The organism is Aeromonas sp. HMWF014 (genome assembly GCF_963878295.1).
GTDB classification, from domain to species: Bacteria; Pseudomonadota; Gammaproteobacteria; order Enterobacterales; family Aeromonadaceae; genus Aeromonas; species Aeromonas popoffii.
Genome location: NZ_CAWNYS010000322.1, coordinates 1 through 56674, shown reverse-complemented (window position 1 = coordinate 56674; position 56674 = coordinate 1). Strand labels below are relative to the sequence as shown.

Genomic DNA, 56674 nt, shown 5'->3' with positions numbered 1-56674 from the left:
CCTATGGTGCGGTAGTACCACTCCCAGGCTTCCGGGTTAATGGGTTCACCCACGGAGCCCATGATGCGCAGGCTCTGGCGAGAGGTGCCCTCGACCGCATCCCGGCCCTTGGCCATGAGCGCGCGGATCGCCGTCGGTGCCGTGTAGAGGATGGAGACCTGGTGCTTGTCCACCACCTGGCTCATGCGGTTGGTGGCCGGGTAGTTGGGCACCCCTTCGAACATGATGGTGGTGGCGCCGTTGGCGAGCGGCCCGTAGACCAGATAGGAGTGGCCCGTGACCCAGCCCACGTCGGCGGTACACCAGTAGATGTCCTCCTCGTGGTAGTCAAAGATGTACTTGAAGGTGAGGGTGGCATAGACCAGATAGCCGCCTGTGGTGTGCAGCACGCCCTTGGGCTTGCCGGTCGAGCCTGAGGTGTAGAGGACGAACAGGGGATCTTCGGCACCCATGGCTTCGGGCGGGCAGTCGGCGCTGACGGTCGCGATGGCTTCGTGCCACCAGATGTCCCTGTGGCCATGCCAGGCGACCTTGCCGCCGGTGCGCTTGAGCACTATCACCTTGCTGACCTGGGTATCCGGGTTGGTGAGCGCTTCATCCACATTCTTCTTGAGCGGGACCGGGCGGCCGCCACGCAGCCCCTCGTCGGCCGTGATAACGATGGAGGAGCCGGAGTCTATGATGCGACCGGCCAGGGCCTCCGGCGAGAAGCCGCCGAAGACGATGCTGTGCACGGCGCCGATACGGGTACAGGCCAGCATGGCGATGGCGGCTTCCGGCACCATGGGCATATAGAGGCAGACCACGTCACCCCGATGTACACCCTGTGCTTTCAAGACGTTGGCAAACTTGCACACTTCGCTGTGCAGTTCGCGGTAGGTCAGCTTGCGATCTTCGGCGGGGTTATCCCCTTCCCAGATGATGGCGACCTTGTCACCGCGCTGTGCCAAATGGCGATCCAGGCAGTTGGCCGAGACGTTGAGCAGGCCATCTTCATACCACTTGATGGAGACGTGGCCCGGGTCGTAGGAGGTGTTCTTGACCTTGGTATAGGGCTTGATCCAGTCGAGGATCTTTCCCTGCTCACCCCAGAAGGCATCCGGATCCTGCACCGAGGCCTGGTACATGGCCTCGTAGCCTGCCTTGTCCAACAGGGCGTCCTTGCTGATGTGGGCCTTGATCGGGTAGACCTTGCTCTCGCTCATGTGTCACTCCTTTTAATACATTCTTGTAATGATTAAGTAACAACTTATACCTTTGGCGAGGGAGGGCAATTAGACTTTTGGATAGATGGAAACAGTTACTTACAGTGCCATTCGTGACAACTCATCGGTGATAGCGTAAAAACATCGGTTTTATCGATGGAGATAGCTATGTTGTCCCTGCTCCTTTGCACCGCCCTCTGGCAGTCCGATGCCTCTACGCTGGTTGATGAAGCCGCGCTTGCTGCTCCCCAGCCCAAAGAGTTCCCCGTGACTCGCGAGCAGGGCGGCTCGCCAGCAGTGCGGGAGCGTATTGCCGATCAGATGGGCAATGCATTTCTGGCGCGCAAGCCCCCGGTGACAGTGACGCTTCGACAGCCCGACTTACGTTACCCTCAGGATGCCTTGCTGGCTGATTCGCATCAGGCCCGGAGTGAGGTTTGGGATACAGAGTTAGGGTTGACGTTCAACGAATAAGTGATGTGCCCGGTTCTATCCCAGCTCAACACCAGACCCCCTTGCTGGGGGCCAGTTGAGCGGCCAGATGGGGCTCGGTCAAGGGATGGCTGAACAGATAGCCCTGTCCCTCCTGGCAGTGCAGGGATTGCAGAAACTGGCGCTGAGCCTGGGTTTCGATCCCCTCGGCGGTGACCGCCATGTTCAGGCTGTCTGCCAGGTTGATGATGGTACGGCACAACTCCCGGCTGTGTTTGTCATCCGGTAGGGCCTGCACGAAGGTGCGGTCTATCTTGATGCGATCGATGGGCAGACTTTTCAGCAGGCTCAGGGATGAGAAGCCGGTCCCGAAGTCGTCGATGGCGATCTGCACCCCCAGCGCCTTCAGGCGGGTGAACAGCTGCATGCTCTGATCGACCCGCTGTATGATGCTCTCTGTGACCTCTATCTCCAGCCGATCCGGCGGGAAACCTGTTTCCGCCAGAATGGCGGCGACCCGCTCCACATAGCCAGGAGTTCGCATCTCCCGCACCGAGACATTGACCGAGAGCCGTGGCACCGCCAGGCCAGCCGTCAGCCAAGTCTGTCCCTGCTGACAGGCGGTGCGCATCACCCACTCCCCAATCTGCTCTATCAGACCGCACTCCTCGGCCACCGGGATGAAGCGAGCGGGGGCTATCATGCCCTCGTTGGGATGTTGCCAGCGCAGTAGAGCCTCCAGCCCGCTCAGGCGGTTGCTGTTCAGGTCCGTCAGTGGCTGGTACATGATGCAGAGCTGATGCTGTTCTATGGCCTTGATCAGTCCCTGCTCCATGCTCATTCGCTCACGGAGCTGCTCGGCCATGTCGGGGGTGTAGAACAGATAGCCGTTGCGGCCCCGGCTCTTGGCCTCATACATGGCGTTGTCGGCGGCGCTGACCAGGGCATCCGGGTTCTGGGCGTGTTCAGGGTAGAGGGCTATGCCGATGCTGGCGGAGACGGCGACCTGCTCGTGTGCCAGCTCGACCGGCTCGCGCAGGCGGGCCAGCAGCTGATCGGCGAGCCGTTCCAGCTCTTCCTGCTGCTCGAAATAGGGGATCAGCACCAGAAATTCATCTCCACCGAGCCGGGTGGCAACGTCGTTGTGGTGCAGGCAGAGGCGGATGCGTTCGGCCAGCAGCTTGAGCAGCTGATCCCCTGCCCTGTGGCCCAGGTTGTCATTGATTAGCTTAAAGCCGTCCAGGTCGATGAACAGCAGGGCGAGTCGCTGCCGGTTGAGCTGGGCTGTCTTGATCTCCAGTTCGAGCCGCTCCTGCAACAGGTTGCGGTTGCCGAGCTCGGTCAGGGGATCGTGATAGGCGAGGTGATTGAGCTGTGCCTCGGCCTTGCGGATGGCGCTGATGTCGGAGAAAGCGATCACGTAGTGGGTGATGTTGTGGCGATTGTCGTAGATGGCGCTGACGTGCTGCCAGGAGGTGAAGTAGCCGCCATCCTTGCGCAGGCATATCATCTCCCCGTGCCAGGCATGGCTGCCGGGCTGCAGGGTATGCCAGGGGTAGTCGATACCGGTATGGCTGCGCGGATGCATGATGGATTCCGGCGACTTGCCCACGACCTCGTTCGCTTCATATTGGGTCATGTTGCAGAAGGCCGGGTTGACCGAGATGATCTGGCGCTGGCCATCCATGATGATGATGCCCTCGGCCGTGGTTTCGAATACCACATTGGCCTGGCGCAGCTGGTCTTCCTGAATGCAACGATCGGTCGCGTCGTGGATCACCCCCATGATGCGGTGCCCCAGACTGTCGGGGGTCGCCACGTGAAGGGTGTGAAGATCGATCCAGCCCCGCACCTGATCGGGCCCCAGATAGCTCAAGGTCAGATGAAGGGGGGCCGTGCCTTTGAGCGCCGATCTGAGTTGCTCCCCCGAGACCGGGTCGAAGCGCTTGATGAACTGATCCATTCCCCCTTCAAACTGATGGGCCTGCGTCCCGAGCAGACGCTCAACCTGGCCATCAAATTGCAGCCGATCCTCTGTCACATACCACTCCCAGACCCCGACTTGGCCGGCGCTCATGGCCAGTTGCAGCCGTTGCTGCGCCTCGACCAGCTCGGTCACATCCCGCACTATGGTCAGGATGCCGTCAGGTGTGCCCTGCTCATCCCGCATGGGGCTGTAAATGGCCTGCCAGTGCCGTTGCTGGCCCTGATGCGTCTTTGTCTGACCACTCAGGCTCAGCGTCACCCGGGGGACGCTGCTGCTGATGATCTGCTGGAACAGGGGTTCCAGCACTGGCGCCAGAGTCGGCAATATCTCACGCAAGTATTTGCCGTAGTGATCCTCACGGGAGAGGCCGTTGATATCGGCGAGTGTCTGATTGACGCTGCGGCAGCGAAAATGGCGGTCGAACACACCTATGCCAAACGGTGCCAGCTCGAACAGTTGCTGCAGTTCATTTGGATTCATATGACCTGTTTTTGGTGAGGCAGGCATGAATTCGGATGTCTCTTCGCACATGATGGTTCCTGAATTGACTTTATTGTCATTTAAGGTGTTATCAGTATGGCATGAAGCGCTTTGGAGGGAAGAGAGAGGGGCTGTATGTGCCCCCTCTCTGGTGCCTGACGTGTTCAGGGGTTGGTTTATCAAAGGTGGAGTGGTGGGGGCGCTACCAGTGGAAGCGATAGCTCAGGGTCAGGCTCACCACCGGCTGCCAGTCATGCTCCTTGATCAGCCACTGCTTGGCCCCTAGCTCAGTGCCCAGTCGCCACTGCTGCCAGGCCCAGCTGCGCTCGAGCGTGAGCCCCCAGTCCCGCCAACCCGCGTTGGCATCATAAGCTGCCATGTGAGCCTGACTGCCCCGCGTTAGCCAGAGGTTGAGGGAGAGGGCGGCCGGCAGCGGCAGGCTGTGCTCCATATACCAGATCTGGCCATAGCGACCGGTGACATCATGGAGCTGGCCCAGGGTCAGCTGATGATCCTCATCCAACTGCCAGCCGAGGCGCCAGAGCGCGCTGAAACGAGTGCGATCGACCACCTGCATGGGGCTGACCCCCACGGCGAGGAAGCTCTTTTGGTAGAGCGGCAAGGCCAGTCCCGCACTCTGTCCATCGGCAAAGATCAGGCCAACCAGGGTCTCCCGTTCATGGGTGAGCCAGAGCTGCATGCTGGCGTCGGCACTGCCCCCGGCCTGATTGCTGCCGAGCTGCCACTGGCTGCCCACTTGCCACAGGTTGTCCGGCTCCTTGGCAGACAGGGGCAATGCGAGTGCCGGGGCCAGTAGTAGCCAGCGACGGCTACTTGCCATAGAGCCGCAGCCAGTCTCTGTCTTGATGCATGCCCATCAGGTGGCAGATGATACCGGAGCGCTGGAAGGCGTAGATAAGAAACACGCTGGTGGCACTGAGTGCCATGATGAGGCCGAAGCTGTTGGGCAATATGGTGCCCTGGCGAGCGGTCCACCACAGCAGCAAGGGGCCCCACAGGTGCACGAAGATGCTCTTGTGGAAGATGAAAACGGTCAGCGAATACATGCCTATCCAGTTGAGCGGGCGCCAGCACAGGCGGATGTTGCGCTGATGCAACCAGAGCACGACACCGATCACCAGAAACTCCATGCCCCAGATCCCGGCGCGGCCCGTCATGTCCATCGCCAGCTCATGCTCGTTGGCATAGATGTCGTTGAGTTCGACGGAGCTGCGCTCGCCAAACACAAGGTAAACAGCGAGGGCGATGAGAGAGAGGGTGAGCACCAGGCCGTTGAGGCGATCCCGCCACTGGGGACGCTGATGCCAGCACCAGCCATACAGGAAGCCGAAGCAGCCGCTGGCCATGAAGAGATCGAGGCGGGCATCGAGCTCATAGTCAGGGTGCACATGCAGCTTCATCCAGCTGTCGATGTGGCCGAGCAGGGTCTGCACGCCGAGTTGATCCAGCAGCAGGCTGAGCAGGGTCAGCAGCAGCATGCCGCGCATACCGAACCAGGCGTAGACCAGCGAGAAGAGCGCCAGCAGGCACATCCACAGCATGACCGGATAGAAAGAGATGGCCTCGCCGAAGTTGGGGGCTATGACCAGTCCCTCGACATAGAGCACCAGAATGATGCTGGCAAACAGCACCAGCTTGCCGGCCAGCTGCGGTTTGAAGCTGGCTTGATCGCGACGGCTCAGGTTGAAGGCCGCGAGGGCCAGATAGATCTGGCTCACCCAGGGAATGAGCCAGGCCGAGACCTGTGCCGTGGTGTGATCCATGGGCAGCAGATGGCCAGCCATGGCCTTGTGCGACAGATAGAAGCTGTCCCACAGGGCCTGTTCCCGGTTGAAGAAGTCGATATACCAGTAGTTGAGGTAGCCGGTGTAGTGTTCGAAGACGGCCATGAAGATGACGAGCCCTCGCAACAGGTCGAGACCCGTGATGCGTGCGTCCTGTGGAGGCATGGGGTTGCTCCTGTATCGGTGGAAAAGGAGCGGCACTATAACGGTTGCAACAAAACTGAATGGGAGCTGAATGTAAGCGGATGTTACCGTCGTTCGTCACACCCGCCTTGCGATAGCGGGGGATCTTCGGATCCGGCTGTCATGATTTGTAATACTTTTGGCGGTTTTTCAGCCCTTCTGGCGACCGAATGCCTGAATGCCGCGCACCAGCACCAGCAGGCCTAGCACTTGGAAGGGCAGGGAGAGGGCGATCAACAGCAGCCAGTGGGCCTCGCTGCCGCTGGCGTTGATGAAGTCTATCCAGGCGACCAGCAGGGTGAGCATGCCCGCTATCTGAAAACGACGGCGCAGCACCACTTCCACCCCCAGATTGGCGAGATAGAGGGTCAGCAGTATGCCGCCAAAGCCAGTGAGCTGGGCCGTGCCGTAGATCTCTCTATCCGGATTGAACAGCAGGCTGATCAAGGGGGTCAGACCCTGCTCCTGTGGGATCAGGGCCAGCAGCCAGCAGGCGATCAGTAACAGGGCTGTTTTCATCGGCTCAGTCGGCGGACCGGGCCGGTTTGACCAGGCTGAGGTAGTTGGCGTCCATGGTGAGGAATACCCCCAGCAGGCGGGCGCTGGCGCCATAGAAGCCGAATGGATCGGCGGCGCGGCAGGCGGCCTCAAAAAGGGGGAACCAGGCCAGCAGATGAGTGTGCAACAACGCTTCTTGCTCGCCGAGCCACAATTCACGCTGATCGGCACTGGCGGCTTCGGCGGCGCGTATAATGAGATTGCCCATCAGATCCAGTTCGACGCCCAGATGATCGACCGGCTGTGGGTACTTGGCGCCGACGTCGATGGCGAGCCGTGCCAGTCGTTCTTGCATGCGCACCAGGGATGCCACCGTCAGATGGGCGGACTCATAAGGCTGAACGGCGGGGGCGGCCAGAAACAGCGCCTTGAAATCGGCGGTCAGGGCTCGGGCCCGATCCGGGCGCACCAGCAGGCGGGCGATGGCCTCGTTGAGTTCGGTGACGGCCGGGCGCATGGGATCCAGCGTGGAGAGGCTCTTCAGGAAGCTTCGCACATCGTAGCTGTCGTATTCGGCGATCTGTTCATCACTGAGCTCGGCGCTAAACAGGGTGGCAAACCACCAGTACAGTTCGGCCCGACGTTCGCTAGTGGCCAGAAATTCCTGCATTTTTCCTCCGTGGATGGCAAGCGGGAAACAGAGTGAAACCGATTCTAACGGCTTTGGCAGAAAAGTTAACCCATAGGTGACAATTCGCCGAACAGGCCAGCAAAAACGCCGCCGGAGACGACGTTTTCAGGGCATGTTGGTAACGACGTCAGACGGTGGGGCGGGCCTCGAACTGCGGCAGCGCATCACAGATTTCGTGCCAGGGCGCCCTGGATCCGACGAAGATGTGGAAACCGGGTCGTTGGGTCGGCGCCTCGTTGAGAATGCCGAGGCGCAGGTTCAGCTTGCCGCTGCTTTGCTTCTGGCTGAACAGACTGGAGCCGCAGTGGCGGCAGAAAGCGAGGGTGGTCTCGGGGGATTTCTGAAAGCGGCTGATGGCCTCTTCGCCACGGGTAACCGTGACCTTGTCACCGTCCAGCCCGCCGACCGGGGCGTAATCGGCACCGGAGAACTTGCGGCACTCGGAGCAGTGGCAGTTGCCCAGGTAGTCGAACTGGTCGGGCAGGCTCAGGGCCACGGCGCCACACAGGCAGCTGGCGGTCAATAGTGTCATCTTGCGGTTCCTTGATTGATGGATCAGCGCTCTTCGCGGTAGAGCGCCTGCTTGCAACGGACGCAGATATGCTGGCGCCGAAAATCGGTCTGATGCAGCAGGCCGACGTCCAGTTGCTCATGATGGCCGCAATGAATGCAGAAGATGATATCGCCATCGACGGCCTCCGGATGGGCGGCCAGATACTGCTCCCAGGTGGGCAAGGCCTCCCACTGATAGGTAAAGGGGCTCTTGCGACTGCCTGTATAGTAGATCCAATAGAAAACAGCGAATACCGATATGATCAGAAAAAGCATCAGGTTATCCATCATGGCGTACTCCCGTGTTGAGCCGGTGTAGAGAAGAAAGAGCGAGGCGGAAGCGGGTCGGGAACATGGTGTTGCAATGGGGTGGCCAGCGATGGCTGGGCGGTTCAGCCAAACGGTCGTCCCTACCCACCCTTGGTCGGCAGGTGTGCTGGCGAAGGGTGAACGCCTTGCGCGGCATTTTTTGCCTCCATCTTGGCTGGGCAACCACTGCGTCACGCAAAGATGTTATCTATTAATAATCGCTATATCTATGATCCGGTTCTGGTTTTTTCTATTTTTTGTCTGCGTTTGTGGCTGTTGTCTGGGGTGTGGGGTAGTGAACAGCAAGGAAGAAGGCATGGGAACGAGCGCCTTGGCAGGCACGCTGGCGGAGGATTGGGGGCCGACGCGGGCCTCGATATTTACGACACATTTTACATTGTTTAAACAAATTTTTGGGTGGTTGGACTGTCTCTTTGATCTCGCTCACGTTACAATGCCGCTGCCCACTTCACCTAACGCGCAAACGATTTTCAGGAGATAAACGGATGTTGAAACGTGACATGACCATCGCAGGCTATGATCCCCAGCTGTGGCAGGCCATCACAGACGAGACCCGTCGTCAGGAAGAGCATATCGAGCTGATCGCGTCTGAGAACTACACCAGCCCCCGCGTCATGGAAGCCCAGGGCTCCCAGCTGACCAACAAGTATGCCGAAGGCTATCCGGCCAAGCGCTACTACGGTGGTTGCGAGTATGTCGATGTGGTCGAAACCCTGGCCATCGAGCGCGCCAAGGAACTGTTTGGTGCCACTTACGCCAACGTGCAGCCGCACTCCGGCTCCCAGGCCAACAGCGCCGTTTACATGGCGCTGCTGCAGCCGGGCGATACCGTGCTGGGTATGAACCTGGCCCACGGTGGTCACCTGACTCACGGCTCCCCGGTGAACTTCTCCGGCAAGCTCTACAACATCATCCCTTACGGTATCGATGAGTCCGGCAAAATTGACTACGACGAGATGGAGCGTCTGGCCGTTGAGCACAAGCCGAAGATGATGATCGGTGGCTTCTCCGCCTACTCCGGTATCGTTGACTGGGCCCGTATGCGTGAAATCGCTGATAAAATCGGTGCTTATCTGTTCGTCGACATGGCTCACGTAGCCGGTCTGATTGCCGCTGGCGTCTACCCGAACCCGGTGCCCCACGCTCACGTGGTCACCTCCACCACCCACAAGACCCTTGCCGGTCCCCGTGGTGGTCTGATCCTCTCCGCCGCTGACGATGAAGATCTCTACAAGAAGCTGAACTCCGCTGTCTTCCCGGGCGGCCAGGGCGGCCCGCTGATGCACGTCATTGCCGGTAAAGCCGTGGCCTTCAAAGAGGCGCTGGAGCCCGAGTTCAAGACCTATCAGGCTCAGGTGGTCAAAAACGCCAAGGCCATGGCGGCCACCTTCATCGAGCGTGGTTACAAGATTGTCTCCGGCGGTACTGACAACCACCTGATGCTGGTGGACTTGATTGGTCGCGAGCTGACCGGTAAAGAGGCCGATGCCGCCCTTGGTAAGGCCAACATCACGGTCAACAAGAACTCCGTTCCTAACGACCCGCGCTCCCCGTTCGTCACCTCGGGTGTGCGTATCGGTACTCCGGCCATCACCCGCCGTGGTTTCAAGGAAGCCGAGTCCATCCAGTTGACCAACTGGATCTGCGACGTGCTGGACAACCACGACAACGATGCCGTGCTGGCCACCGTACGTGAGCAGGTGCTGGACATCTGCCGTCGTTTCCCGGTTTATGCCTGATAACGGCGTTAATCCGGTTTGAGACCAATGCCACCTTCGGGTGGCATTGTTTTTTCTGTTTCGGCCCCGCTACGGGCGCCGAGTTCGTTCAGCAGACAGAGGAGGCAGCATGTCAGGCGAGCACGCGAGTACAGATGAGGATCTGATCTTGTCCATCCGTGCCTAGTACCATTTTCGCGATAGTCCGGAGGGGTTACTGGCATGGGATGTGCGCCGTCTGGTACGGCGGAGCCGCGGGCTGCCGGTGCAAGCTGTGCCGCTGGCACAGATTACCGAACTGGATTTTGAGCACTGGTATGGATACGGCGAGGCCAGACCCACGGTGCGCAGCATCGTAGAGCACTGTCAGCTGATGCTGGCCGCCGATCTCGCCTATCCCATCATTCTGGACAGTGCGGGACGGGTCATGGATGGCATGCACAGGGTGAGCAAGGCCTTGATGCAGGGCCACACCCATATCGATGCCGTGCAGTTTGTGCAGGATCCGGCGCCCGATCACACTGGGTGTGATCCCGACACCTTGCCCTATGACGATTGAGCCTCTGGCCGATCGAATGGTGCTGTGTGTGCCTTTTTACACCATTTTTAGCAGGAGAAAGCGTGATGAAGCGAGTGCTGGAGATCCGGAGCTATCGGCTCAAGGCCGGGAGCCGTGCGGCTTTTCATCGGCTGGTCACCGAGCAGAGTCTGCCCTTGCACCTTGCCTGGGGGATGGATGTGGTGAGCCATGGCCCCTCCTTGCATGATCCGGACGCCTATTTTCTGATGCGTGCCTACGATGACCTTGAGCATCTGAACCGCTCTCAGGCTGCATTCTATGGGACTGAGGCCTGGCAAGCAGGCCCGAGAGAGGCCATTGTTGCGCTGATCGAGGGTGATGCAAATACAGTGCTCTGGTTGCCAGTGGCGGCCATAGAAGCGCTGCGCACGTGCTGATACGGTTAAAGTGCATCTGCGGTGACATATTGTTTTTCTGGGCTTTTACCGGCTTTCGATGGCCGTGCTACACTGGCCGACCAAGATCCTGACCCTGCGGGGCAGGTGCCTTTTCAGTTAACGCCGGAGGTCAGATGCATTGCCCTTTCTGTAGTGCCGTTGATACTAAGGTGATCGATTCCCGTCTGGTGGCAGAAGGCCATCAGGTGCGCCGCCGTCGTGAGTGTCTGCTCTGCCACGAGCGTTTCACCACCTTCGAGATGGCCGAGCTGGTGATGCCCCGTGTCATCAAGTCCAATGGCTCCCGTGAACCCTTCAATGAAGACAAGCTGCGTGCCGGTATACTGCGTGCACTGGAGAAGCGGCCGGTGAGCATGGAGGCCATCGAGAAGGGGGTCAATCACATCAAGTCCTGCCTGCGGGCCACCGGTGAGCGCGAAGTCGCCTCCCAGCTGGTGGGTAATCTGGTGATGGACGAGCTCAAGGGCCTGGACAAGGTCGCCTACATCCGCTTCGCTTCCGTCTATCGCAGCTTCGAAGACATTCGTGAATTTGGTGAAGAGATCGCCAAGCTGGAGAAGTAGAACAGATCGCCAAGTTGGAGAAACAAGCTTCCCCAACGTCCGATTACGATGCGCTAATCGAACCTGCAACGCCCATTTTATCGCTTTGAACGGGAGCCCAGATGTTTAGTCAAGATGATTACCAATGGATGAGTCGGGCCCTCGAACTGGCCCGCCGTGGCCGCTATACCACGGCGCCCAACCCTTGTGTCGGTGCAGTGTTGGTGAAAGCCGGTGTGGTGGTCGGTGAGGGGTGGCACAAGCGTGCCGGCGAGCCCCATGCCGAGGTCTATGCCCTGCATGCCGCCGGTGAACAGGCCCGTGGCGCCACCGCCTATGTGACTCTGGAGCCTTGTTCCCACCATGGCCGTACCCCGCCCTGCGCTGAGGCGCTGATCAAGGCCGGGGTGACCCGGGTGGTCGCCGCCATGGTCGATCCCAATCCCGAGGTGGGCGGACGCGGGCTGCGCATGTTGTCTGAGGCCGGTATCAAGACCGACTTCGGCCTGCTCAGTGCCGAGGCTGAGGCACTCAATCCGGGCTTTTTCAAACGGATGCGCACCGCCTTCCCGCAGGTGACGGTCAAGCTCGGCGCCAGCCTGGATGGTCGCACCGCCATGGCAAGCGGCGAGAGTCAGTGGATAACGGGTCCCCTGGCCCGTGCCGATGTTCAGCGGCTGCGGGCCCGTCACGATGCGGTGCTCTCCAGCGCCGAGACGGTGCTGGCCGATGGCGCCTCGCTGACCGTGCGTTGGGACGAGCTGCCCCCCTCGGTCAAGGCCAGCTATCCCAAAGAGACCCTGCGCCAGCCGCTGCGGGTCATCGTTGATTCGCAAAACCGGCTCACCCCGGACTTGCCCCTGTTCCAGAGTACAGGCCCGGTCTTGCTGGCCCGCCACAAGGCTACCGGCGACTGGCCGGCCTGGGTGCAGCAACTGGAGCTGCCGCTGCTGGACGGCAAGCTGGATCTGGTCAGCCTCTTTATGCTGCTGGCCAAGCAGCACATCAACTCTGTGCTGGTGGAGGCAGGGCCGCGGCTGTGTGGCGCCCTGCTGAACAAAGGGCTGGTGGATGAGCTGGTGCTCTACCAGGCGCCAAGACTGATGGGGGATGAGGGGCGTGGCCTGTTCCATCTGCCCGAACTCACCCGGCTGTTCCAGGCGCCCAAGCTCAACATCAAGGATGTGCGGCTGGTGGGGCAGGACATTCGCATCACGGCGAAAATAGCCTGATTTCTCAATGTTTATCGGGGGCCAGTGTGGCCCCGTTATCAGCAAGGTGATCTGCATGTTTACCGGAATTATCGAAGCGGTGGGCACCCTGACCGAGCTGCGTCGCCAAGGCGAGGATATGGCCCTCACTGTGCACGCACCTGGCCTCGATTTCAGCGATGTCAAACTGGGTGACTCCATCGCCACCAACGGCGTCTGCCTCACCGTGGTTGCGCTGGGTGACCAGCGCTATACCGCCGACGTGTCGCTGGAGACCCTGTCCCGCACCGGCTTTGCCAAGGCCAAGGTGGGCGATCCCGTCAATCTGGAGAAGGCGCTGATGCCCACCTCCCGCTTGGGCGGTCATCTGGTCTCCGGTCATGTGGACGGGGTGGGGGAGGTGAAGAGCAAGTCCAGCAGTGGCCGCGCCATCGAATACTGGATCAAGGCGCCGGGCGAGCTCTCCCGCTACATCGCCGAGAAAGGCTCGATTGCGGTGGATGGCATCAGCCTGACGGTCAATGCCGTGCAGGGGGACGTGTTCCGCCTGACGATAGTGCCCCACACGGCGCAAGAGACCACCATCGCCCGCTGGAAACCGGGTCATCGCGTGAATCTCGAGGTGGATCAGATAGCTCGCTATCTGGAGCGCCTGATGCAAGGCAAGGCCCATGACAGTGCATCATCGTCCCTGACGTTGGAGAAACTGGCCCAGTCCGGCTTCCTGTAACGGCCTATGCCGCGGGAAAACCGCTTTCTGTGATCCCGCTCCGATTGAAATGGGGCCTTGTGCCCCCATCTAGAGCAACATAATCCCGTATCAAGCCGAGCCGGCAGGCTCAATCCCAGAAGCATGTTGATGGAGTAGCCTATGGCGCTGAGCACAACCCAGGAAATCATTGCCGATATCAAGGCTGGCAAGATGGTGATCCTGATGGATGACGAAGACAGGGAGAACGAAGGGGACCTCATCATGGCCGCCTCCTGTGTCCGCCCGGAGGATATCAACTTCATGGCCCGTTACGGCCGTGGTCTCATTTGCCTGACCCTGACCCGGGATCGCTGCAAGCAGCTGGCGCTGCCGCTGATGGTAGATCGCAACAATGCCCAGTTCTCGACCGCCTTCACCGTCACCATAGAAGCGGCCGAAGGGGTGACTACCGGTATCTCCGCTGCTGATCGCGCGGTGACAGTGCAAGCTGCGGTGGCGCCCAATGCCAAGGCGGCCGATCTGGTGCAGCCGGGCCACATCTTCCCGCTGATGGCGCAGGATGGCGGCGTGCTGACCCGTGCCGGTCACACCGAGGCGGGCTGCGATCTGGCCCGGCTGGCCGGTTACGAGGCGGCTTCCGTCATCGTCGAGATCCTCAACGAGGATGGCTCCATGGCGCGCCGTCCTGACTTGGAGATCTTCGCCGAGCAGCACGGCATCAAGCTTGGTACCATTGCCGACCTTATCGAATACCGCAACCAGCACGAGACCACGGTGGAGAAAGTGGCCGAGTGCAAGTTGCCCACCGAGTTTGGCGAGTTCGATCTCATCACCTTCCGCGACACCATCGACAATCAGGTGCACTTTGCCCTGAAAAAGGGTGAGGTTCAGGCCGACCAGCCGACGCTGGTGCGGGTGCATCTGCACGATGTGCTGAGCGATCTGCTGCTGACCGACCGTCACGCAGCCCGTAGCTGGCCGCTGCCCAAATCCATGGCCCGCATCGCCAGCGAGGGCGGGGTGCTGGTGATTCTGGGGGCGGAATCCCATGGCGAGGAGCTGCTGGCCCGGGTCAAGGGCTTTGAAGCCGCTGACAAGGGGCTGGCACCGGAAGGGGCCAAGTGGCAAGGCACATCGCGTCGGGTCGGCGTGGGTTCCCAGATCCTCAAGACGCTGGGGGTTGGCAAGATGCGGCTGTTGAGCTCGCCGAAGAAATACCATGCCCTCGGCGGTTTCGGCCTGGAAGTGGTGGAGTATGTCGGGGAATAAGCGGGTTCGGTAGCTGGCTCAGCGCCTGCGGCTGAACCTGTCCAAGAAATACCCTCGTCTCTTCAGGCGGTTTCCGCCTGGAGGTCGTTGAATGCGTCGCTGAATAAGCGCGTCGTCCGAATGACATTGCGATCATGGCCGCCCATCGCGGCTGTGGTTTTTGTCGTGGGTCTGTTGTGCTAGAATGTGCGCACTTTTGACTCCGGCCCCTTTTGATTGCACAGATACAGGATTTCCAATGAAGGTTATCGAAGGAAATATCGCCGCTCCTGAGGCGCGCGTTGCTATTGTCGTTGCCCGTTTCAACAGCTTCATCAACGAAAGCTTGGTGGACGGTGCTGTGGACGTACTGAAGCGTCAAGGTCAAGTCCAGGACAGCAATCTTACCCTGGTACGAGTGCCGGGCGCCGTCGAAATTCCCTTGGCTATCAAGAAGCTGGCCAAGAGTGGTCAATACGACGCCATAGTCGCGCTGGGCACTGTCATCCGTGGCGGCACCTATCACTTCGAGCTGGTGGCAAGCGAGAGCAGCAAGGGCATGGCCCAGGTAATGATGGAATATGAAATTCCGGTTGCCTTCGGCGTGTTGACCACAGAAAACATTGAACAAGCCATCGAGCGCGCCGGTACCAAGGCGGGTAACAAGGGTGCAGAGGCTGCACTGAGCGCGCTCGAAATGATCAACGTCCTGAAACAGTTGGACGTGTAACGAGGAGAAGTACATTGAAACCGTCCGAGCGCCGTAAAGCCCGCCATTGCGCCACCCAGGCCATCTACCAGTGGCAGATGACCAGGGCCAACGTGGGCGACATCGAAGAGCAGTTCAAAATAGATCAGGACACCAAGGGTGTGGACCTGAACTATTTTCGCGATCTGCTGTTCGGGGTAGCCCTCCACTGCAACGAGCTGGACAAGGTGTTTTCTCCTTTCCTCTCTCGTCCGCTGGAAGAAGTGGACATGGTGGACAAGGCGATCCTGCGTCTGGCGACCTATGAGCTGACCCGTCGTGATGATGTGCCGCCGCGCGTGGTGATCAACGAAGCGATCGAGTTGGCCAAGGCCTTTGCTGCCGATGACAGCCACAAGTTTGTCAACGGTGTACTGGACAAGGTGATCAAGACGCTGGCCAAGCGTTGATCCTGCTGTCCGTCAGCATTAAGAGAGGAGCCAGCCTAACCGCTGGCTTTTTACTGTATGGGTGAATTTGAGCTGATTGATAAGTACTTCAAGGTCCCCCACGCCCGCAAGGACGTGGTGATGGGCCCCGGAGATGACTGCGCCCTGCTGACCCTGCCGGCCGATACTCAGCTGGCGGTGAGCACGGATACGCTAGTGAGCGGCGTTCACTTCTTCCCCGACATGGATCCGGTGGATCTTGGCTACAAGGCGTTGGCGGTCAATTTGTCCGACCTCGCCGCCATGGGCGCCGAGCCGCGCTGGGTGTCGCTGGCACTGACGCTGCCCGCCATCAACGAACCCTGGGTCGCCGGGTTTGCCGAGGGTTTTCTCGAGCTGGCCGAATACTACAACGTGGCGCTGGTGGGTGGGGACATGACCCGTGGCCCGCTCTCCATCACCGTCTCGGTGAAGGGATCCGTCCCCGCCGGTCGCGCCCTGATGCGCCGCGGTGCCAAGGTCGGTGACGGCATCTATGTCACCGGCACCCTGGGAGATGCCGCCCTTGCGCTTTCCCATCTGCTGGGTAAGCGCAGTCTCAACGAGAACCAGCTGGCTGCCGTGCTGCCACGGCTCGACCACCCCCATCCCCGCATTCTGGCAGGGCAAGCCCTGCGCGGGCTGGCGAGCAGTGCGCTGGATCTTTCAGATGGACTTTCATCGGATCTCGGCCATATCCTCAAGGCATCCGGGGTGCGGGCCCAGATCGATCTCGATCTGCTGCCCCTGTCGCCCGTGTTGCAGGATGCGGTGCCCGAGCAGGATGCCTGGCAACTGGCGCTGGCCGGTGGCGATGACTACGAGCTCTGCTTTACCGTGCCGCAGGAGTATCGCGGGGCGCTGGATACGGCGCTGGCCAACTGTGGCGTCAAGTTCACCCGCATCGGTCGCATCGTGGCAGGCGAGCCGGGTATCGACTACCTGAGAGGCGAGCAAGGGCTCGAACTGCAACTGAAAGGGTGGGATCACTTCGCATGACCTTTTTTATGATAAGACCCGAGCTGAAAAGGCTGAACCTGAAGAATCCGCTGCACTTGCTGGCGGTGGGGTTTGGCTCGGGCCTCTCTCCCAAGGCGCCGGGCACCATGGGGACGCTGGCGGCTATCCCGCTCTATCTGCTGGTGAGTGGTCTGGCAACGCCCTGGTTCATCGCCCTGCTGGCAGTGGGATTCGTGGTGGGCATTCGCATCTGCCAGAGCGCTACCGATGCCATCGGCATGCCGGATCACGGTGCCATCGTCTGGGACGAGGTGATAGGTTTTGGCGTCACCATGATTGCCGCTCCGGCTGGCTGGGAGTGGGTGTTGGCCGGCTTCGTGCTGTTCCGCCTGTTCGATGTGTGCAAACCCTGGCCCATCTCCTGGTTTGATCGCCGCATTCACGGTGGACTCGGCATCATGCTGGACGATCTCATCGCCGGTTTGTTCGCCCTGTTTTGTATGCAATTACTGGCATACTGGCTGGGGTAAATCTCCTCGTAAGGGGGATCGCCAGTCTGGCATTCCCCCTATATAGCTCTGTTTATTTTTCATTCATCGGCATATGCTGCCGTTAAAAAATCATTTCACATAAATATTCACTACTCATTCGAAGCTTAATGCTATTGTTCTAATAGTGATTATTTCCGTCTGTTGCGTCTTTGTTGAAATTAAAAGCAGTAAAAAGTACTGATAATAGTCACATAGTCTTGCTATGAGACAAAAATCGTTATTTTGGACTGCTATGATGGCCGTTGGCTGGGCAACGTATTGCGAAATTGTATAACCCGATCATTTACAGTCGCGGTCAAACCGTCTAACTTACTCGCGGGTTATTCCAAAAAAATGCAAAAAACCCGCCCGGATCGCTGGTTTCGCTGCCTCATGGATTGAGCGTTTATTACTCATAAAAGCACTCAATATCAGTACTCCAGGCACAGCCAGCATCTGCGGCCGATTTACGGACGAATTCTTTGGGACGGATGTCCCCCGCAGAGGTAAACATGTCCTTGCTCGAAGTGAAAAACTTGCGGATCGAGTACCCCTCCCGCTATGGCGTGCTGGCCGCAGTCAAAGATCTCTCCTTGTGTGTCGAAAAAGGGGAGATCGTCGGCGTGGTGGGCGAATCTGGCGCCGGTAAATCCACCATAGGCAATGCCGTCATCGATCTGCTGAGCCCGCCGGGGCGTATCGCCCGTGGTGACATCTATCTCAACGGCGAACTCATCTCTGGCAAGAGCCAGAACGAGATGCGGGCCATCCGTGGTTCCCGTATCGGCTTCATCTTCCAGGATCCCATGACCTCCCTCAATCCGCTGTTCACGGTTGAACAACAGCTGGTGGAGACCATTCTTGCCAATACCAAGCTCTCTCGCGACGCGGCCTTTGCCAAGGCGCTCGAGCTGATGGGGGCGGTCGGGATCCCGCAGCCCGAGCTGCGAATCAAGCAGTATCCACACCAGTTCTCCGGCGGCATGCGTCAGCGGGTGGTCATTGCCATCGCGCTGTCGTGCGATCCTGAGCTTATCATCGCCGACGAACCGACCACGGCCCTCGACGTCTCCATTCAGGATCAGATCCTCCAGCTCATCCGCAACCTCTGCAAAGAGCGTCAGGTGGGCTGCATGCTGGTGACCCACGACATGGGGGTGGTCTCCAACGTCACTGACAAGGTGGCTGTGATGTACCGTGGCGATCTGGTGGAGTTCGGTACCACCGAACAGGTGCTGGGTCACCCCAATCACCCTTATACCCGCAGCCTCATCTCGGCAGTGCCCCGCTCCGACGTCAAGCTGGTGCGTTTCCCGCTGGTCTCCTATATCGAGGATGCCAGCGCGCCGGATACCAATATCGATCTCAAGACCCATTGGCTTGGCCAGAGTCAGGACGAGCGTACCTATGAGGGGGCCCTGCTGCGGGTGGAGAACGTGGACCTGAAGTTCGTCACCAAGGACTCCATCTTCCCGAGTCGTCGCCAGTACGTGCGTGCCTGCAACAACATCAGTTTCGAGATCTTCGAAGGGGAGACCTTCGGCCTGGTAGGGGAGTCGGGCTCCGGCAAATCCACCATAGCCCGCGCCATTACAGGCCTCTATCCGCCCGATACCGGCAAGATCTTCTTCGAGGGGATCGATCTCACCGCTCTCAAGAGTGAGCGTGAGCGCCGCCCCCTGCGTCGCCAGATGCAGATGGTATTCCAGAACCCTTACTCCTCGATGAATCCGCGCATGAAGGTGCGTGACATCATCGCCGAGCCCATCCGCTTCCATAAGCTGGCGGGCAGTGAGAGCCAGATCGAGGGCATAGTCAACGACCTGCTCGATCATGTGGGGCTCGGTCGTGGTGCCGGGGTCAAATATCCCCACGAGTTCTCAGGTGGTCAGCGTCAGCGCATCTCCATCGCCCGTGCCCTGGCGACCCGGCCGCGCTTCCTCATCTGCGACGAGCCGACCTCGGCGCTGGATGTGTCGGTACAGGCACAGATCCTTAACCTGCTCAAGGATCTGCAGCAGGAGCTTGGGCTCACCATGCTGTTCATCAGCCACGATCTGCCGGTGATCCGCCAGATGTGCGATCGCATCGGCGTGATGCAGCATGGCCATCTGGTGGAAGTGGCCGAGACCGAAAAACTGTTTACCAATGCCGAGCATGAGTACAGCCGCAAGCTGATCTCCCTCATGCCGGAGTTCAAGGGAATGTCCCGCGAGGGGCTGGAAATCGCAAGCTAGGAAATCACCAGCTCGCCGGTTTGTCTGTCAATAAAAAAGCCAAAAGCATGGAGAACAAGATGAAGAAAGGATTGTCCAAAATTGCCCTGGCGCTGGTTGCCGCCGGTTTCGCCTTCGGTGTCTCAGCTGCTGATATCAAAGTCGGCGTAGCGTCAGATGCAACGTCCATGGATCCGCAGGAGCAGCTCTCGGGTCAGACCCTGGAGATGTCGCATCTGGTGTTCGATCCCTTGGTGCGCTACACCCAGGACATGCAGTTCGAGCCGCGTCTTGCCGAGAAATATGAGCGCATCGATGACAAGACGATACGTTTCTTTTTGCGTAAAGGGGTCAAGTTTCACTCCGGTAATGAGTTCACCGCCGATGATGTGGTGTGGACCATGGACCGCTTGAAGTCTTCTGTCGACTACAAAGCGATCTTTGAGCCCATCACTGAGGTGAAGAAGATCGATGATCACACTGTTGACTTCATTACTGCCAAGCCATTCCCACTGGTGCTACAGACAGCAACCTATTTTTTCCCGATGGACGCCAAGTTCTACACCGGGAAAACCAACGATGGTAAGGACAAGGCTGAGATTGTTAAAAACGGCAGTTCCTTCGCCTCGACCAATGTGTCTGGCACCGGTCCCTTTGCCGTCAAGTTTCGCGAGCAAGGTGTGAAACTTGATTACGTCCGTAATGCTAACTACTGGGACAAGAGTTCCAAAGGTAACGTCCAAAATCTGACCGTTGTGCCGATCAAGGAAGATGCAACCCGTGTTGCAGCCCTGCTGGGCGGCGATGTGGATATTATCTATCCAGTTGCCCCCAACGATCTGGAGCGAGTCAAAAATGGTAAGGATACCCAGCTGGTAAGCCTGCCTGGTACCCGCATCATCATCATCGAACTCAACCAGAACACCAACCCGGCACTGAAAGACAAGCGTGTGCGTCAGGCAATCAACTACGCCATCAACCAGGAAGGTATCGTTGAGAAGATCAACAAGGGTTTTGGCACAGCGGCTGGTCAACTGAGCCCGAAAGGCTATGTTGGTCACAATGAAGCCCTGACCCCTCAATATGACTTGGCTAAAGCGAAAGCACTGATGAAGGAAGCCGGTTACGAGAATGGCTTCAAGGTGAGCTTTATCTCCCCGGCTGCTCGCTACGTCAACGACGTCAAGATTGCCCAGGCGGTCTCTGCCATGCTGGCCAAGATCAATATCAAGGTGGATCTGAAGACCATGCCGGTGGCTCAGTACTGGCCCGAGTTTGACAAGTGCGCCGCTGACATGCAGCTGATCGGCTGGCATTCGGATACCGAAGATAGCGCCAACCTGTTTGAGTTCCTGACCTTTACCAAAGATGCCAAGACCGGTATGGGCCAGTACAACTGCGCAGGCAACGCGAACACCGATGTTGACAAACTGGTGATGGATGCCAACACCGAGACCGATCCGGCCAAGCGTGCCGAGATGCTGAAAAAGGCTGAAGCATTGCTGGTTGAAGATGCCACTTATGTGCCGCTTCACTGGGAAAACGTAGCTTATGGCGCCAAGAAGAATGTGGATATCGCACCGGTAGCCAACGTCATGGTATTCCCCTACTTGGGCGACCTGGTGGTCGGCAAGTAAGAGAACGTCGCAAGGAAGGACGGGGCGGGGGGGCCAGCTGGCCACTCCGCCCACTAACAGAAGCCTGTGCCACGACACAGGCCACGTAGAAGGACAAGCATGTTTACATTCCTGCTGAAACGGTTCTATCAGGCGGTGATAGTGATGTTCGTCATCAGCCTGGTCGCCTTCTCCATCCAGGACAACCTGGGTGACCCGTTGCGCGAGATGGTGGGACAATCGGTCTCCGAAGCCCAGCGTCACGAGTTGCGTGAGAAGATGGGCCTCAATGATCCCTTCCTCATCAAATACAGCCGCTTTTTGAAAAATGCGGTGCATGGGGATTTGGGCACTTCCTATTTCTTCAAGCGACCGGCCCTCGAGGTGATACTCGACAAGCTGGTGGCTACCCTTGAGCTGGTGTTTGCCGCTGCGCTGATCATTGTGGTGGTCTCCATTCCACTCGGTGTTTATTCGGCGATCCGCCCGCGCAGCATCCCCACCAAGCTCATCATGGCGGGAAGCAGTATCGGCATCTCGATCCCGGTCTTTCTGACCGCCATCATGCTGATGTATCTCTTCTCTATTCAGCTGGGCTGGCTGCCGGCTTACGGCCGTGGCGAAACCTACAACCTGCTGGGCTGGGAGTCGGGCTTCTTCACTTGGGATGGTATCAAGCACCTGATCCTGCCAGCGGTGTCGCTCTCCTCCATCATGCTGCCACTGTTTATCCGGCTGGTGCGCTCCGAGATGCTGGAGCAGCTATCTTCCGAGTACGTCAAGTTCGCCCGCGCCAAGGGGCTGGATAACAACAAGGTCTACTACCAGCACGCCCTGAAGAATACCATGCTGCCGGTCATTACCGTCGGTGGTGTGCAGATCGGCACTATGGTGGCTTACACCATCCTGACCGAGAGCGTGTTTCAGTGGCCGGGTACCGGTTTCCTGTTCCTCGAGGCGATCCACCGGGTCGATACCCCGTTGATCACCGCCTACGTTATCTTCGTGGGACTGATCTTCGTGGTGACCAATACCCTGGTCGACCTGCTCTACGGGTTTATCAACCCGACCGTCAACCTGACCGCCAAGGGGTGATACATGACTAACACTGTGACTGCGAGCCCAAGCCGTTGGACTCGATTCAAGAACGCTGACATCGTCTACTATTTCCTGCGGGACAAGGTAGCCATGTTCAGCTTCGCCGTGTTTGTGGTGTTCGTACTGGCGGCGCTGCTGGCGCCCTGGCTGGCGCCGCACAACGTCTATGACCAGACCAGTTTCGATCTGATGGATGCCGAACTGCCGCCCTCCTGGCTGGAAGGGGGTGAGGAGCGCTTCTGGCTCGGCACCGACAACCAGGGCCGCGATATCTGGAGCACCATCCTCTATGGTGCCCGCATCTCGCTGACCATAGGGTTGTTTGCTGTGGGGCTGCAACTGGTGCTCGGCATCGTCGTCGGTTTGATCGCCGGTTACTTCGGTGGCCGCATCGACAGCCTGCTGATGCGCTTTGCCGACGTGCAGCTGTCGTTCTCCACCATGATGGTGGCGATCATCATCTCCGCCATCTTTCAGGCAACCTTTGGCTCCGAGTTCTACTCGAAATTCGCCATCATGATGCTGGTGGTGATCATCGGTATCGCCGAGTGGCCGCAGTACGCCAGGACGGTACGTGCCTCTGTGCTTGCCGAAAAGAAAAAGGAGTATGTGGAAGCGGCCAAGGTGATGGGGTTCCGCGCCCCGCGCATCATGTTTCGCCACATTCTGCCCAACTGCCTGTCGCCCATTCTGGTGATCTCCACCGTGCAGGTGGCCAACGCCATCATGAGCGAGGCGGCACTCTCCTTCCTCGGCCTGGGGATGCCGGTGGATCAGCCGTCGCTGGGGTCTCTCATCAGCGTCGGCTTCAACTACATCTTCTCAGGCTCCTGGTGGATCACCGCCTTCCCGGGCATCTGTCTGGTGGTGCTGGTACTGGTCATCAACCTGTTGGGTGACTGGCTAAGGGATGTGTTCAACCCGAAGATTTACAAGGGTTAACTCGGGTCAGAAGTGAAGATACAAGAAGGGCGCCATCAGGCGCCCTTCTCTTATTTTCTCTTTAACTCGCAGCAGGTCAGGCTTGCAGCCAGGTTTCGATGCTGCGCTGGATGCCTGTCTCGTCCAGACCGAGCAGGGCATAGATCTCCTGCTGGGTGCCCTGTTCCACGAAGCGATCCGGCAGGCCCAGATTGAGCACCGGCTTGCATTGCTTATTGCGCATCAGCAGCTCGTTCACCGCAGAGCCGGCACCGCCCATGATGGCGTTGTCCTCTATGGTCACGAACTGGTCATGGCTGGTGGCAAGCGACAGTACCAGCGCCTCATCCATCGGCTTGACGAAGCGCATGTCCACCAGGGTGGCATCGAGCGCCTCGGCGGCGGCCCTGGCCTGCTGCAGCAGGGTGCCGAACGCCAGTATGGCGGTGCCCTTGCCCTCGCGAATGACACGGCCCTTGCCGAGCGCCAGCGCCTGCATCTCGGTCTGCACCTCGATACCTGTGCCGCTGCCACGGGGGTAACGCACCGCCGCAGGCTGGTTGCACTGATAGCCGGTGTAGAGCATCTGGCGACACTCATTCTCGTCGGACGGCGTCATCACCACCATGTTGGGCACGGTGCGCAGGAAGCTGATGTCGAATGCCCCCTGATGGGTCGGGCCATCGGCGCCCACCAGACCGGCCCGGTCGATGGCAAACAGTACCGGCAGCTCTTGCAGCGCCACGTCGTGGATCAGCTGGTCATAGGCGCGCTGCAGGAAGCTCGAATAGATGGCGACCACCGGCTTCTTGTCGGCGATGGCGAGGCCAGCGGCGAAGGTGACAGCATGCTGCTCGGCGATGGCGACGTCGAAGTAGCGATCCGGATACTGCTGGCTGAACTTGACCAGCCCTGAGCCCTCGCGCATGGCGGGGGTGATGCCGACCAGCTTCTCGTCTTTTGCCGCCATGTCGCACAGCCACTGGCCGAAGATGGCGGAGAAGCTCGGCTTGCCGCCGCTCGCCTTGGGCAGGGTGCACTCGTCCGGATTGAACTTGGGCACGCCGTGATAACCGATGGGATCTTTCTCGGCGGGCTCGTAACCCTTGCCCTTCTTGGTCTTGACGTGCAGGAGCTGCGGTCCCTTGAGGTTGCGCATGTTGCGCAGTGTCTCGACCAGGGCATTGATGTCATGGCCGTCGATGGGGCCTATGTAGTTGAAGCCAAACTCTTCGAACAGGGTGCCAGGCACCACCATGCCCTTGAGATGCTCCTCGGCCCGCTTGGCGAGCTCCTTGACCGGAGGCAGGCCCGCCAGCACCTTCTTGCCACCCTCGCGTATGTTGGTGTAGAGCTTGCCTGACATGATGCGGGCCAGGTGGTTGTTCAGCGCCCCGACATTCTCGGAAATGGACATCTCGTTATCGTTGAGCACCACCAGCATGTCCTTGTGGACATCGCCGGCGTGATTGAGGGCCTCGAATGCCATCCCGGCTGTGATGGCACCATCACCTATCACGGCCACTACTTTACGACCCAGGCCCTCGCTCTCGGCAGCGACTGCCATGCCGAGCGCCGCACCAATGGAGGTGCTGGAGTGACCGACCGAGAGCACGTCATACTCGCTTTCGCCGCGCCAGGGGAAGGGATGCAGGCCGTCTTTCTGACGGATGCTCTGCATCCGGTCCCGACGACCGGTCAGGATTTTGTGGGGATAGGCTTGATGACCCACATCCCACACCAGTCGATCGAACGGTGTGTTGTAGACGTAGTGCAGCGCTACCGTCAGTTCGACTGTGCCGAGCCCGGAGGCGAGATGACCACTGGAGCGGCTCACCGAACGCAGCAGATATTCACGCAGTTCGTTGCACAGCACGGGCAGCCGATCGAACGGCAGGGATCGCAACTCGACCGGCGTATCCGCGAGGGCCAGGTTGGGGAAATTGCTTATATCAACGCTCATATTGTTACTGTTATCCAGCGTTTAGTGGGTTCGCTCGATGATGTAATCGGCAAACGATTCCAGAATGTCGGTATTGTAGGGCAAAGATTGCAAGGCTGTTAAGGCTTTACCGTGCAGTTCGCGAGCCAGCTCACGGGCATTGTCGAGTCCGAGCAGGGCCGGATAGGTACTCTTTTCCTGCGCCAGATCCGAGCCTTGCGGCTTGCCCAGGGTGGCGGTATCGCCCGTGATGTCGAGGATGTCGTCCTGCACCTGGAAGGCCAGTCCGATGGCGGCTGCGTACGTTTGCAGCGCGGCCAGAGTGGCGTCGTCCACGTCGGGCTTGCACAGGGCTCCCAGTGCCACGGCGCATTCGATCAGGGCGCCCGTCTTGTGGCGATGCACCTGCTCCAGCTCGGACAGGCTGATCTGGCGGCCTTCGGCCTGCAGATCCAGTGCTTGACCACCACACATGCCGAGGTAGCCGGAGGCGCGGGCGAGGCGACTCAGCATCCGCACCCGGTTGGCCAGAAGCCGGTCGGGCAGGGGATGGTCGGCCAGAATGGCGAAGGCCAGGGTCTGCAGGGCATCGCCGGCCAGGATGGCGGTGCCTTCGTCAAATGCCTTGTGCACGGTCGGCTGACCACGGCGCAAGTCGTCGTTGTCCATGGCGGGCAGGTCGTCGTGCAGCAGGGAGTAGGCGTGGATGCACTCCACTGCGGCGGCGGGGCCATCCAGCAGCTCGCTCTTGACACCCAGCATCTCGCCCACGGCATAGACCAGGAAGGGCCGCACTCGCTTTCCGCCCAGCAGCAGGCCGTAGTGCATGGCATCGCGCAAACGCGGGGCCATGGCGGGCAAAGATTCAAGTTGTGCAGACAGGCAGTCGTCAATACGTTGACGATGCAGACGGGAAAAATCGTCCAGCGTCACTCATTCCTCTCCTTGCTCTGGCTGGAAGGGGACTGCTTGCTCTGTGCCATCGGCCTGAGTCAGCAGGATCTGGATCTTCTGTTCGGCCTGTTCCAGCTTCTGCTGGCCAGCCCGCACCAGATGAACGCCCTGTTCGAACTGTTTGAGCGCCTCTTCCAGTGGTAAGGAACCTTGTTCCAGTTGATGAACTATGGTTTCCAGCTCTTCCAGAGTGGCATCAAAACTCAGGCGGTCGATTTTTTTACTGGCCATGTTCATCCTCGGGGATTGAAAAAAACGGCTTATCTTAACATCGACGACGGGCAGGGGGGAGGCTGAAAAGTGCGGTCGGCTTAAACTCTCGGAAAAGTGGCCGATAATAAACCATCTCGTGAACAAGGAAAAACGTGGTGGCCCTTGCCGCTGATGAGCCAATAGCAGAAAATTCAAAAAACTACAGATAAAAAAATTTCAGCTGACAGGAGTAGGGATGTGGATCTAGGTAGTCTGATTGGCATAGTACTGGGATTTGGGGTCGTGGTGTACGGCATGCTACTGGGGGGGCCCATGAGCATGTACATCGATATCCCTTCTGTCTGCATCACCATTCTGGGCTCCCTCTTCATCTGCATGATGAAGTTCAACATCGGTCAGTTCCTGATGGCGTTCAAGGTGGCCGGTAAGGCGTTCATCTACAAGGGTGACAAGCTCGACGACCTCATCATCAAGGCGGTTGAACTGGCAGATGCGGCCCGTAAAGGAGGGTTCTTGGCGCTGGAAGCCGCCGAAGTGCCAAACGATTTCATGAAAAAAGGTATCGACATGCTGGTGGACGGGCACGACGCCGATGTTATCCGTGGTGTGATGGAAAAGGACATCGAGCTCACCGCTGATCGGCACATCCTGGCCATCAAGGTCTTTCGTGCGCTAGGTGATCTGGGGCCCGCCATGGGGATGATAGGCACGCTGGTGGGACTTGTGGCCATGTTGGCCAACATGAGCGATCCCAAATCCATAGGCCCAGCCATGGCCGTGGCCTTGCTCACCACACTGTATGGCGCCATTCAGGCCAACATGATTGCTATCCCCATCGCCGACAAGCTGGAGCTGCGCAGCGGTGAAGAGCAGTTGAGCCGCTGCCTGGTGCTGGACGCCATCATGGGCATTCAGGATGGTCAGAACCCGCGGGTGATCCAGTCCATGCTGCAAAATTACCTGAACCAGTCCAAACGCAACAATGGCAGCGAGTAATCCCCATGGCTAAGTGCAAGTGTCCGCCACCTGGTCTGCCCGGTTACATGGGGACCTTCGCCGATCTGATGTCGCTGTTGATGTGTTTCTTCGTGCTGCTGCTCTCTTTTGCCGAGATGGATGTGCAGAAGTTCAAGCAGATCGCCGGTTCCATGGAGAAGGCGTTCGGCGTGCAGAACATTCTGGAGGTCAAAGACATTCCAAAGGGAACTTCTGTCATCGCCCTCGAGTTCAGGCCGGGTCGCCCCGAGCCGACCCCCATCGATACCATCATGCAGCAGACTATAGACATGACCCAGACTGAGCTGGACTTTCAGCCCGGTGACGCCGATCAGGCCGGAGGTCATGACAAGAGCGAAGAAAAACTGGTGGGGGGCGACACCCAACAGGAGGCGCAGAAACAGCAGGAGCAGTCCAATGCCCTGGCCAAGGAGTTGGCGGAGCAGATGAAGGCCCAGATCCAGGATGGTGCTATCGAGGTGGAGGCGCTGGGTCAGCAGATTATCATACGGATCCGCGAAAGGGCGGCTTTCCCGGCCGGTTCAGCCTTCCTGCAGCCCCAGTTCTGGCCGGTTATTCGCAAAGTCGCCAGCTTGTTGAAAGATGTGCCAGGTGAGATAACCGTGTCGGGTCATACCGACAACATAGCGACCGAAAATGAGCTGTTTCGATCGAATTGGGATCTCTCATCCCAGCGTGCGGTGGCGGTTGCCCATCAGATGATCAAGGTGCCCGGCTTCGATGGCGGACGACTGGTGGTGCAGGGCATGGCCGATTCCCAGCCACTGGCACTGAATACCACCCCGGAAAACCGGCGCATGAACCGGCGAGTGGAGATCGCCATCATGCAGGGCAAGCCGACAGTATCAGCCCCGATTGGGGTCTCTGAGCAGAAGTAGTGTCGATGGCAAAGCGCGATCCTGCTCGCAGGGACTGACGTGGATTTTGTGTTGGCTTCATATTAAGATGGCTCATCCGAACCGATAGCTGCGGCTCTTTTTGATAGCCGCAGCTTCTCTTTTCAAGCAACCCAGGTTTCGACTATGAATCATACTCCGATGACTGTTCGCGGCGCTGAAAAGCTGCGTCAAGAGCTCGACTATCTGAAGAGCGAGCTTCGTCCGCAGATTATCGAAGCGATTGCAGATGCCCGTGAACATGGTGATCTGAAAGAAAACGCCGAGTACCATGCTGCCCGTGAGCAGCAAGGCTTCTGTGAAGGCCGCATTCAGGAGATTGAGAGTAAGCTCTCCAATGCCCAGGTGATCGATGTCACCAAGATTACCAACAATGGTCGCATTATCTTCGGGGCGACCGTTACCCTGCTGAAAAGCGAGACGGAAGAGGAAGTTGTCTACCGTATCGTGGGTGACGACGAATCTGACATCAAACAGAACATGATTTCGGTGAACTCGCCCATCGCCCGTGCCCTGATCGGCAAGGAAGTGGATGATGTTGCCATCGTCAAGACGCCGGCCGGCGACGTGGAATACGAGGTTCTGGCCGTCGCTTACCTCTGATGTGAGGTGATGTCTGAAACAGGGGAGCCCGGCTCCCCTGTTGCTATTTAGCGGGGTTGGTAGGCCTGGGTGAAGGCATCCTGATGGCGCTGGAACATCCAGCTACTCAGTTGCTCAAGATCCGGCTTGGCCATCTGGAAGTGCAGTGCCCAGCCTTGCACACCATTGCGTTGATGGATGTGCCTGACCAGCTCAGCGCAGAGGGGCAGCGGGGCCAGTTCATGAATGAGCAGGGTGCCACTGAGGGTGGCGCCGATCGTCAGGTCGGAGGGCAAGCCTTCCACCACTAATCCGTCCAGCGACAAGCTGTGCACCAGACACTCGGTATCGGCCACCTTCAGGCGCGCCTCCTGGTCGAGGCGCCAGGTGCGCAAATGGGGATAACCCAGCTCCTTGATGACGGGCGCGGCGATGCGCGGCTCGACAAAGCCATCGTCCCCCTCGGTGAAGCGCAGGGGAAAGCGAAGTTGATGCCCGGCGAAACGGGCTTCGAGCACCAGTTGATCGGCACGTTGCAGTAGTCCGAGCAAGGGGGTGGCGAGATAACCGCTCAGGGATTGTCCGGCGGCCGTCTCCTGACTGCTCCCCAAGTCCCGTAACATGGCCAGTTCATCTTCGGTGAGAATCGGATGGTGATCCATAGTGGAGTGTCCACGAGTATTCATCGCAGGTTAAGGGCCTGGAGAGTACTTTGGCAAGCGACTTGGGAAGAAGAGAAATGAAGGAAAGAGCGAGGCTCTTTCCTGTTACTTGCGGGGCAGTTGGATTTTCGGCTCGTTGGCCTGACGGTAGATGGTCAGCACGTGGCCGATACTCTGTACCTTGACCGCGCCGGTTTCACGGACGATTGCATCCATAACCAGTTGTTTCATCTCACGATCTTCAGACGCAACCTTAACCTTGATCAGCTCGTGGTAGTTCAGGGCCAGATCGATCTCGGCCAGTACGCCTTCGGTCAGACCATGTTGACCCAGCAGGACCACGGGCTTCAGACTGTGGGCAAGGCCCTTGAGGTACTGTTTCTGTTTATTGTTGAGAATCATGGCAATTTCTTCATAAGTCAGGGTTGAAAGGGGCGTATTCTACCCCCACTTAGCTCTTAATACTAATAACCCTTGTGGTTTTTTAAAGTCGACAATCATGACCCAGAAAAAACGTTCCCCCAGCTCAACCCGCTGGTTAAAAGAACATTTCGACGATCAATACGTCAAAAAAGCCCAGAAGTTGGGGCTGCGTTCCCGCGCTGTTTTCAAGATTGATGAGATCCAGGGCAAGGACAAATTGCTCCGTACCGGCATGACAGTGGTGGATCTGGGGGCGGCCCCGGGTGGCTGGTCCCAGTTTGCCGTTGAGCAGGTGGGTGACGATGGACGGGTCATCGCGTGTGACATTTTGCCGATGGATCCCATTGCCGGTGTCGATTTCCTGCAAGGGGACTTTCGGGAGGAAACTGTACTTGGCGCTTTGCTGGCCCGTGTCGGTCCGGACAAGGTAGACTTGGTCATGTCTGATATGGCGCCCAACATGAGTGGCACCCAGCAGGTAGATCAGGCTCGCGCCATGTACCTGGTCGAGCTGGCGCTCGACATGTGTAACCAAGTATTGCGCAGTAATGGCAGCTTCGTGGTTAAGGTATTCCAGGGAGAGGGGTTTGATGCCTATCTCAATGAAATTCGTAAGCTTTTCTCTGCTGTCAAGATTCGTAAACCAGACTCGTCTCGTGCCCGTTCACGAGAAGTCTACATTGTGGCTACCGGTTTTAAACTGTAGTACCCTAACCTTCATCGTTAACTGTCAGTCTGCGAGGTCATTGATTTGAGTGACATGGCGAAAAACCTAATCCTGTGGCTGGTCATCGCCGTCGTGTTGATGTCGGTGTTCAATAGCTTCAGCCCCAGCGATACCACCAGTCGCCAGCTGGACTATTCCAGCTTCGTTAGAGAAGTGACCCAAGAGCAGATCCGTGAAGTGCGGATGGATGGCAAGGTCATTAATGGCGTCAAGCGCACCGGTGAACGCTTCACCACCATCATACCGGCGCCGGATCCCCAGCTGCTCAACGACATGCTCAATCACAATGTCAAAGTGATTGGTGAGAAGCCGGAAGAGCCGTCTTTGCTTACCTCTATCTTTATCTCCTGGTTCCCGATGCTACTGCTGATCGGTGTTTGGGTCTTCTTCATGCGTCAGATGCAGGGCGGCGGCGGCAAGGGTGCCATGTCGTTCGGCAAGAGCAAGGCTCGTCTGATGAGCGAAGAGCAGATAAAGACCACCTTTGCCGACGTCGCAGGCTGCGATGAGGCCAAGGAAGAGGTGAAAGAGCTGGTCGATTATCTGCGCGATCCGAGCAAGTTCCAGAAACTGGGTGGCAAGATCCCCACCGGTGTACTGCTGGTTGGCCCTCCGGGTACCGGTAAGACCCTACTGGCCAAGGCCATTGCGGGTGAGGCCAAGGTGCCTTTCTTCACCATCTCGGGTTCCGACTTCGTCGAAATGTTCGTGGGTGTCGGTGCCTCCCGGGTGCGTGACATGTTCGAGCAGGCCAAGAAGTCTTCCCCTTGCATCATCTTCATCGATGAAATCGATGCGGTCGGTCGCCAGCGTGGCGCCGGTCTCGGCGGTGGCCACGATGAGCGTGAGCAGACCCTTAACCAGATGCTGGTCGAGATGGATGGTTTTGAAGGCCATGAAGGCATCATCGTCATCGCCGCCACCAACCGTCCCGATGTACTGGACCCTGCCTTGCTGCGTCCGGGCCGTTTCGACCGTCAGGTTGTGGTCGGTCTGCCTGATGTGCGTGGTCGCGAGCAGATCCTGAAGGTGCACATGCGCAAGGTGCCGTTGGCAGATGATGTCAATGCTGCCCTGATTGCACGTGGTACCCCGGGTTTCTCCGGTGCCGATCTCGCCAATCTGGTCAACGAAGCCGCCCTCTTCTCCGCCCGTGAGAGTCGTCGTGTGGTTTCCATGGCTGAATTCGAGAAGGCCAAGGACAAGATCATGATGGGTGCGGAACGTCGCTCTATGGTGATGAGAGACTCTGAGAAGGAGATGACGGCTTACCATGAGGCGGGTCACGCTATTATTGGTCGTCTGGTACCGGATCATGACCCTGTCTACAAGGTGTCCATCATACCGCGCGGTCGTGCGTTGGGTGTGACCATGTACCTGCCCGAGCAGGATCGCTGGAGCCACTCCAAGCAGCACCTGGAGTCCATGATCTCCAGCCTGTACGGTGGTCGTCTGGCAGAAGAGCTGATCTACGGCGCCGAGAAGGTATCGACTGGTGCGTCCAACGATATCGAGCGTGCGACTGACATCGCCCGCAAGATGGTCACCCAGTGGGGCATGTCCGAGCGTCTCGGTCCCATGCTCTATGCGGAAGAAGATGGTGAAGTGTTCCTCGGTCGCAGCATGGCCAAGGTCAAGCACATGTCCGACGACACGGCGCGCGTCATTGACGCTGAGGTCAAACAGGTCATTGATCGCAACTACGCCCGCTCCAAGCAGATCCTGCTGGACAACATGGATGTGTTGCACACCATGAAAGATGCGCTGATGAAGTACGAAACCATCGACGCCAAACAGATAGACGATCTGATGGCCCGTCGTGAGGTGCGTGCTCCCAGCAACTGGCATGACGAGCACAGTGGCGATACTCCGCAAGGCGGTGCCACTGTCGCGGCGGATGCCAAACCGGCAGTGACCGAGGTGGAGCCGGTGGCGGATGTCGACATCGACAAGGCCAACGATCTGCCGACCAAATAAATCGTGATGATGCAAACCCCGGGCTGGTCCCGGGGTTTTTCTTTATGTAAATGGAAGCGAAGATGCAGCTAACCAGCAAGGGGCTCAGCCTCTCCCTCGATCGTCCCCATGTGATGGGGATCCTCAATGTGACACCTGACTCCTTCTCCGATGGTGGCAATTTCAATCAGATTGACCGGGCCATGGACCATGCTCGCCAGATGATCTCCGACGGCGCAACGCTTATCGACATAGGGGGGGAGTCGACGCGTCCTGGGGCCCCCGACGTGAGCGAGCAAGATGAGCTGGACAGGGTGATCCCCGTGGTCGAGCGGATGGTCGCCGAGCTGGATGTGATGATCTCTCTCGATACCTCCAAGGCTGCCGTCATGCGGGAAGGCTGCAAGGCTGGGGCCCATCTCATCAACGACGTGCGGGCCTTGCTCGAACCCGGTGCCCTGGCCGCCGCCGCAGAAGCTGACGTACCCGTGTGCCTGATGCACATGCAAGGCCAGCCGAGAACCATGCAGGCCGAACCCCACTATGACGATCTGCTGGGGGAGGTGAGGGCCTTCTTCGATGAACGTATCGCCGCCTGTCTGGCCGCTGGTATAGGGCGTCAGCAGCTGTTGCTGGATCCGGGCTACGGCTTTGGCAAGACGCTGGCACACAACTATCAACTGCTGGCCTGGCAGGAGAAGTTGCTCGATTACCAGCTTCCGCTCTTGGTCGGTATGTCACGAAAGTCTATGATAGGCAACCTGCTTGGCCGCTCGGTTGATGAACGGCTGGCCGGCAGTCTGGCCTGCGCGCTCATCGGGATGCAGCATGGCGCCCGGATTATCCGGGTGCACGATGTGCGAGAGACCATGGATGCCCTGCGCGCCGGCTGGATGGTAATGACGGGACAAGATTTCATATCCAAATAAAAAAGAGAACAGACAATGGCAAGAAAGTATTTTGGCACCGATGGTGTCCGCGGCAAGGTTGGCGAATTCCCGATCACCCCTGATTTCGTGATGAAGCTGGGTTGGGCCGCAGGCAAGGTGCTCTCCAAGAAGGGCACCCGTAAGGTGCTGATCGGCAAGGATACCCGGATCTCCGGTTACATGCTGGAGTCGGCATTGGAAGCGGGTCTCTCCGCTGCAGGTCTCAAGGCCATACTGATGGGCCCCATGCCTACCCCGGCCGTTGCCTATCTGACCCGCACCTTCCGTGCAGAGGCGGGTATCGTGATCAGTGCCTCACACAATCCCTTCTATGATAACGGCATCAAGTTCTTCTCCGCCGATGGCACCAAGTTGCCGGATGATGTGGAAATGGCCATTGAGGCCGAGCTGGATCACGAGATCCAGTGTGTTGAGTCTGCCGAGCTGGGCAAAGCAGTGCGTATCGAGGATGCTGCTGGCCGTTATATCGAGTTCTGCAAGAGCACCTTCCCCTCCAATCTGAGTCTGGAAGGGTTGAAAATGGTGGTTGACTGCGGCCATGGTGCTACCTATCACATAGCTCCTTCCGTTTTCCGCGAGTTGGGAGCCGAGGTGATCGCTATCGGCTGCAGCCCTGATGGTTTGAACATCAACGACGGTGTAGGTTCTACCGCTCCCGAGGCACTGGCAGCCAAGGTGCTCGAGTGCAAAGCCGATCTAGGCGTGGCCTTCGACGGTGACGGCGATCGCCTGGTGATGGTGGACCACACGGGTTACATCATCGACGGTGACGAGATCCTCTACATCATCGCCCGCGATGCGCTGCGCAACGGTCGCCTCAAGGGGGGGGTCGTCGGTACCCTGATGGCCAACATGGGCCTGGAGCTGGCGCTGCAGACCCTGGGGATCCCGTTCGCCCGTGCCAAAGTGGGTGACCGCTACGTACTGGAGATGATGAACGAGAAGGGCTGGCGTATCGGGGGTGAAAACTCCGGTCATATCATCTGCCTGGACCAGACCACCACCGGGGACGGTATTGTCGCCGCCCTGCAGGTGTTGATGGCCATCTGCACCGCCGAGATGCCGCTGGCCAAGCTGCGTTCCGGCATGAGCAAGTTCCCTCAGGTGCTGGTGAACGTCCGTTTTGCCGAGGGCAAGGATCCGCTGGCGGCTGATGCCGTCAACCAGGAAGTGGCCAAGGTGGAACAAGAGCTGGCTGGCCGTGGCCGCGTCCTGCTGCGTAAATCCGGCACCGAACCCCTGATCCGGGTCATGGTGGAAGGTGAGCATGAGCAGCAGGTGCGTGACATGGCACAACGCATCGCTCAACAGGTCGAATCGGCGTTTTAATGAACAAAGTGGGCGGCTTTTTAGCCGCCCTGGTTGTATCTTGTTCAAACGATTCGAAAATTCAAAAATAGCGCTTGTCAGCTGACAATCCTCTGGATATTATCAGCCCCGCTTTCGCAAGGGAGTTGCCGATGGGACATCGCAAGCCGTTTGTAGCAGCCAACTGGAAGTTACACGGCAGTAAGTCGCAGTTAGAGCAGTTTACTCGCCAGTGCCTTAAAGGCATGGATGAGCAAGTAGATGTGGTCTTGTGTCCATCCCATGTGCATCTCGACTTCACGGCCGTACTGCTCAACGAGCAAAAGGTAATGAAGTTGGGGGCTCAGAATGTGAGTCAGCACCGACAAGGCGCTTATACGGGTGAAGTCTCGTGTGAGATGCTGGTTGAGGCAGGGTGTCGTTACGTACTGGTAGGGCACTCCGAGCGCAGGCGTCTCTTTGGTGAGACCAGCTTTATCGTCGCAGAGAAGTTTGCGGCAGCCAGAGCGGCAGGCTTGATCCCCATCCTCTGTTTGGGTGAGTCGGGTGCAGCGAGGCAGGCGAGAAGAACCTTTGAGGTGATCGCAGAAGAGCTGGACATTGTCATAGAGAAAAATGGCGCGATGGCTTTCGATAATGCTATCATCGCCTACGAGCCGATTTGGGCTGTAGGTACAGGTAAATGCGCCACACCCGAGCAGGCACAAGAGGTTCATTCCTTTATACGTGGTCGCTTGGCGGAGGATACTCCGGTTATAGGTGAGAAAGTTAGAATCATCTATGGTGGGAGCGTGACACCGACCAATGCGAGAGATTTGTTTGCCCAGCCCGACATTGATGGCGGCCTGATAGGTGGAGCGAGTCTCGATGACAAGACGTTTTTAGGAATTGTTGAAGCGGCAAAGGGTGCAAGTTAAATGTACGAAATTCTTTTAGTCGTTTATCTGCTGGTTTCACTGGCTCTGATTGGTCTAGTGATGATTCAGCAAGGTAAAGGGGCTGACATGGGCGCCTCCTTCGGCGCAGGGGCATCGAATACCGTATTCGGCTCCGGTGGTTCAGGCAGTTTCCTGACCCGTACAACAGCTGTTTTGGCTACTCTGTTCTTTTTGATTAGCCTGGTGCTCGGATCTATGTCCAGCAACAAGGTCAAACAGGGTAGCGAATGGGAAAATCTGCAACAAACCCAGCAGGTTGAGCAGACCAAAGCGCCAGTAAAGAAAGACACTGACGTTCCCGAATAAGTGAGTTTTTGCCGTGGTGGTGGAATTGGTAGACACGCTATCTTGAGGGGGTAGTGCTCTAGGGTGTGCGGGTTCGAGTCCCGCCCACGGCACCAATTAAGTAGTGAGCTCGGGTAACCGGGTATATTATAGCCAGTCAGTCTTGTGTGAAGAGAATGAACTGGCTATAATCTCGCACGATTTCGGACGCGGGGTGGAGCAGCATGGTAGCTCGTCGGGCTCATAACCCGAAGGTCGTCGGTTCAAATCCGGCCCCCGCAACCAAATTTCACGCATTTCCTACGCTCAGGAAGGCGGTCGCTGCGAGGCGACAATCAGGGTAAAGCGCCAAGCCCCGATTTGACATCGGGGCTTTTTGTTATGTGCGATTTACTCTGAATCGATCTCTATCTGGGCTTTATGCCCTTTTTTTGTTTTTCGGAGGGTGACTTTGGCTACGTTGGAACAACGTTTGACCGATCTGCTCGAGGCTCCGGTCGTTGCCTTGGGTTTTGAACTTTGGGGTATTGAGTTTATCCGCGCGGGTAACCACTCCACTTTGCGTGTCTTTATCGACAGCGAGAATGGTGTGACTGTCGAGAACTGTGCTGAAGTCAGCCATCAGGTTGGCGCCATCATGGATGTCGAGGATCCCATCACAGAAGAATACTTCCTGGAAGTATCCTCCCCTGGTCTGGATCGTCCGCTGTTCAAGGTTGCCCAGTTCGAAAAATACGTTGGCCAAGAGGCGGCGGTGCAGCTGCGGATGGCAACAAATAACCGCCGCAAGTTCAAAGGCGTAATCAAAGCTGTGCAAGGCGACATGATCACCCTGACAGTAGATGGTAAGGACGACGTGTTGGCTTTCACCAATATCCAAAAAGCGAACATAGTGCCGAACTTTGGTTAACGAGGCTATCGGATATGAATAAAGAGATTTTGCTGGTCGTTGACGCAGTATCCAACGAGAAAGCTGTGCCCCGCGAGAAAATTTTCCAGGCTCTGGAGACCGCGCTGGCGACTGCGACCAAGAAGAAATATGAAGGCGAGATTGAAGTTCGGGTCGAAATCGATCGCAAGACCGGTGACTACGATACCTATCGTCGCTGGGTTGTTGTGGCCGATCAGGCTGCAATGGAAAACCCGTACGGTGAAATCACCCTCGAAGCCGCTCAGATCGAGCAGCCCGAGATCCAGCTCGGTGACTATGTAGAAGACCAGATCGACTCTGTGACCTTCGACCGTATCACCACCCAGACCGCTAAACAGGTTATCGTGCAGAAAGTGCGCGAAGCCGAGCGTTCCCAAGTCGTTGACCAGTTCAAGGACAAGGAAGGCACCATCATCAGCGGTGTGGTCAAGAAGAGTAACCGTGACAACGTGATCCTGGATCTGGGCAGCAATGCCGAGGCCGTGATCTTCCGTGACGACATGCTGCCGCGCGAGACGTTCCGTCCGGGCGATCGCATCCGTGGCCTGCTCTACGCCGTGCGTCCCGAAGCCCGTGGTTCCCAGCTGTTCGTCAGCCGTTCCAGCCCGGACTTCCTGAAAGAGCTGTTCCGCATCGAAGTACCGGAGATCGGTGAAGAGATGATCGAAATCATGGGCGCCGCCCGTGACCCGGGCTCCCGCGCCAAGATCGCGGTGAAGACCAACGATCGTCGTATCGACCCGATCGGTGCCTGTATCGGCATGCGCGGTGCCCGTGTGCAAGCTGTCTCCGCCGAGCTGAGTGGTGAGCGTGCCGACATCGTTTTGTACGATGACAACCCCGCCCAGTACGTGATCAATGCCATGGCGCCCGCCGATGTGGCCTCCATCATAGTGGATGAAGACAACCACACCATGGATATCGCCGTGGAAGCCGCCAACCTGGCCCAGGCCATCGGCCGCAACGGTCAGAACGTGCGTCTTGCTTCCCAGCTGACCGGTTGGGAGCTGAACGTCATGACCGTCGAGGACATGCGTTCCAAGCACCAGGCCGAGAACGATCGTATCCTGACCCTGTTCACCAGCGCCCTGGACATCGACGACGATTTCGCCGGTCTGCTGATGGAAGAAGGCTTCTCGACTCTGGAAGAGATCGCCTTCGTACCCGTCAATGAGCTGCTGGCCATCGACGGTCTGGACGAGGACATGGTGGAAGAGCTGCGCAAGCGTGCCAAGGATGTCCTGACCACCAAGGCCCTGGCCAAAGAAGAATCCTTCGACGGCGTAGAACCTTCCGAAGACCTGCTCAATCTGGCTGGCCTCGGTCGCGACATGGCATATGCCCTGGCCGCGCGTGGTGTCGGCACCCTGGAAGATTTGGCAGAGCAAGGTATCGACGACCTTGCCGACATTGAAGAGCTGACCGCTGAGAAAGCCGGTGAGCTGATTATGGCTGCTCGCAATATCTGTTGGTTCGGAGAAGAGCAGTCTGAATAAGATCAAACGGAGGAAAATGAATGGCAGAAGTATCAGTCAAACAACTTGCCACTGACATCGACACACCGGTTGATCGTCTTCTCCAGCAGTTTGTCGATGCCGGTATCAGCAAGAGTAAGGCCGACGACCTCGTCAGCGAGTCTGAAAAACAGACTCTGCTGGCTCACTTGAAAAAACAGCATGGAGGTGACGAGATCACCGCACCAGCCCGCATGACTTTGCAGCGCAAGACCAAGAGCACCATCAGTGTTCAGGGGACTGGCGGCAAGAACAAGGAAGTGCAGGTTGAAGTGCGCAAGACTCGCACCTATGTAAAACGCTCGGCGCTGGAAGATGAACAGCGCCAGGCGGAAGCCGAGGAAACAGCGCGTTTGGAAGCAGAAGAAAAAGCTCGTAGCGAGGCCGAGAACAAGGTTCGTCTCGATGCTGAAGAGAAGGCTCGCCGTGAGGCTGAGCAGGCTCGTCGTGAAGCTGAGGAAAAGGCGCGGATCGAGGCACAATCAAAGGCTCGACAGGCTCCACAGCCCGCCAAAGCAGCCAGTAGCACAGCTCAGCAAGAGGCAGAAAAGATGGCCAAGCGCGAAGCAGAAGAACTGAAGCGCCAACAGGAACAAACAGCTTTGCAAAAAGCAGAAGAACTCGCCGCCAAGAAAGCCGAAGAGGCTCGTGTAATGGCGGAACAGAACGGCCCTCGCTGGGCTGAAGAAGAAGCTGCTCGCGCCAAAGAGAGCAGTGACTATCATCTGACCACCAACAAGCATGCGCAAGCCGCAGAAGACGAGTTGGACCGGAAGGAAGAGACCAGCCGTCGCACCGCCGCCGCCGCCGTTAAGGCGCCGAAAAAGGCCGGTCGTCGTGAAGATGATCGCGATTCCCGCAACCCGCGTGCCCGTAAAGGCAAGCGCGGCAAGGTGGCCATGCCCAATGCCATGAAGCACGGCTTCAACAAGCCGGCTGCCGTGGTTAACCGTGACGTCGTCATCGGCGAAACCATCACTGTGGCCGAACTGGCCAACAAGATGGCCGTCAAAGGCGTGGAAGTCATCAAGGCGATGATGAAGATGGGCGCCATGGCGACCATCAACCAGGTGATCGATCAGGAGACCGCTCAGCTGGTCGCCGAAGAGATGGGTCACAAGGTTGTGCTGCGTCGTGAGAACGAGCTGGAAGAGGCGGTACTGTCCGATCGTGACGAGACCTCCGAAGCCAAGCCGCGTGCCCCTGTCGTGACCATCATGGGTCACGTCGACCACGGCAAGACCTCGCTGCTCGACTACATCCGTAAAGCCAAGGTAGCTGCTGGCGAAGCCGGTGGTATTACCCAGCACATCGGTGCTTACCACGTCGAAACCGACAGTGGCATGATCACCTTCCTGGATACTCCGGGTCACGCTGCGTTTACCTCCATGCGTGCTCGTGGTGCCAAGTCGACCGATATCGTCGTTCTGGTTGTTGCTGCCGATGACGGCGTCATGCCGCAGACCATCGAAGCTATCCAGCACGCCAAGGCGGCTGAAGTGCCCATCGTGGTTGCAGTCAACAAGATCGACAAGCCTGAAGCGGATCCGGATCGCGTCAAGACCGAGCTGGCCCGTTACAACGTCATGTCCGAAGACTGGGGTGGCGAGAGCCAGTTCGTTCACGTCTCCGCCAAGTCTGGCGAAGGCATCGACGACCTGCTGGAAGCCATCCTGATCCAGTCCGAAGTGCTCGAATTGAAAGCGGTTGTCGATGGCATGGCCAGTGGCGTCGTGATCGAATCCTTCCTGGACAAGGGTCGTGGTCCGGTTGCCACCGTGCTGGTACAAGAAGGTACTCTGCGTCAGGGCGACATCGTACTGTGTGGTCTGGAATACGGTCGTATCCGTGCCATGCGCGACGAACTGGGTCGTGAAATCAAGGAAGCGGGTCCATCCCTGCCGGTGGAAATCCTGGGTCTGTCCGGGGTGCCGTCTGCCGGTGATGAGGCCACCGTTGTACGTGACGAGAAGAAGGCCCGTGAAGTGGCGCTCTATCGTCAGGGCAAATTCCGCGACGTCAAGCTGGCTCGCCAGCAGAAGTCCAAGCTGGAAAACATGTTCGCCAACATGACAGAGGGCGAAGTGTCCGAAGTGAACGTGGTGATCAAGGCCGACGTACAGGGTTCGGTGCAAGCGATTTGCGATGCGCTGGTTCAGCTCTCTACCGACGAAGTCAAGGTCAAGATCGTGGGCTCGGGTGTTGGTGGTATCACTGAAACCGACGCTACTCTGGCCGCGGCTTCCAGCGCCATCCTGGTAGGCTTCAACGTCCGTGCCGACGCATCTGCGCGCAAGGTCATTGAGTCCGAAAGCCTGGATCTGCGTTACTACTCCGTCATCTATGATTTGATCGACGAAGTGAAGCAGGCCATGAGCGGCAAGCTTGCTCCTGAGTATCGTCAGGAGATCATCGGTCTGGCTGAAGTGCGTAGCGTCTTCAAGTCTCCGAAGTTCGGCGCGGTTGCCGGCTGTATGGTTACCGAAGGTGTGGTCAAGCGTTCCAACCGTATCCGTGTTCTGCGCGACAACGTGGTTATCTATGAAGGCGAGCTGGAATCCCTGCGTCGCTTCAAGGATGACGTCAACGAGGTCCGTAACGGTTACGAGTGTGGTATCGCAGTCAAGAACTACAATGACGTACGCGAAGGCGACCAGATCGAAGTTTACGAGACCATTGAAATTCAACGGACTCTGTAAGCCAAGAGTTAGACAAAATAGGGGGCCGCGGCCCCCTTTTATCGCAGGATAGAATATGGCCAGAGAATTCAGCCGGACCAACAGGGTCGGCCAGCAGATCCAGCGCGAAATCGCGTTGATCTTGCAGCGTGAGGTCAAGGACCCGCGTATCGGCATGGTAACCGTCTCGGACGTGGAAGTGTCCAAGGACCTCAACTATGCCAAGGTTTATGTCACCTTTTTGCAACTGGAGAACGACGCCGACCGCATCAAGGAAGGGCTCAAGGGCCTGACCGAAGCGGCTGGCTACATCCGCAGCCTGCTTGGCAGTGCCATGCGCTTGCGCGTGGTGCCCGAGTTGCGTTTCTACTACGACCAGACCCTGGTCGAGGGGATGCGTCTCTCTAACCTGGTGACCAACACTGTGCGTGAAGACAAACGTCGCATGGCCGAAGCTGGCCGTGAAGAGGACGAAGCCGCACCTGATGATACTACTGAGGATAAAGCCTGAGATGTCTCGAAGACGTCGTTTCAAGGGCCGTGACGTACACGGTATCTTGCTGCTGGACAAGCCGACCGGTCTGACCTCCAACGATGTGTTGCAGAAGGTCAAGCGGATCTACAATGCCGCCAAGGCCGGCCACACCGGCGCCCTGGATCCACTGGCGACCGGCATGCTGCCGATTTGCCTCGGTGAAGCCACCAAGTTCTCCCAGTATCTGCTGGAAGCGGATAAGCGCTATGAGGTGACCGCCAAGCTGGGTGAGCGCACCAACACCAGCGACTCCGACGGCGAGGTGGTTTCCACCCGTCCGGTGAACGTGGCCGTGGGTACCCTGATCGAGTCGCTGGACCAGTTCCGTGGCCCCATCATGCAAGTGCCGTCCATGTACTCAGCCCTCAAGCACAACGGTCGCCCGCTCTACGAATATGCCCGTGAAGGCATAGAGATAGAGCGGGAAGCCCGCCCCATCACGGTATTTGAGCTCAAGCTCATCAGCTTTGAAGGGGATGAGGTCAAGCTGGAGGTGCACTGCAGCAAGGGCACCTATATTCGCTCCCTGGTGGACGATCTGGGGGAAGTGCTGGGCTGTGGCGCTCACGTCACCCAGCTGCGCCGCACCCAGGTGGCCAGCTATCCCTATGAGCGGATGCTGACCCTGGAACAGCTCGAGTGCATCTTCGAACAGGCCAAGGCTGAGAGTATCCCGCCACGGGAGCAGCTCGATCCCTTGTTGCTGCCGATGGATACCGCCGTGGCCGCGCTGCCCGAAGTGAACATGCTGGCGGCGGTGGCCGCTTATGTGAACCAGGGGCAGGCCGTGCAGGTTGCCGGGGCGCCGCAAGGTGGCCAGGTACGCATGACGGTCGGTCCTGAGCGTGAGTTCATCGGTGTGGGCGAGATAGACGACGAAGGGCGGGTAGCCCCCAAGCGTCTGGTGCGCTACCACGACGACCGCGACGAGGAGTGATCCTCGGGCGGTATCAGGGCGTCTTTCCCGCTGCGCCTCTTTCCCGTTGCGAAATGTGGCGGGGACGATTATGATACCGCCCTCATTTCACGGCTGAATTAGAGATTGGCTGTGAACCTTTAAACACTCTACTGGAGTAAACTCATGTCTCTAAATGCTGAGATCAAAGCTTCCATCGTTGCTGACAACGCTCGTTGCGCCAACGACACTGGCTCCCCCGAAGTGCAGGTTGCCCTGCTGACTGCCCAGATCAACCATCTGCAAGGTCACTTCAAAGAGCACGCTAAAGATCACCACGGTCGTCGTGGTCTGCTGCGCATGGTTTCCCAGCGTCGCAAGCTGCTGGACTACCTGAAGCGTAAAGATGTTCAGCGTTATGCTGCTCTGATCGCCAAGCTGGGTCTGCGTCGTTAATCGACCATCAGATTTCGCGAAAAAGGGGAACCTCCGGGTTCCCCTTTTTTATTGCGCGTCGGGCTGTCGCCGGCGTCACAGAATTTGTGTGATTGCTTACCTTTTGATTCGAATCAAGTATACTTGCACGCGAATTTAAAGAGCCAAATTGTAAAAAAGGAAATTCACGTGAATCCTATTGTAAAGTCATTCCAGTACGGTCAACACACCGTCACTCTGGAAACCGGTGTGATGGCCCGTCAAGCCACTGCGGCCGTTATGGTCAGCATGGACGATACCTGTGTATTTGTGACCGTAGTCGGTAAGAAAGAGGCCGATCACGGCCGTGATTTCTTCCCGTTGACCGTCAACTACCAGGAGCGTACCTATGCTGCTGGTCGTATCCCGGGTGGTTTCTTCCGTCGTGAAGGCCGTCCGAGCGAAGGCGAGACCCTTACCTCCCGCCTGATCGACCGTCCTATTCGTCCGCTGTTCCCGGAAGGCTTCCTCAATGAGGTTCAGGTGGTTGCCACCGTCATGTCCGTGAACCCGCTGGTTTCCCCGGACATCGTTGCCATGATCGGTGCCTCTGCTGCACTGGCCATCTCCGGCATCCCGTTCGGCGGCCCGATTGCGGCTGCTCGCGTGGGTTACATGAACGGTCAGTATGTGCTGAACCCGACCACCGCCGAACTGCCGCAGAGCGATCTGGACCTGGTGGTTGCCGGTACCGCCAACGCGGTACTGATGGTGGAATCCGAAGCGGCCATCCTGTCTGAAGAGACCATGCTGGGCGCCGTCGTTTATGGCCACGAGCAGATGCAAGTCGTGATCAACGCCATCAACGAATTCGCCGCCGACGTGGGTACCCAGCCGTGGGATTGGACCCCGCCTGCGACCAACGAAGCGCTCAAGGCCAAGATTGCCGAGCTGGCTACAGCTGAACTGGGTGAAGCCTACCGCATCACCGAGAAGGCTGTGCGTTACGCTGCCATCGGTGCCATCAAGCAGCGCGTGGTTGAGCAAGTGATCGCCGCCGGCGTGGAAGACGATGCCAAGAAGATTGGCGAAGAGTTCCACAGCCTGGAAAGCCGCATCGTTCGTGGTCGCGTAGTACGTGGCGAGCCGCGCATCGACGGTCGCGATCCGGAAATGATCCGTGCCCTGTCTGTTGGCACCGGTATTCTGCCTCGCGCTCACGGCTCTGCCCTGTTCACCCGTGGTGAGACTCAGGCCATCGTGGTTGCGACTCTGGGTACCGAGCGTGACGCCCAGAACATCGACGAGCTGGCTGGCCACCGTGCCGACCGCTTCATGCTGCACTACAACTTCCCGCCGTACTGCGTCGGTGAAACCGGCATGATGGGTAGCCCCAAGCGTCGTGAAATCGGTCACGGTCGTCTGGCCAAGCGCGGCGTTGCTGCCGTGATGCCGAGCGCCGCCGAGTTCCCGTACGTGGTGCGTGTGGTGTCTGAAATCACCGAATCCAACGGCTCCTCCTCCATGGCCTCCGTCTGTGGTTCCTCCCTGGCGCTGATGGACGCGGGTGTGCCGATCAAGGCCTCCGTTGCCGGTATCGCCATGGGTCTGGTGAAGGAAGAAGAAGGTTTCGTCGTGCTGTCCGACATCCTGGGTGACGAAGATCACCTGGGCGACATGGACTTCAAGGTGGCCGGTACTACCCAGGGTATCACTGCGCTGCAGATGGACATCAAGATCGAAGGCATCACCAAAGAGATCATGGAGATTGCCCTCAAGCAAGCCCGTGGTGCTCGCCTGCACATCCTGAAAGTGATGGACGAAGCCATCCAGGCGCCGCGCAGCGAAATCTCTGACTTTGCCCCGCGTATCCACACCATCAAGATCAATCCTGAGAAGATCAAGGACGTGATCGGCAAGGGTGGTTCCGTGATCCGTGCGCTGACCGAAGAGACTGGCACCAACATCGAGCTGGATGATGACGGTACCGTCCGCATCTCCGCCGTTGCCAACGAAGCCGCCATGGAAGCCATTCGTCGCATCGAGGCCATCACAGCCGAGATCGAAGTGAACCGCATCTATGAAGGCAAGGTTGTGCGTCTGGCCGACTTCGGTGCCTTCGTCAACATCCTGCCGGGTAAAGACGGTCTGGTACACATCTCCCAAATCACCGATGCCCGTGTGCAAAACGTGGCCGACTTTCTGAAGATCGGTGATGTGGTGAAGGTGAAGGTACTGGAAGTGGACCGTCAAGGCCGTGTGCGTCTCTCCATCAAGGAAGCGAATGCACCGACTGAAGCCGCCGCACCGGTTGCTGACGTGGCTGTTGCCGAAGAGCCGACTGCCGAATAAGGGCTGCCGTGCTGTTCAAGAGCCGACCTCAGGGTCGGCTTTTTTGTGCCTGCTCGGCAGAAAAGTTGTTTCTTATGAAGCCCTCTGTTACAACAATGGGCTCCCCGCGCGACGGGTAACAAGGATCAGTATGATGTCGTGGGCCCTCCTCAGGCAGTTTCCCCCACTGGTCTGGACCGTGATCCTGGGCACCTTCATGGTGCGCACCAGCTATTACATGGTCTGGCCCTTTCTCTCGATCTTGCTCTATCGGGAGTATGCCCTCTCGGCCACCAGCATAGGGGCCATGCTGGGAGCGAGTGCGGCGATCTCCACCCTGATCAGCTTCTACGGCGGCTGGCTGTCGGACCGGCTGGGGCGGCGCAATATATTGCTGGCCGGCTGCCTGGTCGCGCTGCTTTGCTATGGTCTGCTCGGCGTCTCCCACTCAGTGCTCTGGCTCGGAGTCGGGGTGATAGGCAGCGGTCTCTCCTCCGGTCTCATAGATGCTCCGGGCAAGGCGCTGATGGCCGATAGCCTCGCCTCGGCCAAGGCGCGCGAGCTGGCGCTGCATATGCGTTACTTCCTGCTCAACCTGGGGGCGGCGATAGGACCTCTGCTTGGGGTGACTCTGGGCATCAGCGCCCAGCAGCAGACCTTCCTGCTGCTCTCCGGTAGCTATCTGCTGCTGGGGGCTGCTTTCGTCTGGGGCTTTCGCGCGCTGAACGAGGAAGAGCGGCGTGCAGGCGGCCTGGGTCTGCGGGCCGCCATCAAGGTGCTGTGGCTGGATCGGGGCTTTCTGCTGCTGGTGATGGCGAACCTGCTGATGGTGCTGGTCTACTCCCAGTTTCACTCTCCCCTGGTGCAGTACCTGACTCAGGCCGAGACCCCAGAGGTGGCGCGGCTGGTCGCCATTCTGGTGACGCTCAATGCGCTGACTGTGGTCGTGCTGCAATTCCCGCTGCTGCATCTGCTCGCCCGCTGGCCGGGCAAGGTGCGACTGCAGCTTGGCATCATGTTGTTTCTGGGGGCTCAGGTGCTGTTTGCGCTGGGGGATCCCGCACAGTGGTCGCACTGGATCGGGGCCGTGCTGCTGCTGAGCGTGGGGGAGACGATTCTGTTCCCGCTGCTCAACGTGCTGATCGATCAGATGTCGCCCCCTCATCTGAAGGGGAGCTATTTCGGCGCCGGTGCGCTGGCCGGGTTGGGCGGGGCCATCGGGGCCATGTTGGGAGGCTGGATCCTGGAACGATGGAGCGGGCAGTCACTCTACATACTGATGGCGCTGTTCTGCATGCTGACCTTTCTGTTGTACGAGTGGGGCGCGAGGATCCCGCGCCCCGAGGTGGCGAAAGCCTGTTCCCGCGAGGGTTAATGGGTCTCCTTCTGGTTGACTTGCTTCATCGCCCTCTTGGCGGCATACATGCGCTCGTCGGCCAGCCGGATCAGGCTGTGGCCCTCGTCGAACTGCATGGGGCCGGTCTGCACCATGCCGATGCTGAGAGTCACATCGTCGACCTGTTCCTTCAGGGCATTGGTCAGGCGCTGGAGGTAGACGTTTCTGGCTTGGTCTTCATTGCAGTTGGGCAGGATCAGGCAGAACTCATCCCCGCCGTAGCGAAAACAGTAATCCTCCGCCCGTGACACCTTGCGAATGCAGTCGCCGACGATGCGCAGTATCTCATCGCCCCGTTGGTGTCCCTGGGTGTCGTTGATCTGTTTGAAGTCGTTGATGTCGAGGTAGGCGATGACCACGGGCTCGGCGCGGCGCTGGCAGGTACGCAGGGTGCGGGTCAGGTTCTCCTGCAGGTGGCGCACGCTGAGCAGGCCGGTGAGGGAGTCGGTCCGGCTCATCTCCTCCAGCTGCTGGGTACGCTCCCGCACCTTCTCCTCCAGCGTCCTGGCGTAGATCTCCGACTTCTCCTTGGATGACTCTATCTCCGAGACCAGGCTGCGGATATAGGTCTCGAACACCAGAGTAATGTCGAACAGGAACAGCTTGTCGAGGGCGGTCAACATGGCGATGCGATCCTGCTCATGCTCAATCTGGGTGAAAATATCCTCGATAAGCAGCCCCTTGAGGGTGTTGATGGCCGCCAGATAGAGTTTGGGCTCAACCCCGATCCGTTTGTGCACCAATCCGATCCGCAGCCGGTTGTTGACGTACTCCAGGTCATACAGGCCGCTAAACAGATCGAGGATATAGCGACGCTGAGCCGTTCTAAGTCTGGTGAGTGTATCGGCATCACCGATCAGTAGCGCGATTTCGGTGATCCCGGTCTGCATTTCATAGAACTTGTCGACCAGTGCATCTATGTGAGGCTCTATATTGGGGCGATAACTGGCGAGCCGGGAGAAGTCATCCTCATTCAGCAGCAACAGCTCCTTGCGGTGAGCAATGTCGAACTCTGTGATCCGCATCTGTTCCAGCAGAGTTTGTTCGGTTGGATTCATGGCAGTTCCCTGAACGAAAATGAAGGCGCGCACGTTTATCTAATTGACAGTGTAGACATTAACAGCAGGGGGCAGGTTTTCAAATGGCGCAGGTTTGTTGCAGATCAACGGCTGCGCCCATTTATTTATGCACTAGAAGGTCAGTACCTTGTCGGCTGCCAGGGTCCACTGGGCCAGCAGCGGCAGGGTGCCGATCTCGATCCCCTCAATGAGCGGCAGGGCTGTGATGCCGCGGGCATCGGTACAGGTCTTGCAAAGGCGGATGATGGCACCCTGTGCCAGCAGGATCTCTAGCATCTGGCGCAGGTTGTACCCCTCGGCTGGTACTTGTCCTGCCAGTGCGGCGCCGACCGCATCGGACATCAGAAACAGTTGCAGGCTCACACCTCCCTGCTCATTGAGGGCGATGGCCAGCCGCAGGGCGTTAAACAGGGATTCGCTGCCGTAGGGGGCGCCGTTGGCAATGATGACAATACGTTGATTCATGAAAGACTCCATCCTGAAAGCCGCTATTGTAGACTCGCCGAAGCCGCGCTGGCGTGATGTTGCACAAATTCTGTCGTAACCGGTTGGCACACGGCTTGGCCCGCCTGGATGCTGGCTGCAAGGCACAGCAACAGGCCGTGGCGGATCAGCGGGTCTTCGCCAAGGCGCACAACAACGGGGATCAGGTTGCCGAGCTCAAACGGGCGGTGCGCAACATCGAGGCTCACTGCACCGAGGCGGACCTGTTCAAGGAGCAGTAGCAACGGGTGGCCGAGCGGAAAGAGGGGGTGAACGAGCGGCTGCTCGAGCTGGAAACGGTGCGGGTGTGGGCAAACCTGACAAGATCGCCAACAAGCAGACCAAGCGGGAAGAAGCCCGGATCCGTTTGCTGGCAGCCCAGAACGAGCGAGATGCATTGAGCAAGCTGCTCACTCCCTGACTGCCGTCTTGCAGAATGAAAAAGTCGGGCATGCCCGACTTTTTGCTGTTCAGTTGTCCCTCATTTCATGTTCTCCGTCGACCGACCATGTTGGCCGGCACCACCCAGGCATCGAACTCCTGCGCCGTGAGATGGCCGGAGGCGATGGCGGCCTCCCGCAGGCTGATTCCCTCGTGGTGGGCACGCTTGGCTATCTCGGCCGCGTTGTCGTAGCCGATGTGGGGGTTGAGCGCCGTGACCAGCATCAGGGAGCGGGCCAGCAGCTCATCAATGCGTGCCCGGTTCGGCGTGATACCGATGGCGCAGTGATCACAGAAGCTCTGCATGCCATCGGCAAGCAGGCGTACGCTCTGCAAAAAGTTGTGGGCAATCAGGGGGCGAAACACGTTCAGCTCGAAGTTGCCGCTGGCACCGCCTATGGTGATGGCCACGTCGTTGCCCATCACCTGGGCACACAGCATGGTCAGCGCCTCGCACTGGGTCGGGTTGACCTTGCCGGGCATGATGGAGGAGCCGGGCTCATTTTCCGGGATCAGCAGCTCCCCCAGTCCGCTGCGGGGGCCGCTGGCCAGCCAGCGCACGTCATTGGCGATCTTCATGAGCGACGCGGCCAGTGCCTTGAGGGCCCCGTGGGCATGCACCATGGCATCGCTTGCCGCCAGCGCTTCGAACTTGTTGGGGGCGCTCACCAGTGGCAGGCCCGTCTGCTGTGCCAGGGTGGCCGCCACCTCGTCGGCAAAGCCGGGTGGCGTATTCAGGCCGGTGCCGACGGCCGTGCCTCCCAGCGCAAGTTCGCACAGATGGGGCAGGGCGGCCCGAATGTGGCGCTCCGCCTGTTCCAGTTGGGCGACCCAGCCGGAGAACTCCTGTCCCAGGGTGAGCGGGGTGGCGTCTTGCAAGTGGGTGCGGCCAATTTTGACTATGTCGTCGAAGGTGTGGGCCTTGCGCGCCAGGGTGGCGCTCAGGGTGAGCAGGGCGGGCAGCAGTTGCAGCGTGATAGCACTGACGGCTGCCAGGTTCATGGCGCTCGGGAAGACATCGTTGCTTGACTGGCTCTTGTTCACCTCGTCGTTGGGGTGCACCAGACGCCCTTCGCCGCGCGGGCCACCGAGCAGTTCGCTGGCCCGGTTGGCCAGCACCTCGTTGACGTTCATGTTGGTCTGGGTGCCCGAGCCTGTCTGCCAGACCCTGAGTGGAAACTCTTCCTCGTGCTGGCCGCAGAGGACCTCATCGGCGGCGCTCATGATGGCTTGGGCCGTGCGAGCGGGCAGCAGCCCTTTGGCGTGGTTGACCCTGGCACAGGCAGATTTGATGCGCGCCAGAGCGTGAATAAGCTCCATGGGCTGACGCTCCCCCGAGATATCGAAGTGGTGGAGGGAACGCTGGGTCTGGGCCCCCCATAGCCGCTCGGCCGGAACGGCTATCTCCCCGAAACTGTCGTGTTCTATCCGTGTCGTCATTGCATCCTCCCGCCGAAAAGAAAAGGGGCGAGGGAATATCCCTTGCCCCTCACAGCATGGCAAACCACAGGCTCGGCCGCTCAGAATGGCGCCTCACGCAGGCGTGCCCTCTTGCATCATGGTTCAGCCGTGGGGGCGAAACGCCGTCAACGCCGCCAGCGGGCTGGCATCCATGCACTCCTGAGTCGCCTCGCCGTGCTTGAAGATCTTGAAGCCTTCGCCGCGGGCGCTCCAGTATTCGAGGGTGTCGCCGCTGCTCTCGCCACTTATTTGGAGCAGGCTGGCTTCGCGCAGGGCCACCACATGTTCGCTCGGGTTGATGGCGCAGAACTCTGCCAGACGTTCATCGCGGGTCTCCCCCATGTGGCCGCTGATGCTGGCATCCAGATAGTGGGGGTTGATCTGCAGCGGGAACAGGCCTAGCGCAGGCAACACGGCGGCGTTGCACACCGGCATGTCGTTGGTGGTGCGAATGCTCGGGGTTGCCACGTTGCAACCTGCGCTCCAGCCCACATAGGGCACGCCCCGCTCGCGCACGGCGCGCTGGATTGGCACAACCAGGCCATTTTCGTGCAGCAACTGGTTGAGGCGCCAGGTGTTGCCACCGCTGATAAAGATGGCCTCCGCCTGCTGGATTGCGTCCACAGGGTCGTCGAACTGATGGATGCTGATCGCTTCCACCCCCAGGCTCTCGCCAAGTTCATTGGCCCTGGCATCCCAATCGCTGCGGATCACCGCGTAGGGTATGAGCAGGATGCGCTTGACCTGTTTGCGGGCGAGCAGGGTCTGCACCCGCTCCCGGGCCCAGCCGAGCAGACCCTGGCATTCGGTGGCTTTACCGTTGCTAAGAAGAAGCAGTTCCATGAACAGTGTCCTCATGAGTGAAAGCGGAGGAGGCGTCACCAGGGCGTGGCATGGCGACAGGAGCCCCGATTCTAACCCGATTGGCGACCGGGTTCTGTGATCGGTTCATCTATCCCGATGAGCCTGCCGCTGGTCCGCCCATTCACGAAAGATGGAAACAATCAGGTTAGTCGAGCTTGAAGTCGACCCACACCAGCCGGTGATCCGAGCTCACGCCCTTGGCGATGCCCAGCTTGGCGTCGTACACCAGGTGGTAGCCGGGCTCGAAGCTGGCGGGCCAGAACACGCCGGAGGCGACCGCGTTCAGGTTGGCGGAGGGCAGCAGGTGATCGAGCTGCAGGCCGCTGCTGCTGGTGATGCGCTCCGGGGTGGGGCGGTTATTGTTGCGTTTGCACTGATCCGGCTGGCTGGCGAGACACTCGGGGCCGCCCTGGCTGACCGGTATGATGGCGCCGTTGGTGACCGCCTGATTGACCAGCACATGGTTGTGCAGATCCTGAATGGCGGTGAGATCCCCATCGCCAATCTGGGGATCGGCGTTGAGATCCCCGGCGATGACGAATTTGGCACCTTGGGGCAGGCCGCCGGCCTTGCCTGCGTCATCCACCATGTAGCTGGCCGTTTCCACGTAGTCCTGCCAGAAGGCGACTTCGGCGCGGTTGTGTTTGACGTTGTGGCGCGCCGCGTTGCCGAAGATGGGCGGAGTCGGGTGGGAGACGAGGAAGTGGATCACCTCCTCCTGGTTGCCGCGTTTGATGCGCACCGGCACATCGGCGTGATTCTTGGACGAGAGCGGGAACGCCTGCCAGGCGGCGTCGTCATACCAGGCATCGCCACACTGGCGGCCTGCCGGGATCTTGGCATTGGGGTTGTTGCAGTCGTCGATGACAGGGTTCTGCTCGCCCGGCATCTCCTTCCACTTGAAGTGCTGGAAGGTGCGGATCTGCTTGGTGTCGATGGGGTGCTGCGACATGACGGCGAAGGCGTACTGGCCGTGGTAGTTGCCAAAGCCCCAGCCATCGTCCGGGCCGCTGCCCACCTTGCCATCCAGGTTGAGGTCATGGCCGCTCATCAGGCCGGTGTTGGTGGCGAAGTTTTGCAGCACAGGGTAGCGGATGGCGGTCACTTCGTTGTGCTGAGCGTGGGCCAGGTAGTTGTCGTTGAACGCCGTCAGATCGGCGGTGCCGGCGCCTTTGCCGTCGTTGTCGAACTCGTTGAGCAGGAAGACATCCGGCCGGGTGCGCTGGATAATCTCGGCGATATTGCGGATCTGCTGCACGTCCTTGGCGCGGGTGATCTCGTCCTTACCTAGGCTGCCGTCCCCTTGCTGGTAGCGGGTCAGCAGGGCGTCCTGCTCGGCGCGGGTCAGGGCCAGTTCCCCGCTCAGCATGCCTGGAGCGGTGCGATCAAAGGAGAGGTTGAAAGTTGCGAAGCGAACCATGGGGGTCGGGGTCTCGGAGTCATGTTGGCTGTTACAGCCTGCCATCAATCCGAGGGAAATGGCAGCGGCGAGTAGGGACTTGCTGATATTTTTCATTGTAATATTCCGTAGCATCAATAAGTTATATCTGGTTTTTACGAGCGTTGAGGCGCGCCCATTATAGGGAGCCCGCCCCGGGCTGGGCGCCGGATGAGCCAAAGTTTGAGTCCCAAGGCTATCATTGATGGCCGTCATTTTGAGCTCTTTTTGAGGATTGCGAATGTGCAAAGTGGGCGCGCCGGCGCTAGACAATACCCAGCCGTGGCAGCCAGCGCCCTATGGTTGAAGCATGTAATTTCAGGTGCCAATTCCGTTTCAGTTCAGACGCCATCAGTTCGGTACTCCAAGGCGAGCGCTGATATCCTAGCTCCTGAGGTGACAACTGGATCAACAGCAGCAATAGACCCGAGATGTGAGCAAATGGCAGTACCGGCTTGCGCCCCCAAAGCTCGCTTTCAAGCTCCTCAAGGCTGTATAAGGTGTACCAGTTCACCCAGATGAGCGAGCGGCGGCAGTGAGCCTGGAAACAGCCGAGACACTGTGCCCGTCAGCGACGAGCAAGATGGTGTTGAGTTTCCGGCAGAGATCTTTATCTTTGGTCCGATGCATCTTGTTGATGATCCTGCGTCGCTCATCATGGTCGGGCAGTGTTAGTATCATTTCGGGCTCGGCTCGTTTGTCGTTTGGTTGATTTGGCGATTAATCAGGACGCACAAACGACGTAGAGTTCCATTCTTTACCCGGATAAGTGGTCTACATTTCGGAACGGTTATTTAGCTTCCCGAAACGCGCCCCTGCGATATGAACTTTTCAACGGGATGAAGATGTAAGTCTAAGCACAGCACTAACAGTGCAGACTGTGGCCTCACATGAGGAGCCCAATATGGACCGCTTTCAGGAAATGCAGGTGTTTCTGGCCGTTGCCGAGGAACAGGGGTTTGCCGCCGCAGCAAGCAGGCTGAACATGTCGCCGCCCAGCGTGACCCGCGCCGTGGCCGGACTGGAAGAGCGCATCGGCACCCTGCTGCTGAACCGTACCACCCGCAGCATGAACATCACCGAGGCCGGTCAGCGTTATGCCGAGGACTGCCGGCGCATCCTCGCCGAACTGGAAGAAGCCGAAGAGTCTGCCGCTGGCAGCCATGCCATGCCGCGGGGCCAACTGACGCTCACGGCGCCCTTGTTGTTTGGCGAGCTGTTTGTTACCCCGTTGATGGTCGACTTCCTGGAGCAGCATCCTGCCGTGCAGATCCGCGCGATGCTGGTGGATCGGGTGGTGAGCATGGTTGATGAAGGCATTGATGTGGCCGTGCGGATAGGCAACCTGCCGGACAGCGGCCTGAATGCGCTGCGGGTCGGTGAAGTGCGCCGCGTGATCTGCGCGTCTCCGGCGTTTCTTGATGCCCATGGCCGCCCGACGCACCCTGAACAATTGCAGCAGTTGCAGGTGGTGGGCTCGGCCAGCAGCCCGCTGCTCAGCGACTGGCAATTCGAAGACAACGGCAGCCTGCTCAACGTGCGCCTGCAACCACGGCTGGTGGTCACCGCCAATCAGGCGGCCATCAATGCCGCCGCATTGGGCTGGGGCCTGACCCGGGTGCTGAGTTATCAAGTGGCGGCCAAGGTCGCCAGCGGCGAACTGGAAATCGTCCTACAGGAGTTTGAGCAGCCACCGCTGCCCGTGCATGTGGTCTATCATGGCGGGCGCAAGGTGGCGGCCAAGGTGCGCGCCTTCGTCGACTTCTGCGAACAACGCCTGGGCCAGGATCCGGCGCTCAATCCACACTGGTCGAACTGAGTCATGGATCGCCAGCAACAGATGCAGGTGCTCCTTGTGGTCAGTCAAACGCTGAGCCTGGCCGCCGCCGCACGCCAGTTGGGACTCTCCGAGCCGACCGTGACCCGCGCCATCGACGCCCTAGAAGCACGGTTAAATCTGGCACTGCTGCAACGCAGCACCCGGGGCGTGTTGCTCACCGAAGCGGGTGAGCGTTTTGCCGCGGACTGCCAGCGCATTCTCGCCGAGGTACAGGAGGCCGAAGCCTCGGCCAGTGGCCTGCACAGTCAGCCCCGCGGGCATCTGACGGTCAGCGTGCCCCTGCTGTTCGGCCAGGAACTGATGCCAGCCATCCTGCTCGATTACCTGCAGCAGTACCCCGAGGTGCAGCTGTATGTCCGCTATCTGGACCGCCAGCCGAACCTGCATGAGGAAGGCGTCGATGTGGCCATTCTGGCCGGCGACCTGCCCGACTCCTCGTTGTTCGCCCTCAAGGCCGGGCAGATACGCCGCGTGGTCTGCGCCAGCCCCGCCTACCTGGCACGCTTGGGCACACCCACGCATCCCGAGGAACTCTCACGGCACCGCATTATCCATTCCAGTGCCGATGCCAGGCTGACCGAGTGGCGCTTTCAGGTCGAGGGCAGACTGCGGCATTACCCGCTTCGCCCGCGGTTGAGCTGCACCTCCAATCAGCCAGCGATTCTCGCAGCCTGCGCCGATGGCGGGCTAATACGCTGCATGAGCTATCAGGTGCATGAGCGTTTTCAACGTGGCGAGTTGGTCGAGGTGCTACAGGCGTTCGGCTTACCCGAACTGCCGGTGTATGTGGTCTATCGCGAAGGACGGCGCGCTGCTGCGCGGGTGCTCAGCTTTGTTGATTTTGCGGTGGGCCGTTTGCGCGAGCACCCGGCGCTGCGCTGAGCGACGCTTTTATTTCATTTTACGTAATAATGAATTGCTTTTTCTGGTGATTCTACGATTTGGCTAGGTAGCTCAGTATGGTTCACACAACACGGCACACTCGGTGTCGCTGTTTCACATAGCTAACTGCGGAGTTCACCATGTCCAAGCCGATCAAACTTTTTCGTCATCCCCTCTCCGGTCACGCTCACCGTGTGGAGTTGTTCCTCTCGCTGCTGAATGTATCGACCGAACTGGTGTTCGTCGATCTGGCCAAGGGCGCGCACAAATCGGCCGAATTCCTGGCCATGAACCCCTTCGGCCAGGTGCCGGTAATCGATGATAACGGTGTGGTGCTGAGTGACTCCAACGCCATCCTGGTGTACTTGGCGAAGAAGTACGACACCAGCGGTCAGTGGCTGCCCAAGGAGCCGCTGGCAGGTGCGCAGGTACAGCACTGGTTGTCCATCGCCGCTGGACCGATCGCCTCGGGGCCGGCCACCGCGCGCCTGATCACTGTGTTCGGCGCCCCCTACGATGCAGCGTCGACCATCGCCCGCACCCACGCCCTGCTCAAGGTGATCGAGCAGGAGCTGACCAGCCGCCCGTACCTGACCGGAAACCTGCCGACCCTGGCCGATGTCGCCAGCTATACCTATATCGCCCATGCGCCGGAGGGTAATGTGTCGCTGGCCGACTACCCGCAGGTGCGTGCCTGGCTGGCGCGCGTCGAAGCCCTGCCGGGCTTCGTACCGATGCAACGCACCGCCGTCGGCTTGCAAAGCGCCTGACTCACCCCCGGCGCGGCCATCGGCCGCGCCGGCCTTTTCATTCAGCGGAGCCTTGCCATGACCAGCCCACAGCCGACCAATTTATCTCCCTGGCACGCCGGGGAAAAGCAGTTACAGGAGCGAGTGGGTGCTGCCGAGCGTATGGAAGCATTTGGCCGGCGGGTGATCCGCGACCATATGCCCGACCAGCACCGCGATTTCTACCGGCAACTGCCGTTCCTGCTGCTGGGCTCGGTAGACGCCCAGGGGCGCCCCTGGGCCAGCATCCTCGAAGGTCCGGTCGGCTTTGCCCATTCCCCGGAGCCACACCTGTTGCGGCTGGATAGCGTGCTCGGCGCGGGCGATCCGGCCGCGCAGGCGCTGCAAGACGGTGCGGCCGTCGGCCTGCTGGGCATCGAGCTGCATACCCGTCGGCGCAATCGCCTTAACGGTAATGTGGTCGGGCGTGACGCGCAGGGCCTGGGCATCGCCGTGGATCAGGCGTTCGGCAACTGCCCGCAGTACATCCAGCTGCGCCAGCACCTGCTGCCCGTCAGCCAACCCCTGCCGGCCGTGGTGGCCGAGCAACTGGACCATCTGGATGAGCCGGCGCAGCAGATGATTGCCGGTGCTGACACCTTCTTTGTCGCCAGCTATGTCACCCTGGAGGATGGCCGGCTGGCGGTGGACGTTTCCCACCGGGGCGGCCAGGCCGGGTTTGTGCGGGTGCAGGGCAACCGCCTGAGCATCCCGGATTTTGCCGGCAACCTGCACTTCAACACCCTCGGCAACCTGCTGCTC

54 protein-coding genes, 2 tRNA genes and 3 pseudogenes are annotated in these 56674 nt (G+C 59.0%); 40 read left to right on the top strand and 19 right to left on the bottom strand.

Features of this window, described 5'->3' with window-relative positions; translation table 11 throughout:
- Window positions 1-1205 (bottom strand): acetate--CoA ligase (locus AAC083_RS13765; RefSeq protein ID WP_146181672.1); only part of this gene is annotated, 1205 nt, incomplete at its 3' end.
- Between the two features lie 168 nt (window positions 1206-1373).
- Between AAC083_RS13765 and AAC083_RS13760 the strand changes: the two genes are divergently transcribed.
- Window positions 1374-1679 (top strand): hypothetical protein, encoded by a 306-nt coding sequence (locus AAC083_RS13760; protein WP_108536885.1) that lies wholly within the window; start codon window positions 1374-1376, stop codon window positions 1677-1679.
- Window positions 1680-1704: 25 nt separating this feature from the next.
- On the opposite strand, the gene AAC083_RS13755 is transcribed toward AAC083_RS13760, so the two are convergent.
- The 7 genes from AAC083_RS13755 to AAC083_RS13725 form a co-directional block, all read right to left on the bottom strand.
- Window positions 1705-4155 (bottom strand): sensor domain-containing protein, encoded by a 2451-nt coding sequence (locus tag AAC083_RS13755; protein ID WP_108536884.1) that lies wholly within the window; start codon window positions 4153-4155, stop codon window positions 1705-1707.
- A 151-nt stretch (window positions 4156-4306) separates the two neighbouring features.
- A complete protein-coding gene (locus AAC083_RS13750) occupies window positions 4307-4945 on the bottom strand; it encodes a hypothetical protein (protein WP_108536883.1) in 639 nt (212 codons plus the stop codon).
- Window positions 4935-6074, bottom strand: coding sequence for a hypothetical protein (locus AAC083_RS13745; RefSeq protein ID WP_042035836.1), 1140 nt, complete (start codon window positions 6072-6074; stop codon window positions 4935-4937). Before AAC083_RS13745 ends, AAC083_RS13750 begins: the two co-directional genes overlap by 11 nt.
- A 168-nt stretch (window positions 6075-6242) precedes the next feature.
- A complete protein-coding gene (locus tag AAC083_RS13740; RefSeq protein WP_108536882.1) occupies window positions 6243-6611 on the bottom strand; it encodes a hypothetical protein in 369 nt (122 codons plus the stop codon).
- A gap of 4 nt (window positions 6612-6615) precedes the next feature.
- Window positions 6616-7260: a molecular chaperone TorD gene (gene torD, locus AAC083_RS13735; RefSeq protein WP_108536881.1), complete on the bottom strand. Its 645-nt coding sequence runs from the start codon at window positions 7258-7260 to the stop codon at window positions 6616-6618.
- A gap of 148 nt (window positions 7261-7408) precedes the next feature.
- Window positions 7409-7813 (bottom strand): GFA family protein, encoded by a 405-nt coding sequence (locus tag AAC083_RS13730; protein WP_042035833.1) that lies wholly within the window; start codon window positions 7811-7813, stop codon window positions 7409-7411.
- A gap of 23 nt (window positions 7814-7836) precedes the next feature.
- Entirely contained in the window at window positions 7837-8124 is a 288-nt protein-coding gene (locus AAC083_RS13725) for a hypothetical protein (protein ID WP_108536880.1), read from the bottom strand.
- A gap of 524 nt (window positions 8125-8648) precedes the next feature.
- Between AAC083_RS13725 and glyA the strand changes: the two genes are divergently transcribed.
- The 15 genes and pseudogenes from glyA (at window position 8649) to AAC083_RS13650 (ending at window position 23110) form a co-directional block, all read left to right on the top strand.
- Window positions 8649-9902 carry a serine hydroxymethyltransferase gene (glyA, locus tag AAC083_RS13720; RefSeq protein ID WP_042866648.1) on the top strand — a complete coding sequence of 418 codons (1254 nt, stop codon included), beginning with the start codon at window positions 8649-8651 and terminating at the stop codon, window positions 9900-9902.
- A gap of 109 nt (window positions 9903-10011) precedes the next feature.
- A pseudogene (locus AAC083_RS13715) lies at window positions 10012-10440 on the top strand (hypothetical protein).
- 65 nt (window positions 10441-10505) lie between these two features.
- Window positions 10506-10838, top strand: a complete 333-nt coding sequence (locus tag AAC083_RS13710; protein WP_042035828.1) for an NIPSNAP family protein — start codon at window positions 10506-10508, stop codon at window positions 10836-10838.
- Between the two features lie 134 nt (window positions 10839-10972).
- A complete protein-coding gene (gene nrdR, locus AAC083_RS13705; RefSeq protein ID WP_042035827.1) occupies window positions 10973-11422 on the top strand; it encodes a transcriptional regulator NrdR in 450 nt (149 codons plus the stop codon).
- Window positions 11423-11523: 101 nt separating this feature from the next.
- Window positions 11524-12633 carry a bifunctional diaminohydroxyphosphoribosylaminopyrimidine deaminase/5-amino-6-(5-phosphoribosylamino)uracil reductase RibD gene (gene ribD / locus AAC083_RS13700; RefSeq protein WP_042035826.1) on the top strand — a complete coding sequence of 370 codons (1110 nt, stop codon included), beginning with the start codon at window positions 11524-11526 and terminating at the stop codon, window positions 12631-12633.
- Window positions 12634-12688: 55 nt separating this feature from the next.
- Window positions 12689-13342 carry a riboflavin synthase gene (locus AAC083_RS13695; RefSeq protein ID WP_042035846.1) on the top strand — a complete coding sequence of 218 codons (654 nt, stop codon included), beginning with the start codon at window positions 12689-12691 and terminating at the stop codon, window positions 13340-13342.
- 141 nt (window positions 13343-13483) lie between these two features.
- On the top strand, window positions 13484-14593 hold the full coding sequence (gene ribBA / locus AAC083_RS13690) for a bifunctional 3,4-dihydroxy-2-butanone-4-phosphate synthase/GTP cyclohydrolase II (protein WP_108536878.1): 1110 nt from the start codon (window positions 13484-13486) through the stop codon (window positions 14591-14593).
- A 238-nt stretch (window positions 14594-14831) separates the two neighbouring features.
- Window positions 14832-15302 (top strand): 6,7-dimethyl-8-ribityllumazine synthase, encoded by a 471-nt coding sequence (gene ribH, locus AAC083_RS13685; protein WP_005317595.1) that lies wholly within the window; start codon window positions 14832-14834, stop codon window positions 15300-15302.
- A 14-nt stretch (window positions 15303-15316) separates the two neighbouring features.
- Window positions 15317-15730 (top strand): transcription antitermination factor NusB, encoded by a 414-nt coding sequence (gene nusB / locus AAC083_RS13680; RefSeq protein WP_042035824.1) that lies wholly within the window; start codon window positions 15317-15319, stop codon window positions 15728-15730.
- 57 nt (window positions 15731-15787) lie between these two features.
- Entirely contained in the window at window positions 15788-16747 is a 960-nt protein-coding gene (gene thiL, locus AAC083_RS13675) for a thiamine-phosphate kinase (protein WP_108536877.1), read from the top strand.
- Complete coding sequence (locus tag AAC083_RS13670) at window positions 16744-17238, top strand: phosphatidylglycerophosphatase A family protein (RefSeq protein ID WP_108536876.1); 495 nt, start codon at window positions 16744-16746, stop codon at window positions 17236-17238. The genes thiL and AAC083_RS13670 overlap by 4 nt, the downstream gene beginning before the upstream one ends.
- Window positions 17239-17750: 512 nt before the next feature.
- Window positions 17751-19475, top strand: a complete 1725-nt coding sequence (locus AAC083_RS13665) for an ABC transporter ATP-binding protein (protein WP_042035821.1) — start codon at window positions 17751-17753, stop codon at window positions 19473-19475.
- A gap of 59 nt (window positions 19476-19534) precedes the next feature.
- Window positions 19535-21091: an ABC transporter substrate-binding protein gene (locus AAC083_RS13660; protein WP_042035820.1), complete on the top strand. Its 1557-nt coding sequence runs from the start codon at window positions 19535-19537 to the stop codon at window positions 21089-21091.
- A gap of 99 nt (window positions 21092-21190) precedes the next feature.
- Window positions 21191-22165 (top strand): ABC transporter permease, encoded by a 975-nt coding sequence (locus tag AAC083_RS13655; RefSeq protein ID WP_042035819.1) that lies wholly within the window; start codon window positions 21191-21193, stop codon window positions 22163-22165.
- Between the two features lie 3 nt (window positions 22166-22168).
- On the top strand, window positions 22169-23110 hold the full coding sequence (locus AAC083_RS13650; protein WP_108536875.1) for an ABC transporter permease: 942 nt from the start codon (window positions 22169-22171) through the stop codon (window positions 23108-23110).
- Window positions 23111-23186: 76 nt separating this feature from the next.
- Here AAC083_RS13650 and dxs read toward each other — a convergent pair whose 3' ends face one another.
- From dxs to xseB, 3 genes are read right to left on the bottom strand one after another with little or no spacing between them, the layout of a single operon-like run.
- Window positions 23187-25052, bottom strand: a complete 1866-nt coding sequence (dxs, locus tag AAC083_RS13645) for a 1-deoxy-D-xylulose-5-phosphate synthase (protein ID WP_042035817.1) — start codon at window positions 25050-25052, stop codon at window positions 23187-23189.
- Between the two features lie 21 nt (window positions 25053-25073).
- Entirely contained in the window at window positions 25074-25964 is an 891-nt protein-coding gene (gene ispA / locus AAC083_RS13640) for a (2E,6E)-farnesyl diphosphate synthase (RefSeq protein WP_108536874.1), read from the bottom strand.
- Window positions 25965-26216, bottom strand: coding sequence for an exodeoxyribonuclease VII small subunit (gene xseB, locus AAC083_RS13635; RefSeq protein ID WP_005317577.1), 252 nt, complete (start codon window positions 26214-26216; stop codon window positions 25965-25967).
- 219 nt (window positions 26217-26435) lie between these two features.
- Here xseB and pomA point away from each other — a divergent pair, with 219 nt between their 5' ends.
- The 3 genes from pomA (at window position 26436) to greA (ending at window position 28714) form a co-directional block, all read left to right on the top strand.
- The gene (gene pomA, locus AAC083_RS13630; RefSeq protein ID WP_108536873.1) at window positions 26436-27194 is read left to right on the top strand and encodes a flagellar motor protein PomA; all 759 of its coding nucleotides are present in this window, start codon (window positions 26436-26438) and stop codon (window positions 27192-27194) included.
- A gap of 5 nt (window positions 27195-27199) precedes the next feature.
- Window positions 27200-28093, top strand: a complete 894-nt coding sequence (locus tag AAC083_RS13625; RefSeq protein WP_042035814.1) for a flagellar motor protein MotB — start codon at window positions 27200-27202, stop codon at window positions 28091-28093.
- 144 nt (window positions 28094-28237) lie between these two features.
- Window positions 28238-28714: a transcription elongation factor GreA gene (gene greA, locus AAC083_RS13620; RefSeq protein WP_042035813.1), complete on the top strand. Its 477-nt coding sequence runs from the start codon at window positions 28238-28240 to the stop codon at window positions 28712-28714.
- Between the two features lie 47 nt (window positions 28715-28761).
- On the opposite strand, the gene AAC083_RS13615 is transcribed toward greA, so the two are convergent.
- Together AAC083_RS13615 and yhbY are read right to left on the bottom strand one after the other, a co-directional pair.
- The gene (locus AAC083_RS13615) at window positions 28762-29355 is read right to left on the bottom strand and encodes a PilZ domain-containing protein (RefSeq protein WP_108536872.1); all 594 of its coding nucleotides are present in this window, start codon (window positions 29353-29355) and stop codon (window positions 28762-28764) included.
- A gap of 105 nt (window positions 29356-29460) precedes the next feature.
- Window positions 29461-29757 (bottom strand): ribosome assembly RNA-binding protein YhbY, encoded by a 297-nt coding sequence (yhbY, locus tag AAC083_RS13610; protein WP_042035811.1) that lies wholly within the window; start codon window positions 29755-29757, stop codon window positions 29461-29463.
- Between the two features lie 97 nt (window positions 29758-29854).
- On the opposite strand from yhbY, the gene rlmE reads away from it, so the two are divergent.
- The 16 genes from rlmE to AAC083_RS13530 all read left to right on the top strand — a co-directional run bounded on the left by rlmE (window position 29855) and on the right by AAC083_RS13530 (window position 46615).
- Complete coding sequence (gene rlmE, locus AAC083_RS13605; protein ID WP_108536871.1) at window positions 29855-30484, top strand: 23S rRNA (uridine(2552)-2'-O)-methyltransferase RlmE; 630 nt, start codon at window positions 29855-29857, stop codon at window positions 30482-30484.
- A gap of 45 nt (window positions 30485-30529) precedes the next feature.
- Window positions 30530-32482: an ATP-dependent zinc metalloprotease FtsH gene (gene ftsH, locus AAC083_RS13600; protein ID WP_042035809.1), complete on the top strand. Its 1953-nt coding sequence runs from the start codon at window positions 30530-30532 to the stop codon at window positions 32480-32482.
- 62 nt (window positions 32483-32544) lie between these two features.
- Window positions 32545-33390 carry a dihydropteroate synthase gene (gene folP, locus AAC083_RS13595; protein ID WP_108536870.1) on the top strand — a complete coding sequence of 282 codons (846 nt, stop codon included), beginning with the start codon at window positions 32545-32547 and terminating at the stop codon, window positions 33388-33390.
- 15 nt (window positions 33391-33405) lie between these two features.
- Window positions 33406-34740: a phosphoglucosamine mutase gene (gene glmM, locus AAC083_RS13590; RefSeq protein ID WP_042035807.1), complete on the top strand. Its 1335-nt coding sequence runs from the start codon at window positions 33406-33408 to the stop codon at window positions 34738-34740.
- Window positions 34741-34871: 131 nt separating this feature from the next.
- Window positions 34872-35636, top strand: a complete 765-nt coding sequence (gene tpiA / locus AAC083_RS13585; RefSeq protein ID WP_108536869.1) for a triose-phosphate isomerase — start codon at window positions 34872-34874, stop codon at window positions 35634-35636.
- Window positions 35637-35963 carry a preprotein translocase subunit SecG gene (gene secG / locus AAC083_RS13580; protein ID WP_042035805.1) on the top strand — a complete coding sequence of 109 codons (327 nt, stop codon included), beginning with the start codon at window positions 35637-35639 and terminating at the stop codon, window positions 35961-35963.
- A 10-nt stretch (window positions 35964-35973) separates the two neighbouring features.
- Window positions 35974-36058, top strand: a tRNA-Leu gene (locus AAC083_RS13575).
- 92 nt (window positions 36059-36150) lie between these two features.
- A tRNA-Met gene (locus AAC083_RS13570) sits at window positions 36151-36227 on the top strand.
- Between the two features lie 166 nt (window positions 36228-36393).
- Complete coding sequence (rimP, locus tag AAC083_RS13565; RefSeq protein ID WP_042035804.1) at window positions 36394-36852, top strand: ribosome maturation factor RimP; 459 nt, start codon at window positions 36394-36396, stop codon at window positions 36850-36852.
- 14 nt (window positions 36853-36866) lie between these two features.
- Complete coding sequence (gene nusA, locus AAC083_RS13560; RefSeq protein ID WP_042035803.1) at window positions 36867-38369, top strand: transcription termination factor NusA; 1503 nt, start codon at window positions 36867-36869, stop codon at window positions 38367-38369.
- A gap of 20 nt (window positions 38370-38389) precedes the next feature.
- The gene (gene infB, locus AAC083_RS13555; protein ID WP_042035802.1) at window positions 38390-41086 is read left to right on the top strand and encodes a translation initiation factor IF-2; all 2697 of its coding nucleotides are present in this window, start codon (window positions 38390-38392) and stop codon (window positions 41084-41086) included.
- 55 nt (window positions 41087-41141) lie between these two features.
- Complete coding sequence (gene rbfA / locus AAC083_RS13550; protein WP_042035801.1) at window positions 41142-41576, top strand: 30S ribosome-binding factor RbfA; 435 nt, start codon at window positions 41142-41144, stop codon at window positions 41574-41576.
- A 1-nt stretch (window position 41577) separates the two neighbouring features.
- Window positions 41578-42537 carry a tRNA pseudouridine(55) synthase TruB gene (gene truB / locus AAC083_RS13545; protein ID WP_042035800.1) on the top strand — a complete coding sequence of 320 codons (960 nt, stop codon included), beginning with the start codon at window positions 41578-41580 and terminating at the stop codon, window positions 42535-42537.
- A gap of 144 nt (window positions 42538-42681) precedes the next feature.
- On the top strand, window positions 42682-42951 hold the full coding sequence (rpsO, locus tag AAC083_RS13540; protein WP_005317514.1) for a 30S ribosomal protein S15: 270 nt from the start codon (window positions 42682-42684) through the stop codon (window positions 42949-42951).
- A gap of 168 nt (window positions 42952-43119) precedes the next feature.
- Window positions 43120-45261: a polyribonucleotide nucleotidyltransferase gene (pnp, locus tag AAC083_RS13535; RefSeq protein WP_108536868.1), complete on the top strand. Its 2142-nt coding sequence runs from the start codon at window positions 43120-43122 to the stop codon at window positions 45259-45261.
- Window positions 45194-46615 carry an MDR family MFS transporter gene (locus tag AAC083_RS13530; RefSeq protein ID WP_339735959.1) on the top strand — a complete coding sequence of 474 codons (1422 nt, stop codon included), beginning with the start codon at window positions 45194-45196 and terminating at the stop codon, window positions 46613-46615. The genes pnp and AAC083_RS13530 overlap by 68 nt, the downstream gene beginning before the upstream one ends.
- On the opposite strand, the gene AAC083_RS13525 is transcribed toward AAC083_RS13530, so the two are convergent.
- Both AAC083_RS13525 and AAC083_RS13520 read right to left on the bottom strand, forming a co-directional pair.
- A complete protein-coding gene (locus AAC083_RS13525) occupies window positions 46612-47694 on the bottom strand; it encodes a protoglobin domain-containing protein (protein WP_108536866.1) in 1083 nt (360 codons plus the stop codon). The two genes, AAC083_RS13530 and AAC083_RS13525, sit on opposite strands and share 4 nt — an antisense overlap.
- Window positions 47695-47826: 132 nt before the next feature.
- A complete protein-coding gene (locus AAC083_RS13520) occupies window positions 47827-48180 on the bottom strand; it encodes a DsrE/DsrF/TusD sulfur relay family protein (RefSeq protein WP_108536865.1) in 354 nt (117 codons plus the stop codon).
- Window positions 48181-48236: 56 nt separating this feature from the next.
- Here AAC083_RS13520 and AAC083_RS13515 point away from each other — a divergent pair.
- A pseudogene (locus AAC083_RS13515) lies at window positions 48237-48619 on the top strand (DUF1090 domain-containing protein).
- 65 nt (window positions 48620-48684) lie between these two features.
- Here the strand turns inward: AAC083_RS13515 and fumC are convergent.
- The 4 genes and pseudogenes from fumC to AAC083_RS13495 all read right to left on the bottom strand — a co-directional run.
- Window positions 48685-50079, bottom strand: coding sequence for a class II fumarate hydratase (gene fumC, locus AAC083_RS13510; protein WP_108536864.1), 1395 nt, complete (start codon window positions 50077-50079; stop codon window positions 48685-48687).
- A 123-nt stretch (window positions 50080-50202) separates the two neighbouring features.
- Complete coding sequence (pepE, locus tag AAC083_RS13505; RefSeq protein WP_108536863.1) at window positions 50203-50943, bottom strand: dipeptidase PepE; 741 nt, start codon at window positions 50941-50943, stop codon at window positions 50203-50205.
- Between the two features lie 166 nt (window positions 50944-51109).
- Window positions 51110-52480 carry an endonuclease/exonuclease/phosphatase family protein gene (locus tag AAC083_RS13500; protein WP_181364749.1) on the bottom strand — a complete coding sequence of 457 codons (1371 nt, stop codon included), beginning with the start codon at window positions 52478-52480 and terminating at the stop codon, window positions 51110-51112.
- A gap of 90 nt (window positions 52481-52570) precedes the next feature.
- A pseudogene (locus tag AAC083_RS13495) lies at window positions 52571-53083 on the bottom strand (IS630 family transposase); the annotation flags it as partial.
- 223 nt (window positions 53084-53306) lie between these two features.
- On the opposite strand from AAC083_RS13495, the gene AAC083_RS13490 reads away from it, so the two are divergent.
- From AAC083_RS13490 to AAC083_RS13475, 4 genes are all read left to right on the top strand, one after another.
- Window positions 53307-54221, top strand: coding sequence for a LysR family transcriptional regulator (locus AAC083_RS13490; protein WP_108536862.1), 915 nt, complete (start codon window positions 53307-53309; stop codon window positions 54219-54221).
- A 3-nt stretch (window positions 54222-54224) separates the two neighbouring features.
- Window positions 54225-55124: a LysR family transcriptional regulator gene (locus AAC083_RS13485; RefSeq protein WP_108536861.1), complete on the top strand. Its 900-nt coding sequence runs from the start codon at window positions 54225-54227 to the stop codon at window positions 55122-55124.
- A gap of 140 nt (window positions 55125-55264) precedes the next feature.
- Window positions 55265-55894 (top strand): glutathione S-transferase family protein, encoded by a 630-nt coding sequence (locus tag AAC083_RS13480; RefSeq protein ID WP_108536860.1) that lies wholly within the window; start codon window positions 55265-55267, stop codon window positions 55892-55894.
- A gap of 57 nt (window positions 55895-55951) precedes the next feature.
- On the top strand, window positions 55952-56674 hold a 723-nt coding region (locus AAC083_RS13475; RefSeq protein WP_181364748.1), incomplete at its 3' end, for a pyridoxamine 5'-phosphate oxidase family protein.

Bases quoted from the DNA above. Each gene is read 5' to 3' on its own strand.
- rlmE (WP_108536871.1), top strand. From the start codon at position 29,855: ATGACCCAGAAAAAACGTTCCCCCAGCTCAACCCGCTGGTTAAAAGAA.
- AAC083_RS13760 (WP_108536885.1), top strand. From the start codon at position 1,374: ATGTTGTCCCTGCTCCTTTGCACCGCCCTCTGGCAGTCCGATGCCTCT.
- AAC083_RS13740 (WP_108536882.1), bottom strand. From the start codon at position 6,611: ATGAAAACAGCCCTGTTACTGATCGCCTGCTGGCTGCTGGCCCTGATC.
- AAC083_RS13665 (WP_042035821.1), top strand. From the start codon at position 17,751: ATGTCCTTGCTCGAAGTGAAAAACTTGCGGATCGAGTACCCCTCCCGC.
- AAC083_RS13660 (WP_042035820.1), top strand. From the start codon at position 19,535: ATGAAGAAAGGATTGTCCAAAATTGCCCTGGCGCTGGTTGCCGCCGGT.
- AAC083_RS13755 (WP_108536884.1), bottom strand. From the start codon at position 4,155: ATGTGCGAAGAGACATCCGAATTCATGCCTGCCTCACCAAAAACAGGT.
- AAC083_RS13745 (WP_042035836.1), bottom strand. From the start codon at position 6,074: ATGCCTCCACAGGACGCACGCATCACGGGTCTCGACCTGTTGCGAGGG.
- torD (WP_108536881.1), bottom strand. From the start codon at position 7,260: ATGCAGGAATTTCTGGCCACTAGCGAACGTCGGGCCGAACTGTACTGG.
- folP (WP_108536870.1), top strand. From the start codon at position 32,545: ATGCAGCTAACCAGCAAGGGGCTCAGCCTCTCCCTCGATCGTCCCCAT.
- AAC083_RS13530 (WP_339735959.1), top strand. From the start codon at position 45,194: ATGCACCGACTGAAGCCGCCGCACCGGTTGCTGACGTGGCTGTTGCCG.
- AAC083_RS13730 (WP_042035833.1), bottom strand. From the start codon at position 7,813: ATGACACTATTGACCGCCAGCTGCCTGTGTGGCGCCGTGGCCCTGAGC.
- yhbY (WP_042035811.1), bottom strand. From the start codon at position 29,757: ATGATTCTCAACAATAAACAGAAACAGTACCTCAAGGGCCTTGCCCAC.
- rpsO (WP_005317514.1), top strand. From the start codon at position 42,682: ATGTCTCTAAATGCTGAGATCAAAGCTTCCATCGTTGCTGACAACGCT.
- AAC083_RS13500 (WP_181364749.1), bottom strand. From the start codon at position 52,480: ATGAAAAATATCAGCAAGTCCCTACTCGCCGCTGCCATTTCCCTCGGA.
- fumC (WP_108536864.1), bottom strand. From the start codon at position 50,079: ATGACGACACGGATAGAACACGACAGTTTCGGGGAGATAGCCGTTCCG.
- AAC083_RS13480 (WP_108536860.1), top strand. From the start codon at position 55,265: ATGTCCAAGCCGATCAAACTTTTTCGTCATCCCCTCTCCGGTCACGCT.
- tpiA (WP_108536869.1), top strand. From the start codon at position 34,872: ATGGGACATCGCAAGCCGTTTGTAGCAGCCAACTGGAAGTTACACGGC.
- nusA (WP_042035803.1), top strand. From the start codon at position 36,867: ATGAATAAAGAGATTTTGCTGGTCGTTGACGCAGTATCCAACGAGAAA.
- greA (WP_042035813.1), top strand. From the start codon at position 28,238: ATGAATCATACTCCGATGACTGTTCGCGGCGCTGAAAAGCTGCGTCAA.
- AAC083_RS13490 (WP_108536862.1), top strand. From the start codon at position 53,307: ATGGACCGCTTTCAGGAAATGCAGGTGTTTCTGGCCGTTGCCGAGGAA.
- AAC083_RS13725 (WP_108536880.1), bottom strand. From the start codon at position 8,124: ATGATGGATAACCTGATGCTTTTTCTGATCATATCGGTATTCGCTGTT.
- AAC083_RS13695 (WP_042035846.1), top strand. From the start codon at position 12,689: ATGTTTACCGGAATTATCGAAGCGGTGGGCACCCTGACCGAGCTGCGT.
- glyA (WP_042866648.1), top strand. From the start codon at position 8,649: ATGTTGAAACGTGACATGACCATCGCAGGCTATGATCCCCAGCTGTGG.
- infB (WP_042035802.1), top strand. From the start codon at position 38,390: ATGGCAGAAGTATCAGTCAAACAACTTGCCACTGACATCGACACACCG.
- AAC083_RS13520 (WP_108536865.1), bottom strand. From the start codon at position 48,180: ATGAATCAACGTATTGTCATCATTGCCAACGGCGCCCCCTACGGCAGC.
- dxs (WP_042035817.1), bottom strand. From the start codon at position 25,052: ATGAGCGTTGATATAAGCAATTTCCCCAACCTGGCCCTCGCGGATACG.
- AAC083_RS13670 (WP_108536876.1), top strand. From the start codon at position 16,744: ATGACCTTTTTTATGATAAGACCCGAGCTGAAAAGGCTGAACCTGAAG.
- pepE (WP_108536863.1), bottom strand. From the start codon at position 50,943: ATGGAACTGCTTCTTCTTAGCAACGGTAAAGCCACCGAATGCCAGGGT.
- AAC083_RS13710 (WP_042035828.1), top strand. From the start codon at position 10,506: ATGAAGCGAGTGCTGGAGATCCGGAGCTATCGGCTCAAGGCCGGGAGC.
- AAC083_RS13525 (WP_108536866.1), bottom strand. From the start codon at position 47,694: ATGAATCCAACCGAACAAACTCTGCTGGAACAGATGCGGATCACAGAG.
- AAC083_RS13750 (WP_108536883.1), bottom strand. From the start codon at position 4,945: ATGGCAAGTAGCCGTCGCTGGCTACTACTGGCCCCGGCACTCGCATTG.
- nrdR (WP_042035827.1), top strand. From the start codon at position 10,973: ATGCATTGCCCTTTCTGTAGTGCCGTTGATACTAAGGTGATCGATTCC.
- ribBA (WP_108536878.1), top strand. From the start codon at position 13,484: ATGGCGCTGAGCACAACCCAGGAAATCATTGCCGATATCAAGGCTGGC.
- thiL (WP_108536877.1), top strand. From the start codon at position 15,788: ATGGGTGAATTTGAGCTGATTGATAAGTACTTCAAGGTCCCCCACGCC.
- rbfA (WP_042035801.1), top strand. From the start codon at position 41,142: ATGGCCAGAGAATTCAGCCGGACCAACAGGGTCGGCCAGCAGATCCAG.
- AAC083_RS13615 (WP_108536872.1), bottom strand. From the start codon at position 29,355: ATGGATCACCATCCGATTCTCACCGAAGATGAACTGGCCATGTTACGG.
- ribH (WP_005317595.1), top strand. From the start codon at position 14,832: ATGAAGGTTATCGAAGGAAATATCGCCGCTCCTGAGGCGCGCGTTGCT.
- xseB (WP_005317577.1), bottom strand. From the start codon at position 26,216: ATGGCCAGTAAAAAAATCGACCGCCTGAGTTTTGATGCCACTCTGGAA.
- glmM (WP_042035807.1), top strand. From the start codon at position 33,406: ATGGCAAGAAAGTATTTTGGCACCGATGGTGTCCGCGGCAAGGTTGGC.
- AAC083_RS13625 (WP_042035814.1), top strand. From the start codon at position 27,200: ATGGCTAAGTGCAAGTGTCCGCCACCTGGTCTGCCCGGTTACATGGGG.
- AAC083_RS13655 (WP_042035819.1), top strand. From the start codon at position 21,191: ATGTTTACATTCCTGCTGAAACGGTTCTATCAGGCGGTGATAGTGATG.
- AAC083_RS13650 (WP_108536875.1), top strand. From the start codon at position 22,169: ATGACTAACACTGTGACTGCGAGCCCAAGCCGTTGGACTCGATTCAAG.
- AAC083_RS13485 (WP_108536861.1), top strand. From the start codon at position 54,225: ATGGATCGCCAGCAACAGATGCAGGTGCTCCTTGTGGTCAGTCAAACG.
- secG (WP_042035805.1), top strand. From the start codon at position 35,637: ATGTACGAAATTCTTTTAGTCGTTTATCTGCTGGTTTCACTGGCTCTG.
- ribD (WP_042035826.1), top strand. From the start codon at position 11,524: ATGTTTAGTCAAGATGATTACCAATGGATGAGTCGGGCCCTCGAACTG.
- truB (WP_042035800.1), top strand. From the start codon at position 41,578: ATGTCTCGAAGACGTCGTTTCAAGGGCCGTGACGTACACGGTATCTTG.